The 53,551-nt window shown below is 59.6% G+C and carries 62 protein-coding genes (1 of these 62 cut by a window edge); 23 read left to right on the forward strand and 39 right to left on the reverse strand.

All coding sequences use genetic code 11. The annotated features are described in order from the left end of the window. The 4 genes from WBH99_RS01175 to WBH99_RS01190 form a co-directional block, all read right to left on the reverse strand. Positions 1–232, reverse strand: a 232-nt coding sequence (locus WBH99_RS01175) for a class I tRNA ligase family protein (protein ID WP_424218273.1), incomplete at its 3' end; no start/stop codon positions are given. 80 nt (positions 233–312) lie between these two features. Then, on the reverse strand, positions 313–684 hold the full coding sequence (locus tag WBH99_RS01180; RefSeq protein ID WP_424218275.1) for a hypothetical protein: 372 nt from the start codon (positions 682–684) through the stop codon (positions 313–315). A gap of 3 nt (positions 685–687) precedes the next feature. Beyond that, positions 688–1,110 (reverse strand): DNA polymerase III subunit chi, encoded by a 423-nt coding sequence (locus WBH99_RS01185; protein ID WP_424218276.1) that lies wholly within the window; start codon positions 1,108–1,110, stop codon positions 688–690. Next, positions 1,107–2,609: a leucyl aminopeptidase gene (locus tag WBH99_RS01190; protein ID WP_424218277.1), complete on the reverse strand. Its 1,503-nt coding sequence runs from the start codon at positions 2,607–2,609 to the stop codon at positions 1,107–1,109. The genes WBH99_RS01185 and WBH99_RS01190 overlap by 4 nt, the downstream gene beginning before the upstream one ends. A gap of 73 nt (positions 2,610–2,682) precedes the next feature. On the opposite strand from WBH99_RS01190, the gene lptF reads away from it, so the two are divergent. Both lptF and lptG read left to right on the forward strand, forming a co-directional pair. Beyond that, positions 2,683–3,762 carry an LPS export ABC transporter permease LptF gene (lptF, locus tag WBH99_RS01195; RefSeq protein WP_424218278.1) on the forward strand — a complete coding sequence of 360 codons (1,080 nt, stop codon included), beginning with the start codon at positions 2,683–2,685 and terminating at the stop codon, positions 3,760–3,762. Then, complete coding sequence (lptG, locus tag WBH99_RS01200; RefSeq protein WP_424218279.1) at positions 3,762–4,850, forward strand: LPS export ABC transporter permease LptG; 1,089 nt, start codon at positions 3,762–3,764, stop codon at positions 4,848–4,850. The genes lptF and lptG overlap by 1 nt, the downstream gene beginning before the upstream one ends. Here lptG and WBH99_RS01205 read toward each other — a convergent pair whose 3' ends face one another. From WBH99_RS01205 to WBH99_RS01220, 4 genes are read right to left on the reverse strand one after another with little or no spacing between them, the layout of a single operon-like run. Next, complete coding sequence (locus WBH99_RS01205; protein ID WP_424218280.1) at positions 4,851–5,285, reverse strand: RDD family protein; 435 nt, start codon at positions 5,283–5,285, stop codon at positions 4,851–4,853. It abuts the gene before it with no gap. After that, complete coding sequence (locus tag WBH99_RS01210; RefSeq protein ID WP_424218281.1) at positions 5,282–5,749, reverse strand: DUF3106 domain-containing protein; 468 nt, start codon at positions 5,747–5,749, stop codon at positions 5,282–5,284. The genes WBH99_RS01205 and WBH99_RS01210 overlap by 4 nt, the downstream gene beginning before the upstream one ends. Continuing rightward, positions 5,722–6,078 carry a DUF3619 family protein gene (locus tag WBH99_RS01215; protein WP_424218282.1) on the reverse strand — a complete coding sequence of 119 codons (357 nt, stop codon included), beginning with the start codon at positions 6,076–6,078 and terminating at the stop codon, positions 5,722–5,724. Before WBH99_RS01215 ends, WBH99_RS01210 begins: the two co-directional genes overlap by 28 nt. Beyond that, entirely contained in the window at positions 6,075–6,668 is a 594-nt protein-coding gene (locus tag WBH99_RS01220; RefSeq protein ID WP_424218358.1) for an RNA polymerase sigma factor, read from the reverse strand. Before WBH99_RS01220 ends, WBH99_RS01215 begins: the two co-directional genes overlap by 4 nt. A gap of 86 nt (positions 6,669–6,754) precedes the next feature. Here WBH99_RS01220 and ilvB point away from each other — a divergent pair, with 86 nt between their 5' ends. From ilvB to WBH99_RS01250, 6 genes are all read left to right on the forward strand, one after another. Beyond that, positions 6,755–8,455 (forward strand): biosynthetic-type acetolactate synthase large subunit, encoded by a 1,701-nt coding sequence (gene ilvB / locus WBH99_RS01225; RefSeq protein ID WP_424218359.1) that lies wholly within the window; start codon positions 6,755–6,757, stop codon positions 8,453–8,455. Positions 8,456–8,470: 15 nt separating this feature from the next. Continuing rightward, entirely contained in the window at positions 8,471–8,962 is a 492-nt protein-coding gene (gene ilvN, locus WBH99_RS01230; protein WP_424218283.1) for an acetolactate synthase small subunit, read from the forward strand. A 25-nt stretch (positions 8,963–8,987) separates the two neighbouring features. Continuing rightward, positions 8,988–10,004 carry a ketol-acid reductoisomerase gene (gene ilvC, locus WBH99_RS01235; RefSeq protein WP_424218284.1) on the forward strand — a complete coding sequence of 339 codons (1,017 nt, stop codon included), beginning with the start codon at positions 8,988–8,990 and terminating at the stop codon, positions 10,002–10,004. Between the two features lie 103 nt (positions 10,005–10,107). Continuing rightward, on the forward strand, positions 10,108–10,758 hold the full coding sequence (locus tag WBH99_RS01240) for a phosphatidylserine decarboxylase (protein WP_424218285.1): 651 nt from the start codon (positions 10,108–10,110) through the stop codon (positions 10,756–10,758). 6 nt (positions 10,759–10,764) lie between these two features. Further along, the gene (gene pssA / locus WBH99_RS01245) at positions 10,765–11,523 is read left to right on the forward strand and encodes a CDP-diacylglycerol--serine O-phosphatidyltransferase (protein WP_424218286.1); all 759 of its coding nucleotides are present in this window, start codon (positions 10,765–10,767) and stop codon (positions 11,521–11,523) included. A gap of 64 nt (positions 11,524–11,587) precedes the next feature. Then, complete coding sequence (locus WBH99_RS01250) at positions 11,588–13,129, forward strand: 2-isopropylmalate synthase (protein ID WP_424218287.1); 1,542 nt, start codon at positions 11,588–11,590, stop codon at positions 13,127–13,129. Positions 13,130–13,200: 71 nt separating this feature from the next. On the opposite strand, the gene WBH99_RS01255 is transcribed toward WBH99_RS01250, so the two are convergent. Beyond that, on the reverse strand, positions 13,201–13,554 hold the full coding sequence (locus WBH99_RS01255) for a DUF2069 domain-containing protein (protein ID WP_424218288.1): 354 nt from the start codon (positions 13,552–13,554) through the stop codon (positions 13,201–13,203). Positions 13,555–13,585: 31 nt separating this feature from the next. After that, the gene (gene wrbA, locus WBH99_RS01260; RefSeq protein ID WP_424218289.1) at positions 13,586–14,188 is read right to left on the reverse strand and encodes an NAD(P)H:quinone oxidoreductase; all 603 of its coding nucleotides are present in this window, start codon (positions 14,186–14,188) and stop codon (positions 13,586–13,588) included. 21 nt (positions 14,189–14,209) lie between these two features. On the opposite strand from wrbA, the gene WBH99_RS01265 reads away from it, so the two are divergent. Beyond that, positions 14,210–15,049: a YihY/virulence factor BrkB family protein gene (locus tag WBH99_RS01265; protein WP_424218290.1), complete on the forward strand. Its 840-nt coding sequence runs from the start codon at positions 14,210–14,212 to the stop codon at positions 15,047–15,049. On the opposite strand, the gene WBH99_RS01270 is transcribed toward WBH99_RS01265, so the two are convergent. Next, the gene (locus WBH99_RS01270) at positions 15,024–16,508 is read right to left on the reverse strand and encodes a hypothetical protein (protein WP_424218291.1); all 1,485 of its coding nucleotides are present in this window, start codon (positions 16,506–16,508) and stop codon (positions 15,024–15,026) included. The two genes, WBH99_RS01265 and WBH99_RS01270, sit on opposite strands and share 26 nt — an antisense overlap. A 182-nt stretch (positions 16,509–16,690) precedes the next feature. Here WBH99_RS01270 and rpsP point away from each other — a divergent pair, with 182 nt between their 5' ends. From rpsP to rplS, 4 genes are all read left to right on the forward strand, one after another. Next, complete coding sequence (rpsP, locus tag WBH99_RS01275; RefSeq protein WP_424218292.1) at positions 16,691–16,945, forward strand: 30S ribosomal protein S16; 255 nt, start codon at positions 16,691–16,693, stop codon at positions 16,943–16,945. A 69-nt stretch (positions 16,946–17,014) separates the two neighbouring features. Further along, positions 17,015–17,515: a ribosome maturation factor RimM gene (gene rimM, locus WBH99_RS01280; RefSeq protein WP_424218360.1), complete on the forward strand. Its 501-nt coding sequence runs from the start codon at positions 17,015–17,017 to the stop codon at positions 17,513–17,515. A gap of 37 nt (positions 17,516–17,552) precedes the next feature. Beyond that, positions 17,553–18,389, forward strand: a complete 837-nt coding sequence (gene trmD / locus WBH99_RS01285) for a tRNA (guanosine(37)-N1)-methyltransferase TrmD (RefSeq protein ID WP_424218293.1) — start codon at positions 17,553–17,555, stop codon at positions 18,387–18,389. 9 nt (positions 18,390–18,398) lie between these two features. After that, complete coding sequence (gene rplS / locus WBH99_RS01290; protein ID WP_424218294.1) at positions 18,399–18,776, forward strand: 50S ribosomal protein L19; 378 nt, start codon at positions 18,399–18,401, stop codon at positions 18,774–18,776. Between the two features lie 118 nt (positions 18,777–18,894). Here the strand turns inward: rplS and thpD are convergent, their stop codons facing one another. The 8 genes from thpD to WBH99_RS01330 all read right to left on the reverse strand — a co-directional run bounded on the left by thpD (position 18,895) and on the right by WBH99_RS01330 (position 26,410). After that, positions 18,895–19,833, reverse strand: a complete 939-nt coding sequence (gene thpD / locus WBH99_RS01295; RefSeq protein ID WP_424218295.1) for an ectoine hydroxylase — start codon at positions 19,831–19,833, stop codon at positions 18,895–18,897. Between the two features lie 13 nt (positions 19,834–19,846). Then, positions 19,847–20,236 (reverse strand): ectoine synthase, encoded by a 390-nt coding sequence (locus tag WBH99_RS01300; RefSeq protein ID WP_424218296.1) that lies wholly within the window; start codon positions 20,234–20,236, stop codon positions 19,847–19,849. 40 nt (positions 20,237–20,276) lie between these two features. After that, on the reverse strand, positions 20,277–21,569 hold the full coding sequence (gene ectB, locus WBH99_RS01305; RefSeq protein ID WP_424218297.1) for a diaminobutyrate--2-oxoglutarate transaminase: 1,293 nt from the start codon (positions 21,567–21,569) through the stop codon (positions 20,277–20,279). Between the two features lie 90 nt (positions 21,570–21,659). Then, the gene (gene ectA, locus WBH99_RS01310; protein WP_424218298.1) at positions 21,660–22,145 is read right to left on the reverse strand and encodes a diaminobutyrate acetyltransferase; all 486 of its coding nucleotides are present in this window, start codon (positions 22,143–22,145) and stop codon (positions 21,660–21,662) included. A 448-nt stretch (positions 22,146–22,593) separates the two neighbouring features. Further along, complete coding sequence (folE2, locus tag WBH99_RS01315; RefSeq protein ID WP_424218299.1) at positions 22,594–23,403, reverse strand: GTP cyclohydrolase FolE2; 810 nt, start codon at positions 23,401–23,403, stop codon at positions 22,594–22,596. A 12-nt stretch (positions 23,404–23,415) separates the two neighbouring features. Continuing rightward, positions 23,416–25,272: a 1-deoxy-D-xylulose-5-phosphate synthase gene (dxs, locus tag WBH99_RS01320; protein WP_424218300.1), complete on the reverse strand. Its 1,857-nt coding sequence runs from the start codon at positions 25,270–25,272 to the stop codon at positions 23,416–23,418. Between the two features lie 2 nt (positions 25,273–25,274). Then, entirely contained in the window at positions 25,275–26,141 is an 867-nt protein-coding gene (locus tag WBH99_RS01325) for a polyprenyl synthetase family protein (RefSeq protein WP_424218361.1), read from the reverse strand. A gap of 17 nt (positions 26,142–26,158) precedes the next feature. Beyond that, on the reverse strand, positions 26,159–26,410 hold the full coding sequence (locus WBH99_RS01330; protein ID WP_424218301.1) for an exodeoxyribonuclease VII small subunit: 252 nt from the start codon (positions 26,408–26,410) through the stop codon (positions 26,159–26,161). On the opposite strand from WBH99_RS01330, the gene WBH99_RS01335 reads away from it, so the two are divergent. The 4 genes from WBH99_RS01335 to WBH99_RS01350 all read left to right on the forward strand — a co-directional run bounded on the left by WBH99_RS01335 (position 26,409) and on the right by WBH99_RS01350 (position 29,024). Further along, on the forward strand, positions 26,409–26,540 hold the full coding sequence (locus tag WBH99_RS01335; protein ID WP_424218302.1) for a hypothetical protein: 132 nt from the start codon (positions 26,409–26,411) through the stop codon (positions 26,538–26,540). The two genes, WBH99_RS01330 and WBH99_RS01335, sit on opposite strands and share 2 nt — an antisense overlap. Then, entirely contained in the window at positions 26,537–27,661 is a 1,125-nt protein-coding gene (locus WBH99_RS01340; protein WP_424218303.1) for an aromatic ring-hydroxylating oxygenase subunit alpha, read from the forward strand. The genes WBH99_RS01335 and WBH99_RS01340 overlap by 4 nt, the downstream gene beginning before the upstream one ends. 70 nt (positions 27,662–27,731) lie before the next feature. Then, the gene (locus WBH99_RS01345) at positions 27,732–28,589 is read left to right on the forward strand and encodes a DMT family transporter (protein WP_424218304.1); all 858 of its coding nucleotides are present in this window, start codon (positions 27,732–27,734) and stop codon (positions 28,587–28,589) included. 78 nt (positions 28,590–28,667) lie between these two features. Continuing rightward, a complete protein-coding gene (locus tag WBH99_RS01350) occupies positions 28,668–29,024 on the forward strand; it encodes an STAS/SEC14 domain-containing protein (protein ID WP_424218305.1) in 357 nt (118 codons plus the stop codon). 194 nt (positions 29,025–29,218) lie between these two features. On the opposite strand, the gene WBH99_RS01355 is transcribed toward WBH99_RS01350, so the two are convergent. From WBH99_RS01355 to yjgA, 12 genes are all read right to left on the reverse strand, one after another. Beyond that, the gene (locus WBH99_RS01355) at positions 29,219–29,452 is read right to left on the reverse strand and encodes a hypothetical protein (protein ID WP_424218306.1); all 234 of its coding nucleotides are present in this window, start codon (positions 29,450–29,452) and stop codon (positions 29,219–29,221) included. 438 nt (positions 29,453–29,890) lie between these two features. Continuing rightward, positions 29,891–31,447 (reverse strand): AAA family ATPase, encoded by a 1,557-nt coding sequence (locus WBH99_RS01360; RefSeq protein ID WP_424218307.1) that lies wholly within the window; start codon positions 31,445–31,447, stop codon positions 29,891–29,893. A 4-nt stretch (positions 31,448–31,451) separates the two neighbouring features. Then, on the reverse strand, positions 31,452–32,147 hold the full coding sequence (locus WBH99_RS01365) for a hypothetical protein (RefSeq protein WP_424218308.1): 696 nt from the start codon (positions 32,145–32,147) through the stop codon (positions 31,452–31,454). A 25-nt stretch (positions 32,148–32,172) separates the two neighbouring features. Then, entirely contained in the window at positions 32,173–33,381 is a 1,209-nt protein-coding gene (locus tag WBH99_RS01370; RefSeq protein ID WP_424218309.1) for a hypothetical protein, read from the reverse strand. A gap of 212 nt (positions 33,382–33,593) precedes the next feature. Beyond that, complete coding sequence (locus tag WBH99_RS01375) at positions 33,594–35,315, reverse strand: hypothetical protein (RefSeq protein ID WP_424218310.1); 1,722 nt, start codon at positions 35,313–35,315, stop codon at positions 33,594–33,596. Next, positions 35,312–35,650: a hypothetical protein gene (locus tag WBH99_RS01380; RefSeq protein WP_424218311.1), complete on the reverse strand. Its 339-nt coding sequence runs from the start codon at positions 35,648–35,650 to the stop codon at positions 35,312–35,314. The genes WBH99_RS01375 and WBH99_RS01380 overlap by 4 nt, the downstream gene beginning before the upstream one ends. Positions 35,651–36,159: 509 nt before the next feature. Continuing rightward, positions 36,160–37,353 carry an MFS transporter gene (locus WBH99_RS01385; RefSeq protein WP_424218312.1) on the reverse strand — a complete coding sequence of 398 codons (1,194 nt, stop codon included), beginning with the start codon at positions 37,351–37,353 and terminating at the stop codon, positions 36,160–36,162. Next, positions 37,350–38,390 (reverse strand): LLM class flavin-dependent oxidoreductase, encoded by a 1,041-nt coding sequence (locus WBH99_RS01390; protein ID WP_424218314.1) that lies wholly within the window; start codon positions 38,388–38,390, stop codon positions 37,350–37,352. Before WBH99_RS01390 ends, WBH99_RS01385 begins: the two co-directional genes overlap by 4 nt. Further along, positions 38,387–39,328 (reverse strand): DMT family transporter, encoded by a 942-nt coding sequence (locus WBH99_RS01395; RefSeq protein WP_424218315.1) that lies wholly within the window; start codon positions 39,326–39,328, stop codon positions 38,387–38,389. The genes WBH99_RS01390 and WBH99_RS01395 overlap by 4 nt, the downstream gene beginning before the upstream one ends. Positions 39,329–39,485: 157 nt before the next feature. Further along, positions 39,486–40,070, reverse strand: a complete 585-nt coding sequence (locus WBH99_RS01400; protein ID WP_424218316.1) for a TetR/AcrR family transcriptional regulator — start codon at positions 40,068–40,070, stop codon at positions 39,486–39,488. 300 nt (positions 40,071–40,370) lie between these two features. Then, positions 40,371–40,961, reverse strand: coding sequence for a molybdopterin adenylyltransferase (gene mog, locus WBH99_RS01405; RefSeq protein WP_424218317.1), 591 nt, complete (start codon positions 40,959–40,961; stop codon positions 40,371–40,373). Next, entirely contained in the window at positions 40,954–41,505 is a 552-nt protein-coding gene (gene yjgA, locus WBH99_RS01410) for a ribosome biogenesis factor YjgA (RefSeq protein ID WP_424218318.1), read from the reverse strand. The genes mog and yjgA overlap by 8 nt, the downstream gene beginning before the upstream one ends. A gap of 76 nt (positions 41,506–41,581) precedes the next feature. Between yjgA and pmbA the strand changes: the two genes are divergently transcribed. The 5 genes from pmbA to ribD all read left to right on the forward strand — a co-directional run bounded on the left by pmbA (position 41,582) and on the right by ribD (position 46,587). Then, positions 41,582–42,919 carry a metalloprotease PmbA gene (gene pmbA, locus WBH99_RS01415; protein ID WP_424218319.1) on the forward strand — a complete coding sequence of 446 codons (1,338 nt, stop codon included), beginning with the start codon at positions 41,582–41,584 and terminating at the stop codon, positions 42,917–42,919. A gap of 23 nt (positions 42,920–42,942) precedes the next feature. Next, positions 42,943–43,581 carry a histidine phosphatase family protein gene (locus tag WBH99_RS01420; protein WP_424218320.1) on the forward strand — a complete coding sequence of 213 codons (639 nt, stop codon included), beginning with the start codon at positions 42,943–42,945 and terminating at the stop codon, positions 43,579–43,581. A gap of 88 nt (positions 43,582–43,669) precedes the next feature. Further along, positions 43,670–44,920: a serine hydroxymethyltransferase gene (glyA, locus tag WBH99_RS01425; protein ID WP_424218321.1), complete on the forward strand. Its 1,251-nt coding sequence runs from the start codon at positions 43,670–43,672 to the stop codon at positions 44,918–44,920. A 73-nt stretch (positions 44,921–44,993) separates the two neighbouring features. Beyond that, entirely contained in the window at positions 44,994–45,485 is a 492-nt protein-coding gene (gene nrdR, locus WBH99_RS01430) for a transcriptional regulator NrdR (protein WP_424218322.1), read from the forward strand. Between the two features lie 7 nt (positions 45,486–45,492). Next, positions 45,493–46,587, forward strand: coding sequence for a bifunctional diaminohydroxyphosphoribosylaminopyrimidine deaminase/5-amino-6-(5-phosphoribosylamino)uracil reductase RibD (gene ribD / locus WBH99_RS01435; RefSeq protein ID WP_424218323.1), 1,095 nt, complete (start codon positions 45,493–45,495; stop codon positions 46,585–46,587). 276 nt (positions 46,588–46,863) lie between these two features. Here ribD and WBH99_RS01440 read toward each other — a convergent pair whose 3' ends face one another. Then, complete coding sequence (locus WBH99_RS01440) at positions 46,864–48,225, reverse strand: relaxase/mobilization nuclease domain-containing protein (RefSeq protein WP_424218324.1); 1,362 nt, start codon at positions 48,223–48,225, stop codon at positions 46,864–46,866. A 1-nt stretch (position 48,226) separates the two neighbouring features. After that, entirely contained in the window at positions 48,227–48,625 is a 399-nt protein-coding gene (mobC, locus tag WBH99_RS01445; RefSeq protein WP_424218325.1) for a plasmid mobilization relaxosome protein MobC, read from the reverse strand. A gap of 247 nt (positions 48,626–48,872) precedes the next feature. Here mobC and WBH99_RS01450 point away from each other — a divergent pair, with 247 nt between their 5' ends. Further along, positions 48,873–49,049, forward strand: a complete 177-nt coding sequence (locus tag WBH99_RS01450; RefSeq protein WP_424218326.1) for a hypothetical protein — start codon at positions 48,873–48,875, stop codon at positions 49,047–49,049. Between the two features lie 41 nt (positions 49,050–49,090). On the opposite strand, the gene WBH99_RS01455 is transcribed toward WBH99_RS01450, so the two are convergent. From WBH99_RS01455 to WBH99_RS01480, 6 genes are all read right to left on the reverse strand, one after another. Then, a complete protein-coding gene (locus WBH99_RS01455) occupies positions 49,091–49,525 on the reverse strand; it encodes a pilin (protein ID WP_424218327.1) in 435 nt (144 codons plus the stop codon). Positions 49,526–49,793: 268 nt separating this feature from the next. Then, on the reverse strand, positions 49,794–50,267 hold the full coding sequence (locus WBH99_RS01460) for a hypothetical protein (RefSeq protein ID WP_424218328.1): 474 nt from the start codon (positions 50,265–50,267) through the stop codon (positions 49,794–49,796). Between the two features lie 817 nt (positions 50,268–51,084). Further along, positions 51,085–51,954, reverse strand: a complete 870-nt coding sequence (locus WBH99_RS01465; protein ID WP_424218329.1) for a Bpu10I family restriction endonuclease — start codon at positions 51,952–51,954, stop codon at positions 51,085–51,087. Positions 51,955–51,956: 2 nt separating this feature from the next. Continuing rightward, positions 51,957–53,141, reverse strand: coding sequence for a DNA cytosine methyltransferase (locus WBH99_RS01470; protein ID WP_424218330.1), 1,185 nt, complete (start codon positions 53,139–53,141; stop codon positions 51,957–51,959). Then, the gene (locus WBH99_RS01475; protein ID WP_424218331.1) at positions 53,138–53,449 is read right to left on the reverse strand and encodes a hypothetical protein; all 312 of its coding nucleotides are present in this window, start codon (positions 53,447–53,449) and stop codon (positions 53,138–53,140) included. Before WBH99_RS01475 ends, WBH99_RS01470 begins: the two co-directional genes overlap by 4 nt. Position 53,450: 1 nt before the next feature. After that, positions 53,451–53,551: the 3' portion of an H-NS family nucleoid-associated regulatory protein gene (locus tag WBH99_RS01480; protein ID WP_424218332.1), read on the reverse strand. It continues 256 nt past the right edge of the window; 101 of the gene's 357 nt are visible here — the last part of the coding sequence; the start codon falls outside the window, past its right edge; its stop codon occupies positions 53,451–53,453.

Here is a 53,551-nt window from a genome sequence, read left to right on the forward strand (position 1 = left end):
TGTTGAAACCGCGCATGCGGTGGTAGCGGGTCAGGGCGTCCATGAGAGTCTGGTTGAAGCCATGCCCCATGTGCAGGGTGCCGGTGACGTTGGGCGGCGGCAGCAGGATGCAGAAAGACTGGTCGGCGGGCTTCGTGGTGTCGAGGCCGGCGGCGAAGTAGTTGCGGGATTCCCACTCGGGGTACCAGCGGCGCTCGATGTCCGCAGGTTCAAAGCTCTTGGCGAGTTCCATGGATCTGATGGGGGAAGGCAGAAAACCGGCGATTATACCGGTTGGCGCGCCAGCAGCCTTGTTTGCCGCTGCGGGCAGGGTCAGCGCGGCGGTTTGGGGTAGCTGGCCACGAAGTCGGCAATGGCCTTGCGACTGGTTTCTTCCACCCCCTGGCGGATATCCCGGGCAATGCTGGCCAGGGCAGCCTGCAGGCTGGCTTCCACCAGCACGGGGATTTCTGCGGCCAGTTGCTTGCTGATGGCCTCGGCCAGGGCCTGGCTCATGCTGTCCAGGTCGGGGCAGGGGGTGGGGCGGCCATCCTGCCGGGGGGAGGGGGTGACCACGTCGGTGAGTACGGGCAGGTCATCCTCTTCCTGCGCTGGGGCGGCGGGCGTTGCGCGCTGCCGGCGGCGCATGAACGCATCGGCCCGGGAGACGATGTCGTCGTTGTGGGGCAGTTCTGGTTCGGGCATGGCTCAGCGCGGCGCCATGTCCACGGCGACGATCTCGTGTCCGTGGGCCTTGTAATGTTTGAAACGCTGCCGCGCCTGAATCTTGTCTTCGTCGGCCTGGCTGACCACTTCGATCAGATTGGTAAAGCGCTCGAAGTTGGGCGGGATTTCATCGCCCAGATTCAAGAGCCGCTGGTCCTGGCGCGGGGCTTGCAGGTCCTGGGTGAGCAGGATCGGGGTTTCTGCGGCCAGGGGGGAGCGGTCATGGCAGTGGGGCAGGAAGCTGAGGGGAAACCGGGTCCACAGCAGGCGGTCCAGCAACTGGGCCTGCTCGGGCGCCGGGACGAAAACCGTGAAGTCCTTCTTCTGCGCCCAGGCCCTGGCCAGGAGGCTGCAGGCCGCTCCCAGCCGGTCCTGAACATTGTGGTAGAAGAACACCTTGGTCACTGGACGCCCGGCTTTTCCGCATGCTTCAGCAGGAAGTGGGTGAGCAGGGAAACGGGACGGCCCGTGGCACCTTTGTCCGAACCGGATTTCCAGGCCGTGCCGGCAATGTCCAGATGGGCCCATTCGTACTTTTTGGTGAAGCGGGAGAGGAAGCAGGCGGCCGTAATGGCGCCCCCCCAGCGGCCGCCGATATTGGCCATGTCGGCAAAGGGGCTCTTGAGCAGTTCCTGGTAATCCTCCCAGAGGGGCATGTGCCAGGCCCGGTCATGGGCCTCTTCGCCGGCCGCCAGGAGTTCACGGGCCAGGCTGTCATCGTTGGCGAACAGACCGGTTGCCACATGGCCCAGGGCGATGACGCAGGCGCCGGTCAAGGTGGCGACGTCGATGACGGCTTGCGGCTCGAACTGTTCGGCGTAGGTCAGGGCGTCGCAGAGAATCAGCCGGCCTTCGGCGTCGGTGTTGAGGATTTCGATGGTCTGGCCGGAGAGGGAGGTGACGATGTCGCCAGGGCGGGTGGCGCTGCCGCCGGGCATGTTTTCACAGCTGGGAATCAGGGCCACGAGGTTGATGGGCAGGGCCATGCGGCCTGCCGCCTGCATGGTGCCGAGCACGGCGGCGGCGCCACACATGTCGTACTTCATCTCGTCCATGTCGGCGGCGGGCTTGATGGAAATGCCGCCGGAGTCGAAGGTGATGCCCTTGCCGACCAGCAGCAGGGGCTTTTCCCCGGATTTTCCGCCTTTGTGCTGGAGAATGATGAATTTGGGGGCCTGACGGGAGCCCTGGGCCACGGCGAGCAGGGAATGCATGCCCAGCTCTTCCATGTCCTCGCGTTCCAGCACCTGGCATTGCATGCCCAGTTCCTGAGCCATCTGCCGGGCCTGCTCCGCCAGATAGCCGGGGGTGCACACGTTGCCGGGCTGGTTGCCGAGATTGCGGGCCAGGGCGATGCCTTCGGAGATGGCGATGCCCTGAGCCAGGGCCTCTTCCGCCGAGGGCAATTCGTTGCGCCGTTCCACCGCGAAGGTGAGCTTGCGCAGCGGGCGGCGGATCCCGGCTTTCTTGCTCTTGTAGTGGTCGAAGCGATACACGGCTTCCTGGGCCACCATGGTGGCCTGGCGGATGCGCCAGGAAACATTCCGGCGCTTGGGGCCGGTTTCGGTGAGGAACAAGGTGCCATCGAAGGCGCCGGTCTCGTTCAGGGTTTTGACGGCGGTGCGGATGGCGTCGCAGTATTCCTTTTCCCGGAATTCCTTTTCCTTGCCCAGGCCCACCAGCAGGACCCGGTCGCAGAGCGAGCCTTGGATATTGTGCAGCAGCAGGGTCGAGCCGGCCTTGCCCTCCATGTCGCCCCGGCGAATGATGTCGGAGATGTAGCCCTTGGCTGCCTTGTCCAGGAGTTCCGCCGGCAGGGTCAGCTTGCGGGGTTCAAAGACGCCCACGACCACACAGGCACTGCGCTGCTTTTCCGGGCTTCCGCTTTTTATGCTAAATTCCACTCGCCGCTCCTTATCCTATGATTTTCGACGACTGGAGCGATTATCCCTGCATTTTTTCACCGAAGTCAAAGATATGATCTTCGAACGCGCCGCGCGGCGTGAATTCGCCCAGGTTGCCGCGGGTGTCTTTGTCGCAATTTTCGCCATTCTCGTTTCCATCCAGTTGATCCGTCTCCTCAATGAAGCAGCCGGCGGTCGCCTGGCGCCGGAGGCGGTGCTGGCCTTGCTGGGTTTTGCGGCCCTCAATTATCTGCCCGTCCTGTTGTCGCTGACGCTGTTCATTGCGATCCTGCTGCCCTTGACGCGGGCGTATCGGGATTCGGAAATGGTGGTCTGGTTTTCTGCCGGTTTGCCACTGACAGCGTGGTTGCGTCCCGTTTTTCATTTTTCCTTGCCCATCGTCATCGCGATTGTGGCGCTTTCGCTGTTCCTGACGCCCTGGGCGGCCTCCAGAAGTAATGAATACCGCAGCAAGCTGGAAGCTCGCAGCGATGCCGGGAAAGTGGCACCCGGGAGATTTCAGGAAGTGAGCGCCGGAGGGCGGGTGGTTTTCGTCGAGAAGGTCGAGGAAAACCTGGAATATGTGAAAAATGTGTTTGTGACCACGGTGCAGGAGGGGCGGCTCGGCGTGGTCATGGCCGATACAGGGCGCCAGGAAAGCACGCGCAACGGTGATCGTTTCCTGGTGCTGAGCCATGGTCAGCGCTATGAAGTGGAGCCGGGGGTGGCTGAGTTCCGCATGATGGAATTCGAACGCTATGGGGTGCGTCTGTATGATGGCGATGTCCGCAGCGACACGACTGCACCCAGATTCCAGCCCCTGAAGGAATTGTTGCAGGGGAATTCGCCCAGCCAGAAGGGCGAGTTGTTATGGCGCTTCGGGCAGCCCCTGGCCGCCCTGTTGCTGGCCTTGCTGGCCGTTCCCCTGGCTTTTGTGAATCCGCGGGCGGGCCGTTCCATGAACATGTTGCTGGCGATCGTGGTATTCACCCTGTACAACAATCTCTTGTCCATCAGCCAGGCCTGGGTGGCCCGGGAGCGACTGGCATTTGAATTCGCTGTCTGGGCGCCGCATGCCATCATGCTGGTCGTGCTGGCCCTGCTTTTTTATCGGCGTCTGGCCGTGTTCGCTTTCTGGCGCCGTAAGTCCTGATGAAAATCCACGAAAAATATATTGCCAGGGAGTTATTGGCCGCCATTTTGCTGATGCTGACTGCGCTGGCAGCGCTGTATGGCTTTTTTGACCTGATCGAGAGTCTCAAGGATGTCGGGCGGGGCGAGTTCGGCGTGGGGCATGCCTTCATCTATGTGCTCCTGCTTTTGCCCGGGCGGGTTTACGAACTCATGCCCATTGCCGTCCTGATCGGCGCCTTGTTTGCCCTCTCCAGTCTGGCCAGACATTCGGAAATCACCGTGTTGCGGGCTTCCGGGATGACGACGCGCGAATTGCTGTTCCTGTTGTTCAAGGTCGCAGGCGCATTTGCCCTTGCCGCCCTGGTGCTGGGTGAGGCCGTCGTGCCAGTGGCGGATCGGACGGCTCAGGAGATACGTGTCAAGGCGATCCGCAACATGGTGGCCCAGCAGTTCCGTTCCGGGCTGTGGGTCAAGGATGGTCGTGCTTTCATCAATATCCGTTCAGCGACGCATGAGGCGCAGTTGGAGCAGGTCCGGGTCTATCAGTTTGATGCAAAAAACCGCCTCGAATATGTGATGGAGGCGCGCCTGGGGCGTTATGTGGGACCCGGACAGTGGCAGTTCGATGGCGTGGTGCGTACCCGCCTGCAGGAAGTCGATGGTGAGGTCAGCAAGGTGGAGGTGGATCGCCTGGATCAGTTGGCTTGGTCGTCGTCCTTGACGCCGGAAATCATTTCCGTGTTGATGGTGTCGCCGGAGCGCATGTCTCTGGTGGGGCTGGTGACCTATCTCCGTCACCTCTGGATCAACCATCAGAAAACGGAACGGTATGAAATTGCCCTGTGGAAAAAGTTTTTCTATCCCATGGCGGCCATGGTCATGGTGGCCCTGGCCTTGCCCTTCGGCTATACCCACGGCCGCATGGGCGGGGTCAGTGTGCAGATTTTCGGGGGGATCATGGTCGGGGTGTTGTTCTACATGCTGAACGGCCTGTTCTCCTCTCTGGGAGTCATACATTCCTGGCCGCCCCTGGCGAGTGCGATGGCCCCTTCTGCCTTGTTCCTGCTGGCGGCGCTGGGCATGCTGTGGTGGGTGGAGCGGCGTTGATCAGTCCTGGGGTGGTTTGACCAGAATGATGCGGCTGTCGGCAATGCGGTCGTGCAGGAACTGTTTGTCTTTGTCGAACAGGGCCCAGAGGATGCCGATGCCGAAAAAGAGCAGGGAGGGCCAGGCCGCCAGGTAGCGGAGTACGGCCTGGAGCGGCCGCAGAGGGGCGCCGGAGCGGTCGACCAGCTTGAGTTTCCAGGTTTTCATGGCCAGAGTCTGGCCGCTGTCGAGCCAGAACCAGACGCTGTAAGCCATCAGCAAGAGGATGAAGTGCGCCCGTACTACCCAGGCCGGGGCTGCCACATGGGCCAGGGTGCCGAGCAGGGCGTGGGGCAGGATGAAGCCGACGGCAATGACGCCAGCAAGCAGCAGGCCTTCATAAACCATGGCGATCAGGCGACGGGAAATGCTGGGGTATGCGAGGGGCTGGCTCATTGCCGGGGGGGTGGGTTGCGCTCGGAAGCGGGGGATTTTGCCTCCGATTTTTGTTTCAGGCGCAACTTTTCTTCCTCGGGAAGCTGGTTGTAGCGTTCCCACTGGGTTTTGACCTCGTTCTTTTTCTCAGGAGGCAGCTGCTTGAATTCCTTGTAGTGGCTGCGGGCCTTCTCCCGGTCTTCCGGGGGCATGGCCTGCCAGGTCTGCATGCGGCGCTGCATGCGCGCCTGTTCTTCCGGGCTGAGTCTGGGGTAGTGCCGGGCCATGTCGAGCCATTTCTTGCGGCGGTAATGCTCCATCTGCGGCCAGTCGTCGGCCAGGGGGGCCAGGATCTGTTTTTGTTCCGCCGTCAATCGGGACCATTCCGGCTGAGGCGAGGTAATCCTGGCGTCCGGACCACTCCAGGCCGGACTCGCCGCAAGCAGGAGGGCGAGGATCAGCCCTCGGAGGATTCTTCTAGCCATGCGCGAAATCCAGGATCAGTGAAAGCCTTGGGGGGCAGGTCGTCAGCCAGCAGGTCGGTATCCAGGGCCGCCATGGCACTGATTTCGTTCTGGTTTTGCAGATAAAGCGCGGTAAAGCCGATCCCGGCGGCAAGGGCCAGGGTTGCCAGGGCGGGACGAAGCCAGCCCCGCCCGGCCGTAAAGCCGGAACCGCGCCGGTTTGCCTTGCTTTTGACGGCGAGGGCATGCTGGCGGGCGGTGTGCAGGCGGTTCAAGGTAGGTGTCGACAGGCGTTCCAGGCCCTGGTCCAGGTGCCGGCGCAGGCCGTCGATCAGTTGTTGTTCATTCATGGTGTGATCCCCCGTTTTTCCAGTGCAGCGGCCAGTGCGTGCGTGGCTCTTGAGCAATGGGTCTTGACGCTTCCTTCAGAACAGCCCATGGCAGCAGCTGTTTCTGCAACGTTCATGTCCTCCCAGTAACGCATGAGAAAGGCTTCCCGTTGACGTGTTGGCAATTTGGATATCTCAAATTCAATGATTTTCAAGGTCTGGTGCTGTTCGAGCTGGCCTTCCGGGGTCCTGGCCTGGTAGCTGGGGCGGTCGTCGGCCACATTTTCCAGCGGATCGTGGTCATCTTCGTCCCTCGAGCCAAAGGCAGACAGCAAGGTGGTCCAGAGGTTGCGGATCTTGCTGCGCCGGAAATGATCGCGGATGCAGTTTTGCAGGATGCGCTGGAACAGGAGCGGCAATTCCTCGGCGGGACGGTCGCCGTAACGGTCTGCCAGTTTCATCATGCTGTCCTGAACAATGTCCAGGGCGGCGTCTTCGTCGCGGCAGGCGAAGACGGCTTGCTTGTAGGCGCGCCGCTCGGTACCGGCGAGGAAGTCGGAGAGTTGCTGTGTCGTGGCCAGGGGGAAACCTCTTGAAAGCCTTGTTGTTATTGGGGTTTTTGGGCGATGCCTTGACCAAACGAGGACGGTCGATTAGTGTTACGGGTTTTCAAGCAACCAGCTGAATGGGCCTAGCGATGATGATGACCGGCGCAGAAATTGTAATCAGGTGCCTGCAGGAAGAAAAGGTGGAACATGTTTTCGGGTATCCCGGCGGTTCCGTCCTGCACATCTATGATGAACTGTTCAAGCAGGATCAGATCAAGCATATCCTGGTCCGCCACGAGCAGGCGGCGGTGCATGCGGCCGATGCTTACTCCCGTTCTTCCCGCAAGGTGGGGGTGGCGCTGGTGACTTCCGGCCCCGGCGTGACCAATGCGGTCACCGGCATTGCCACGGCTTACATGGATTCTGTGCCGATGGTGGTGCTCTGCGGTCAGGTGCCGACCTACTACATCGGTCAGGATGCCTTCCAGGAGTGCGACACGGTGGGTATCACCCGCCCCTGCGTCAAGCATAACTTCCTGGTCAAGGACGTGAAGGATCTGGCCATCACCCTGAAGAAGGCCTTTCATATCGCCACCACCGGCCGTCCTGGCCCCGTGGTGGTGGATATTCCCAAGGACGTCACCGCCAACAAGTGCGAGTTTGAATATCCCAAGGCCGTACAGATGCGCTCCTACAACCCGGTGGTGAAGGGGCATCTGGGGCAGATCAAGAAGGCCGTGCAGTTGCTGGCCGAAGCCCGGCGTCCGGTGATCTACGCCGGCGGTGGCGTGGTGCTGTCCGATGCCGCCGAAAAACTGACCTTGCTGGCGCGCAAGCTGGGCTTCCCGGTCACCAACACCTTGATGGGGCTGGGCGGTTATCCGGCGACGGACAAACAGAATGTGGGCATGCTGGGCATGCATGGCAGCTACGAAGCCAACATGACCATGCATTACGCCGACCTGATCCTCGCCCTGGGCGCCCGCTTCGATGACCGGGTGATCGGTGATCCCGAACACTTCGCTGAGGAGCCGCGCAAGATCATCCATGTGGACATCGATCCTTCCTCCATCTCCAAGCGCGTGAAGGTGGATGTGCCCATCGTCGGCAATCTCTTCGACGTGCTCGATGAGATGCTCAAGCTGCTGGAAGATGGTTTCAAGGCCGATCCGGCGGTCGCCGACTGGTGGCGCCAGATTGAAGAGTGGCGTGGCCGTGACAGCCTGCGTTACAAGCAGGGTCAGCACATCATGCCTCAATACGTGGTGGAAAAGCTCTATGAAGTGACCGGGGGCGATGCCTTCATCACCTCCGATGTCGGTCAGCACCAGATGTTTGCCGCCCAGTACTACAAATTCGACAAGCCGCGCCGCTGGATCAACTCCGGCGGCCTGGGCACCATGGGCGTCGGCCTGCCCTACGCCATGGGGGTCCGCTTTGCCAATCCGGACATGCCGGTGGCCTGCGTCACGGGTGAAGGCTCGATCCAGATGTGCATCCAGGAACTCTCCACCTGCAAGCAGTTCGAGCTGCCGATCAAGATCATCAACCTCAACAACGGCATGCTGGGCATGGTGCGCCAGTGGCAGGAAATGTTCTATTCCAAGCGCTACTCGCAGTCCTATGTGACTTCCCTGCCTGACTTCGTCAAGCTGGCCGAGTCCTATGGTCATGTGGGCATGAAGATCGAACGCCCCGAGGATGTCGAACCTGCCTTGAAGAAGGCGTTCACCGAGCACAAGAATGATCTGGTGTTCATGGACTTCATCATCGACCCCACGGCCAACGTCTTCCCCATGGTAGCGGCCGGCAAGGGGCTGACCGAAATGATCCTGGCCGAAGGCCTGTAAGGGGAGAGAGACAAGATGCGACACATTATTTCCGTCCTGCTGGAAAACGAAGCCGGCGCCCTGTCCCGGGTGGCGGGCCTGTTCTCGGCCCGGGGCTACAACATCGAAACCCTGACCGTGGCCCCGACCGAGGATGCCTCCTTGTCCCGCATGACCATCGTCACCCGGGGCTCCGACGAGGTGCTCGAACAGATCACCAAGCAGCTCAACAAGCTGGTGGATGTGGTCAAGGTGGTGGACCTTTCCGAAGCGGCCCATGTGGAGCGCGAACTGATGCTGATCAAGGTCCGTGCTACGGGCAAGGACCGGGAGGAAATGAAGCGGATGGCGGATATCTTCCGTGGCCGTATCATTGATGTGACCGAGTCTACCTACGTCGTCGAATTGACGGGGACCAGCGCCAAGCTGGATTCCTTCATCAACGCCCTGGATGCCGGACTGATTCTGGAAACCGTTCGTACCGGAGTTTCCGGCATCGGCCGCGGTGACCGTATTCTCAAAGTTTGACTATCTATTCATAAAAGAGGATTTCATGAAAGTTTATTACGACAAGGACGCCGACCTCTCCCTGATCAAGGGCAAGAAGGTCACCATCGTGGGTTACGGTTCGCAAGGTCATGCCCACGCGCAAAACCTGAATGACTCCGGCGTCAAGGTGACCGTGGGTCTGCGCAAGGGTGGCGCGTCCTGGAAAAAGGCAGAGGCCGCGGGCCTCAAGGTCAAGGAAATCGCCAAGGCCGTCGAAGACGCCGATGTGGTCATGATTCTCCTGCCGGATGAAAACATTCCTGCCGTGTACAACGAAGAAGTCGGCCCGAACATGAAGAAGGGCGCGGCCCTGGCTTTCGCCCACGGTTTCAATGTCCATTACAACCAGGTCATTCCCCGTGATGACGTGGATGTCATCATGGTGGCCCCCAAGGGCCCCGGCCATACCGTGCGTTCCGAGTATTTGAAGGGCGGCGGCGTGCCTTCCCTGATCGCGGTGTATCAGGACAAGTCCGGCAAGGCCAAGGACATTGCCCTCTCCTATGCGGCTGCCAACGGCGGCACCAAGGGCGGCGTGATCGAAACCGACTTCAAGGAAGAAACCGAGACCGATCTCTTCGGCGAACAGGCCGTTCTGTGCGGCGGCGCCGTGGAACTGGTGAAGATGGGCTTCGAAACCCTGGTGGAGGCCGGCTACGCTCCTGAAATGGCCTACTTCGAGTGCCTGCACGAACTGAAGCTGATCGTGGACCTGATGTATGAAGGCGGCATCGCCAACATGAACTACTCCATCTCCAACAATGCGGAGTATGGCGAATACGTGACCGGCACCGAAGTCATCAACGCCCAATCCCGCGAAGCCATGCGCAACGCCCTGAAGCGCATCCAGAGCGGTGAATACGCCAGGATGTTCATCCTGGAAGGCAAGACCAACTATCCTTCCATGACCGCCCGGCGCCGTCTGAACGCCGAGCATGCCATCGAGCAGGTCGGCCAGAAGCTGCGCGACATGATGCCCTGGATCAAGAACAACAAGCTGGTGGACCAGTCCAAAAACTGAGTTCTGCCTTCCTCTGGCCGCGCGGCTGTTCTTGCCGGCGCGGCCCCGCCAGTTCCCGCCCGGCCTGTTGCCGGGCGGATTTCGTCTTTATTTCAGGTTTCCCATGAATAACAGCTACCCCCATCCCATCCTTGCCAAGGAAGGCTGGCCTTTCCTGATTCTTCTTCTCGTGGGAGCCGTGGGGGTCCAGTTCCTGCTGGGCTTCTGGGTGGCCCTGCCCTGGTGGCTGGGTTTGTTGTTCGTCATCCAGTTTTTCCGGGACCCGGCCCGCACGATTGCCGGCACGGGACCCAGGAGCGTCGTCTCTCCTGCCGATGGCCGCATCGTCGCCGTGGAGGAGACGGAGGATGTCTATCTGAACCGCCGGGCCATCAAGGTCAGCGTGTTCATGAATGTTTTCAACGTGCATTCCAACCGCTCTCCCGTGGAGGGTACGGTGCAGCAGGTCTGGTACAGTCCCGGCAAATTCATCAATGCCAGCCTGGCCAAGGCCTCCACCGAGAACGAGCGCTGCGCCATGCACATCAAGACCCCTGACGGCCAGGATGTCACCTGTGTGCAGGTGGCCGGTCTCATTGCCCGGCGCATCCTCAATTACATGGATGCCGGCATGCCGCTGAGCCGGGGTCAGCGCTACGGCTTCATCCGCTTCGGTTCCCGGGTGGATGTGTATCTGCCCCTGGATGCAAAGGTGAAAGTGGTGATTGGCGAAAAAGTGTATGCTTCGAGCACCTTGCTTGCCGAGCTTGCCTGATACACCATGATCGAGAACCAACCCAGAAAAGCCCTGTTCAACCCCGAGCTGCGGCGGCGGGGTATTTATATCCTGCCCAATCTGTTGACCACGGCGGCCCTGTTTTCCGGGTTCTTCGCCATCGTGCAGGCGATGCAGGGCAGTTTTGAACATGCCGCCATGGCCATCTTCGTTGCCATGGTGCTCGATGGCCTGGATGGCCGGGTGGCCCGCATGACCCGGACCCAGTCGGCCTTCGGGGCCGAGTACGATTCCCTGTCCGACATGGTGAGCTTCGGCGTGGCCCCGGCCCTGGTCATTTATGAATGGGCCTTGACCGGCATGGGCCGCCTGGGCTGGATTGCCGCCTTCATCTACTGTGCCGGTGCCGCCTTGCGCCTGGCCCGCTTCAATACCACGCTGGGCGTCATCGACAAGCGTTTCTTCCAGGGCTTGCCCAGCCCCGCGGCCGCGGCCCTGGTGGCGGGGTTTGTCTGGGTGATGATCGACTTCAGGGTCCCCGGCGGCGATATGCGCTGGCTGGCGGCCTTCATCACCGTGTTCGCCGGGGTCTCCATGGTGACGAACTTCCGCTTCTATAGTTTCAAGGACATCAATCTCAGAAAGAGTGTGCCCTTCATCGTGGTGGCCGCCCTGGTCCTGGTGTTCGTGCTGGTCTCCAGCTATCCGCCTGGCGTGCTGTTCGGCTTGTTCTGCGTTTATTCCCTGTCCGGCTACGTCCTGACCCTGGTCCAGGTGTTGCGCAAGAAACCTGTCGTCCGCTGATCGAATGAATTTCCGCCTTTCCCGGGGCCTTCCCGGGAAAGGCGTTGTTGATTGGGAGCAAGACATGAAAGACCATTTGGTGATTTTCGATACCACCCTGCGCGATGGTGAGCAGAGCCCGGGCGCCTCCATGACCAAGGAGGAAAAGATCCGTGTTGCCCGGCAGCTGGAAAAAATGCGGGTGGATGTGATCGAGGCGGGTTTTGCCGCGGCTTCTCCCGGGGATTTCGAGGCCATTCGCGCCATTGCCGAAACCATCAAGGAAAGCACGGTCTGCTCCCTGGCCCGGGCGAGCGAGAAGGACATCGAGCGCGCCGGTGAGTCGATCCAGCACGCGGCCAGAAAGCGCATCCACACCTTCATCGCCACCAGCCCCATCCACATGGAAAAGAAGCTGCGCATGAGCCCCGGGCAGGTGCTGGAACAGGCGGTCAAGGCGATTGGCTGGGCCCGGCAGTACGTCGATGATGTGGAGTTTTCCGCCGAAGATGCGGGCCGTTCCGACATCGATTTCCTCTGCCGCATTTTCGAGGCCGTCATCAAGGCCGGCGCCACCACCCTCAATGTGCCGGATACCGTGGGTTACAACTTTCCCACGCAGTATGCCGACACCCTCCGCCAGTTGCTCGAACGGGTGCCCAATGCGGACAAGGTGATCTGGTCCGTGCATTGCCACAACGACCTGGGCCTGGCCGTGGCCAACTCGCTTTCCGCCGTGCTGGCCGGCGCCCGCCAGGTGGAATGCACCATCAATGGTCTGGGCGAGCGGGCCGGCAATGCCTCCCTGGAAGAAGTGGTGATGGCGGTGCGCACCCGGGCCGACATTTTTCCGGTGGAAACCCGGATCGACACCACCCAGATCGTGCCGGCTTCAAAGCTCGTGTCGCAGATCACCGGCTACCCGGTGCAGCCCAACAAGGCCATCGTCGGCGCCAACGCCTTCGCGCACGAGTCCGGCATCCACCAGGATGGCGTGCTCAAGCATCGGGAAACCTACGAGATCATGCGCGCCGAGGATGTGGGCTGGAGCCAGAACAAGCTGGTGCTGGGCAAGCATTCGGGCCGTAATGCCTTCAAGAGCCGCCTGGCCGAACTGGGCGTGGTCCTGGAGAGCGAGGATGCCCTGAATTCTGCCTTCGCCCGGTTCAAGGAACTGGCCGACAAGAAGCACGAAATTTTCGATGAAGACCTGCATGCCCTGATTTCCGACGAGGCCGTGACGCCGGATCAGGAATACTACAAGCTCAACTACTCCCGGGTTTGTTCCGAAACCGGCGAGCTGCCTCATGCCCGGGTCACCTTGACCGTGGGCGGCCAGGAACGGGCGGCCGAATCCGATGGCTCCGGCCCGGTGGATGCCACCTTCAAGGCCATCGAAAAAGTGGTCGAGAGCGGCAGCGAACTGCTGCTGTACTCAGTCAATGCCATCACCACCGGCACCGATGCCCAGGGCGAGGTGACCGTGCGCCTCTCCAGGCGTGGCCGGGTGGTCAACGGCCAGGGCGCCGATACGGATATCGTCATTGCGTCGGCCAAGGCCTACCTGAATGCCCTGAACAAGCTCCACTCCAGCCAGGGCAAGGTCAATCCCCAGGGCGGGGTGTAAGGCAACCGTCGTTTTGTGCTCATGAAAAATGCCGGGCTTGCCCGGCATTTTGCATGAGGGGGCCGCCAGCCTCAGTCCTGGGGCGTGCGGCTCGGGGCCGAAAGCCGGGCATAGGCCACGACGCTGACAAAGAAGATGAGGGCGAGCAAGGTTTCGATCACGGCCAGCCACTGGCTCGGGCCGGTGTCGCTGGTGGCCCGGACGCTGCCCTCCAGCAGGTAGAGCAGGGCCAGCAGGGAACTCACCTGGTAGCTGTAGCGCCGCCCCTTGAGGATGCCGAACAGAGGCAGCAGCAAGGGAAAGGACTTGGCCGCCATCCAGGAGCCGCCCGGTTTCAGGGGGGCGAGCCACAGTTCCCAGGACAGGCAGAGGAAGATCAGGGCGATCAGGCTGGCGCTGGCGGCCAGTTGCAGGCGATTCGACATGGAGATTCCGGGGGAAGTTGGTGGAGAAGTTTCAAGCCAGCTTCAGGGCCAGCTTCAGGGCCAGCCGGGCCAGGCGCTGGCCCTGGAGGAAGGCCAGCCGGGCCGCCTCGGGGCTCAATACCGGGCTGCCCTGGGGGCCGGACACATGGCTGGCGCCGTAGGGGGTGCCGCCGTCCCGGGTGGCCGAAAGTTCGTGCCAGTCATGGGGCAGGCCCATCAGGATCATGCCGTGATGCAGCAGGGGCAGCATCATGGTCAGCAAGGTAGCCTCGTTGCCGCCATGCAGGCTGCCGCTGGAAGTGAAGACGGTGGCGGGTTTGCCGGCCAGGGCGCCGTTTTGCCAGAGGGTGAGGGTGCCGTCCCAGAAATACTTCATGGGGGCCGCCATGTTGCCAAAGCGGGTAGGGCTGCCCAGGGCCAGACCGGCGCATTCCTCCAGGTCCGGGAGTTCCACATAAGGGGCGCCGCTGGCGGGCACGGCGGGCTCGCTGGCCTCGCACAGGGTGGAAACCCTGGGCACCGTGCGCAGGCGGGGTTGGGTGCCGGGGACACTGTCGATGCCCTGGGCGATCTGCTCGGCCAGGGCTCGCACCGAGCCCCGGTGGCTGTAGTAGAGAACCAGAATGTCTTTCATGGTGAGCTATTATACTGGCCTATGTCCCGCCCTCTTCATCGCATCCTGTTTGATCTCCCCGTCGATCTGGTCCATGTCTTCCTGCGGCAGCGGCTGACTCAGGTGGCCGCCGCGCTGTCCTTTTCCACCTTGCTGACCCTGGTGCCCCTGGTTTCCCTGGTCCTGGTGGTGGCGTCCTTCCTGCCCGGTTTCAGCGTGCTGGTGGGGCAGCTCGACAGCTTCTTGATGCAGACCCTGCTGCCGGGCAAGTCGGGAGGCGCCGTGGCCGAGCAGGTTTATCTTCTGGCCAGCAAGGCCAGGGAGCTCACCTGGCCCTGGGTGCTGGCGCTGGCCTGGATGGTGTTCCTGCTCCTGCACACCCTGGAGGATGCGCTCAATCAGGTCTGGGGAGTCAGTGAGAGCCGCTCCTGGCTGCGCAGCCTGCCCCTGTACTTGTGCGGGATGGTGGGGGTGCCCCTGCTGATGGGGGGGCTGACCAGCCTGCTGGGCTTCCTGGTCAGGCTGGCTTTGGGCTGGAGCGGCGAGCTGGCTCCCCTGGAGACAGAGTTCCTGAAGGGCCTCAACCTGGTCATCCTGGGAGGCTTCTTCGCGCTGCTCTACTATGCCATGCCCCACGTCCGGGTCAGCCCCTGGGCCGCGCTTTGCGGGGGCGTTCTGGTGAGCCTTGGGCTCGTCGGGATGAAGTCCGGGTTTCTCTGGTACATGGCCAGGGCGACCTTCTACTCCAAGGTCTATGGCACGCTTTCGGCCCTGCCCATTTTCCTGGTCTGGCTTTATCTGGCCTGGATCCTGGTCCTGGTGGTGGCGGTCATGGTGGCCAGCCTGGACGGGGCCCTCACGAGGCGTCGGCCTCGATCGTGAACACTTCCACCCGCCCGGTTTGTTCGCTGATGCCTGAGGCGCGCACCTGGCGGATCTCCAGATTGGCCTGCTCGATCAGCAGCAGGAGTTTGTGGTTCAGGTCGTTGATGGCGCCGGCAGGTACTACCAGCACCGGCTCATTGCGCAGCGGTGGCAGGGCCGGCAGGATCAGGGCCGAGATCTGGGCCGGGTTGCCGGGGTCGCCGGGAATGGCGAGCAGGGCGGGGATGGCTTCCGGGGCGAGAACCTGGAGGCCGATTTCGATATGCTCGGGATTTTCGGAAATGGCCCAGCGCACGAGCCCGATCTGCCAGCGTTCGTTGCTGGCGGCATCGGTCTCGGTGCGCAGGGCGACGATGTCTCCCAACCGGACACGCCTGGCTTTGCCGTTCAGGTGCATCAGCGCATAACCGTCGGGACTTTCGTTGGTGATCAGCCACTGGCTGAAGTCGTCGCTGCTCATCTCCTCCGGAGTCTGCAGCATGCGCCAGAGGCGAGGCAGGCCGGAACAGAGGGTGGCCCGGTGGGGCTGGCGGCGGCGGGGGAAGCGCCGCTTGCCCGGGTTGCCCCAGAAGGCAATCAGGCGGCGCAAGGTGCCTCTGCCGGCCGGGGTGGCCGCCAGGGGCGGAAGTTGCAGCGACTGGGCCGACTGGCCCTGGGTCAGGGCTTCCAGATGGGCCTGGGCCTGCTGGGCCATGGCGCGGCAGGAAAAGTAATAAACTTTGTAGTCCGCAGGAGGGGGGCGACGGGCCAGGGCAAAGGCGGGAAAATCGCGGCTCGGGTCGATCCAGAACACCCCCTTGACCTCCGCCGGCGGCGCTTCGCTGATTTCCAGCTGCCGGGCCTGGCTTCGGGCGTAGTGGGCGATGAACATCAGTTCCGGGGCGGAAAAGGAAGCCGGCTGGGCGCAGGCCAGCAGCAGGGCCTCGCAGTAGGCGGGCGGCAACTGGGGATGGGCGAGGTCCGGGCGCTTGTCGCGAATCTGCAAAAAGGTGGCGTGCTGGCGTTGCCAGATGCCCAGGCCGGGAGGTGCCGCCGCCAGATGGCTGAGGTACAGGTGCTGGCTCAGGCAAAAAGCCGTGCGCTCCAGGGGGAGGCAGATGTCACTGTCACTGGCAGCGTGGGGCAGGGATTTGAAAACGCTCTCGTAGGCCAGGGCAAAGCTGTCCAGGACGTCCTGGAGGGTGTGGAATTGCTGCCGGACCGGGCGGGGCAGGGGAATGCTGGCCTTGCTGAGCTGGGTGATCCGGGATTCCAGGGATGCCGTGGCACAGGTAAACAGCATTTCCAGGAGTTTCAGGGTTTGCCGGGCAGGAAGCGGGGTTTCCCGCAGGGTCTGCAACTGGGTGGCCAGTCCCTCCAGATCCAGGTCGGGAGCGTCCCGGTGGGTTGCCAGCCAGGTCAGGATCAGCCGCACATTTGCGTCAGTGAGGTCGGTCATGGTGGTGCTTTCCGGCATGGCGATTCTCCAGTATGGGGAGAGGAGGATAATCAAAATCCGCGTGCTTTTCACTCGCGCTGGAGAAAAAACGGGAGGAGGCGTTTCCGGGAAGAGAGAAAATGCCGGCTCCCATCACTTGTTTTTCTCTGTTTTCCCTTTATAATCCAGCCCTTTTCGTTTTTACTCAACCGGATAAAACAATGGTCGTAATTCGCCTTGCCCGCGGTGGTGCCAAGAAGCGCCCCTTCTATAACCTGGTCGTGACCGACTCCCGTAACCGCCGCGATGGCCGTTTCGTTGAGCGCATCGGCTTTTACAACCCCGTTGCCGCCGAAAGCGAAGAAGGCTTGCGCGTGGCCCTGGATCGTCTGAGCTACTGGCAACAGAACGGTGCCCAACTGTCCCCCACGGCTGCCCGTCTGGTCAAGCAATACGCAGCCCGGCAGGCGGCCTGATTCTCCGGGTGAGCGCTCTTGCCTGAACTTGGCAACGAACCTGGCAACGAACCTGGCAACGAACCTGGCATCATAGTCCTGGGCCGTATCGTCGGTCCCTACGGGGTTCAGGGCTGGGTAAGGGTGCATCCTTTTGGGGATGATCCCCTCAGTTGGCAGGGGATGCCCCTCTGGTGGCTGTCACCCCGCGCCACGGGAGCCTGGCAGGAACATCCCCTGAAAAGTTTCAGGGTGCACGGAGATGGCCTTGTGGCGGCCTTCGAGGATGTGGTGGACCGTGACGGTGCCGAAGCCCTCAAGGGCTGGTGGATCGGCGCTCCCCGCGAGGCGCTGCCGGTTCCGGCGGAAGACGAGTTCTACTGGGCCGATCTGATCGGCATGGATGTTCTCAATACGGCGGGTGAGTCGCTCGGCGCGGTCGAGGGGCTGATCGAAACCGGGGCCAATGATGTACTCCGGGTGGTCGATGCCGAGGGACAGGAACGCCTCCTGCCTTTTGTCGATGCCGTGGTCAGGCAGGTGGATGCGGCAACCCGGCAGATCCGGGTGGAGTGGGGCCTGGACTGGTGATGCCAACCCCTGGTGATGCCAACCGTGATGCCAACCCGTGACTGAACCCGTGCCTGAGGATGCCAGGCCCGTCCCCGCGGTCTTTGATGGCATCACCCTGTTTCCGGAAATGTTCGCGGCCCTCACGGCTTCGGGCATCACCCGCAAGGCGCTGGAAGAAGGCCGCTGGTCCTTTACTGCCTGGAACCCCAGGGATTACGCCGACAATGTCTGGCGCAGCGTGGATGACCGCCCCTACGGCGGTGGTCCCGGCATGGTGATGCAGCCCGGTCCGCTGGAAAAGGCCATCCTGGCCGCCAAAGCCCGCCAGCAACGAGCCGGCAAGGCAGGTAGCCGGGTGATTTATCTCTCGCCCCAGGGGCGGCCCCTGACCCACCAGCGGGTCATGGAGCTGGCCACGGGAGACGAAGGTCTGATCCTGCTCTGCGGGCGCTACGAGGGGGTGGACGAACGCCTCATCGAGCGCTGTGTGGATGAGGAAATCTCCATCGGGGACTTTGTCCTCTCGGGCGGCGAGCTGCCGGCCATGGTCCTGATGGATGCGGTGATCCGCCAGTTGCCCGGCGTGCTGGGCGATGCGGCTTCCGCGGTTGAAGATTCATTTGTGGCGGGCCTGCTGGATTGCCCCCACTACACCCGCCCCGAGGTTTATCAAGGGCAGGGGGTGCCGGAAGTCCTGTTGTCCGGCAACCACGCCAGAATTCGCCGCTGGCGGCTCAAGGAGTCGCTGGCACGGACCCGGAAGCGCAGGCCGGAACTCCTGACGCAACGCGTGCTGAACGCGGAAGAAACGCAACTCTTGGCCGAGATTCTTGCAGAAGAAGCCGAAGAAGAACGGCAAAAGAGCAATGCGGTGAGCAATGACACTCAATAAGGAACTCACATGAACCTGATCGAACAACTGGAACAAGAAGAAATCGCCCGTCTGGGCAAGACCATCCCCGCTTTCGCGCCCGGCGACACCGTCGTCGTGCAAGTGAAGGTCAAGGAAGGTAACCGCGAGCGGCTGCAGGCTTACGAAGGCGTCGTCATCGCCAAGCGTAACCGGGGGCTCAACTCGGCCTTCATCGTGCGCAAGATCTCCTCCGGCGAAGGGGTGGAACGGACCTTCCAGACCTACTCTCCCCTGGTGGCCGGCATCGAAGTCAAGCGCCGCGGTGATGTGCGCCGGGCCAAGCTGTACTACCTGCGCGAGCGCTCCGGCAAGTCCGCCCGGATCAAGGAAAAGCTGGTGCGCAAGCACGTCCCCAGCGCCGCCTGAGCGACCGGGGTACCGCTCGTGCCCGGCCTCCAGCCCCGGTTATCCGGGTCCTGGGCGGGCACAAACCGAAGCTCGACGAGGCCGCCTGGCGGCCTCGTCTTACAACAGGGCGAAGGCGTCAGGATTGACCCACCGGGGTGAAGTCCTCGCGCTCCGCAATGAAGTCGGGCCGGGGAGGCAGGCCGCAAAACGGCTCCACCGGGGTGTTGTCGATACTGTTGAACACCATGAACACGTTACTGCGGGGCAGGGGCGTGATGTTGGAGTTCGAACCGTGCATCACATTGCATTCGAAGAAGGTCACCGAACCGGCCAAGCCGGTGGGCGCCGTGATGCCGTACTCCTCAACCAGCTGCGTCAGGCTCTCGTCGTCGGGCACCCCGATGTCTTGCTGCTGGAGCGAGATCTTGTAGTGGTTTTCTGGCGTGGCGCCGACACAGCTCACGTAGCGATGATGCGAGCCGGGCATGATCATCAGCGGCCCGTTGTATGGGGTGTTTGCCGTCAGGGCGATTGAGCAGCTTACCATGCGCATGGCCGGAATGCCGTCTTCCACGTGCCAGGTTTCGAAGTCGGAATGCCAGTAAAACTCCTTGCCGCGAAAGCCGCCCTTGTAGTTCACCCGCGACTGATGGATATATACCTCACTGCCCAGCAGTTGCCGCGCGATGGCCACCAGCTTGGGGTGATGTGCCAGTCGTTTGAGCACGGGGCTGCTGCGGTGCACCGCAAAAAGGGAGCGCAGCTCGCGGCTGCCCGGCTCGATCACGGCTTCGTCCGCGTCCTTGATGGCCTCGTCGGCCCGTAGCCGCTGCAGTTCGTCCAGATAGGTCTGCACCTCCTCAGGGCTGATCAGGTCGTCGAAGTGCAGGTAGCCGTGATCGATGTAGTCGTTGAGCTGGCTTTCGCTCAGCGGGCCGCGCCCTGGCTCGCCCCACACCACCGGGTCCAGCCGGGGCGTGATCAGTATGTCGCGGCCAAAGCGCGAGGGGTAACGGTCATCGGCGCGCGGGTGCCGCGGCGATGAAGTGGCCTTCATCGGGTTGGATGTCGACATGCGGGATCTCCTTTCAATCGCCCAAAGCATAGGCGCCGGTTTCGTCGTGCACCTCGCGTCCCGTCAGCGGCGGGTTGAATACGCACACCATGCGCATGTGGGTGCCTTTGTTGGCGCGCAGAATGTGACGGTCGTGCTGGTTCAGACAGTACAGCGTGCCGGGGCGAATAGGGTGGGTGATCCCGGTGGCCAGATCGACGATCTCGCCCTCGCCCTCGATGCAATACACCGTCTCGTAGTGGTGCTGGTAGGCAAACTCGTGTTCGCTACCTGCTTTGATGAGGGTGTCGTTGACCGAATAGCCCACGCCGGCATCCTTGTAGATCAGGCGGCGGCTATTCCAGCCTTCGGTGTCTACGTCGGCGTCAGTGCCGATCACGTCATCCAGGTGTTTCACGATCATGGTTTTCTCCTTGTTTCGGTGCGTGTATGAGGGAAGGGATTCAGATCGCCTTGGCCAACGCGGCTTTTGGGGTGTGGGCAGTGGCCGGCACACCCAGTACGGCACAGAGGCTGTCTTCGATTACGTCAAGGCCGTAGGTCAGTTCCTGCTCGGTGATGGTGAGGCTGGGCAGCAGCTTGAGCACCTGGTCGTCGATCCCGGCTGTCTCGATGATCAGCCCTCGCTCGAAACAGGCCTGCGAAACACGTCCTGCGAGCAAGGGGTCGCCAAATTCGATGCCCCAGATGAGGCCTCGGCCGCGCACCTGGGCGCCGGGTGTCAGACGCTCTGCCATGGACTGCAGCCGCTGCTCTACCTGCTGCCCTTTTTTTTGTACCGCCTGGGTCAGGGCGTCGTTTTGCCAGAACTGCAGCGCCGCCGTGGCGGTCACGAAGGCAGGGCAATGGCCGCGGAAGGTGCCGTTGTGCTCGCCTGGCGCCCACTGGTCCAATTCGGGCTTGATGAGCACCAGAGCCAGCGGTAATCCGTAGCCCGACAGCGACTTGGACAAAGTCACGATGTCGGGCACGATGCCGGCCTCCTCGAAACTGAAGAAGCGGCCGGTGCGTCCGCAGCCAACCTGGATATCATCTACGATCAGCACGATGCCGTATTCGGCCGTGATGCGCCGCAGGCGCTGCAGCCACTGCACGCTGGCTACATTTACGCCGCCTTCGGCCTGCACGGTTTCCACGATCACGGCGGCCGGCATGTCCATGCCGCTGCCGCCGTCTTTCAGCAGGGCTTCGAAATAGTCCAGCGTATCGGTGTCGGCTCCCAGATAGCCGTCGAACGGCACTGCGGCGCTGTTGCTGAGCGGCACGCCAGCGCCGGCGCGTTTGAAGCCATTGCCGGTCACGGCCAGGGCACCCAGAGTCATGCCATGAAAAGCATTGGTGAAACCCACCACCTGCTCGCGTCCGGTCACCTTGCGGGCCAGCTTCAGCGCCGCTTCCACCGCGTTGGTGCCGGTAGGGCCGGGAAACTGGAACTTGTAGTGAAGGCCTCGCGGTTGCAGGATCACTTCGTAGAAGCGCTCGATGAAACGCTGCTTGGCCTCACTGTACATGTCCAGGGTGTGGGTGATGCCATCGCGCATCAGGTAGGCCAATAGGGCCTGCTTGATCCTGTCCGGGTTGTGGCCATAGTTGAGCACACCGGCCCCGCAAAAAAAATCGAGGTATCGGCGGCCTTCGATGTCAGTCATCCAGGCCCCCTTGGCGCTGCTGAATATGGCTGGAAAGGTGCGGCAGTAACCGCGGACTTCGGATTCGTGCTGTTCAAAGGTAATCATCGGACCCTCCTTTTTGATGAGTGAAAGACGTCGTCCCGTCGGGCGCATGGCGCGCGCGGGAGGTGGCAAAGGCGCGCTGGGCGCGCCGTTTCAAAGCGGCACGGGTGGGGTGCCGCGGTTGATCGGCCCAATGCGATACAGGGGTTCCGCAGGGTGATCGACAGGGAACAGATCGGCGGTGAAGTGGGGCCGGATTTCGCAGTCCGTGTTGTACTTACGCGCCAAGCGCAGGAACAAGGCCCGGGAAGCGATGTTGTCCTCAGCCACCGTAGCGGTGACCCAGCGACAGGAGCGGTTGGCCGGCAGGGCCAGCCATTGCTCGAGCAAGGTGAGCCCCAGGCCCTGGCCCTGGCAGTCGGGCCGCACACCCACCTGCCATACGAACGCGGTCTCCGGCTGGGTGGGTGGGTGGTAGGCGATGACGGCGCCGCACAGCTCGCCGTCATCGCCTTCTGCTACCAAGCAGGTGGCGCCGAAATCGGCGGCAAACAGCACATAAAAATAGGCCGAATTGAGCTCCAGAGTGCCGGTGGCGCGCACCAAGCGCCACAAGGCTGCGCCGTCAGTGGGGCGCACGGAACGAAAACAAACAAAAGAATGAGGTCTGGATGTGTTGTGGTCGATACGGGTCATGCATTGGGTTGTTTCGGGAGGGCTGCCATCGCCGGACAAAGCCGTCGACCACAACCCAGACCACGTCAGCGCCAGAGGGCGGGCACCGCGGTCGGTCCGACCTGTGCAAGGCACAAGTCCTCAAAAAACTCAAGCGACCGGTTGGCCGTTGAACGATCGAATGGCGCTGAGCAAGCTCTGTCCATCCGTTTTTTCAGGATAAACCCAATGTGCCGGATGTTACAAGCCTCTTTTGCCTTTCCCCCGTCAGCTTGGGGGGCCGGGCGAATCCAAAAAAGGGCGGTAAGCCAGCTTGCCGCGCTGATTCGGGTCAGCGAAAGAGTTACCACCGCCTGGCTCAAGCCGGCGACTGAGCCTCTCGGTCATGCCGGCGATCTGCGTGGAGGACGGCTCAGGGGTGCCGGCCGGGCGCCTTCTTGTCGTTTTCGATCAGGGCGTAGGCCGAGTGGTTGTGGATCGATTCGAAATTCTCGGATTCGACCACATAGGCGTCGATGCGGGCTTCGGCATTGAGGCGGGCGGCCACGTCGCGCACCATGTCTTCGACGAACTTGGGATTGTCGTAGGCCCGCTCGGTGACGTATTTTTCATCGGGGCGCTTCAAAAGGCCATAAAGCTCGCAGGAGGCTTCGGCTTCCACCAGGGCGACGATGTCCTCGATCCACATGAATTCGTTGGTGCGGACGGTGACGGTGACGTGGGAGCGCTGGTTGTGGGCGCCCCGTTCGGAAATTTTCTTGGAGCAGGGGCAAAGGCTGGTGACGGGCACCACCACCTTGAGGCGGGTGGCGATTTCCCCGTGGCAGATGTCGCCGATGAAGGTGACGTCGTAGTCCATCAGGCTGCGCACGCCGGAGACCGGGGCGGTCTTGTTGATGAAGTAGGGAAAGCTCATCTCGATGTGGCCGGTCTCGGCCTCCAGGCGCTCCACCATTTCGGCCAGCATGGAGGGGAAGTTCTCCACCGAGATTTCCTCTTCGTGGCCATTTAGGATCTCCACGAAGCGGGACATGTGGGTGCCCTTGAAATTATGCGGCAGGCCCACGTACATGTTGAAGCTGGCGATGGTGTGCTGCACCCCGCGGTTCTTGTCGCTCACCTTGACCGGGTGGCGGATGGACTTGATGCCGACCTTGTTGATGGCCAGCTGGCGCGTGTCAGCCGAGTTCTGCACGTCGGGGATGTTGGGGGTGGGGTGCATGCGGTTCCTGTCTCAAGAAGGGTTTTTCCGGGCGTTGCGTACGGAGCGGACGATGCCATCGGCATCGAGCCCCAGGTCGGCCAGCAACTGGCCTTGTTCGCCATGGTCGATGAAGCGGTCGGGCAGGCCGAGGCGGAGCAAGGGGGTCTGCAATCCCCGTTCTTCGAGCACCCGGGCCAGCTCCGCGCCGGCGCCGCCGATCACGGCATTTTCTTCGATGCTGACCAGCAGCGAATGGTTCCGTGCCAGTTGCTCCACCAGTTCGGCGTCGATGGGCTTGATGAAGCGCATGTTGGCGACCGTGGCATCCAGTTCTTCCCCGGCCGCCAGGGCCGGGGCCACCCTGCTGCCAAAAGCCAGCAGGGCCACGTCCTTGCCGGCCCGCAGCAGTTCGCCTTTGCCGAGCGGCAGGGTGTCCAGGCGGAAGTCGGGCAGGGTGCCGGGGCCGCTGCCACGGGGGTAGCGCACGGCGGCGGGGCCGTCCAGGGCATAGGCGGTGCTGAGCATGCGCCGGCATTCGGCCTCGTCGGCCGGGGCCATCACCACCATGTTGGGGATGCAGGTCAAAAAGGAAAGATCGAAGCTACCGTGGTGGGTGGCGCCGTCGGCTCCCACCAGGCCGCCCCGGTCGATGGCAAACAGCACCGGCAGATTCTGGAGCGCCACGTCGTGGATCAGCTGGTCGTAGCCGCGCTGCAGGAAGGTGGAGTAAATGGCCACGACCGGCTTCAGGCCTTCGCAGGCCAGGCCGGCGGCAAAGGTGATGGCGTGCTGTTCGGCGATGCCCACGTCGAAATAGCGCTCCGGAAACTGTCCGGCAAAGCGCACCATGCCGGAGCCTTCGCCCATGGCCGGGGTGATCGCCACCAGGCGGGGGTCGGCGGCCGCCATGTCGCACAGCCAGTCGCCGAACACCTGGGTGTAGGTGAGCTTGCCGCCCTTGCTGCTCTGGATGCCCTCGGCGGTATCGAATTTGCCGACCCCGTGGTAGAGGATGGGATCGGCTTCGGCGAGCTTGTAGCCCTGGCCCTTCTTGGTGATCACATGGAGGAACTGGGGGCCTTTGAGTTTCTTGATGTTCTCCAGGGTCGGCACCAGGGCGTCCAGGTCGTGGCCGTCGATGGGGCCGTAGTAGTGAAAGCCGAATTCCTCGAACAGGGTGCCCGGTGAAAGCAAGCCCTTGACGTGTTCTTCGGCGCGGCGGGCCAGTTCCAGCAGCGGCGGGGCAAAGCCGAGCATGTGCCGGCCGGCTTCCCGGGCGGCGTTGTAGGTCTTGCTGGAGGTGAGCCGGGTGAGGATGCTGTTCAAGGCCCCGACCGGCGGCGAGATCGACATCTCGTTGTCGTTCAAGATCACCAGCATGTCGGCATCCGCGACGCCGGCGTTGTTGAGGGCCTCGAAGGCCATGCCGGCGGACATGGCGCCGTCACCGATGATCGCTACCACCTTCCTGTCCTCAGCCTTGAGCTTGGCGGCCATGGCCATGCCCAGGGCGGCGGAGATGGAGGTGGAAGAGTGGCCGACGCCAAAGGTGTCATACTCCGATTCGCTGCGCTTGGGAAAGCCGGAAACCCCCCCCTGCATGCGCAGCCGGGCCATGCCTTCGCGCCGGCCGGTGAGCACCTTGTGGGCGTAGCACTGGTGCCCCACGTCCCACACCAGCCGGTCTTCCGGGGTGTTGTAGACGTAGTGCAGGGCGAGGGTGAGCTCCACCGTGCCGAGGTTGGAGGACAGGTGCCCGCCGGTGCGGGCGACGGAGCCCAGCAGGAATTGCCGCAGCTCGTCGGCCAGTTGGGGGAGCTGGCCACGTTCCAGGCGGCGCAGGTCGGCGGGGAATTGAATCTGGTCCAGCAGCTGGTTTGCAGTCATCGTCAGAAGTGTCGATAGCAGATGTAATCCGCCAGTTGGGTCAGCCGTCGGGCCCCGGGGCCGAATGAGGCGAGGGCGCTCAGGGCATCGCTGCGCAGTTCTTCTGCGTAGGTCCTGGCGCCTTCCAGGCCCAGCAGGCTGACATAGGTGGGTTTGTCGGCGGCTTCGTCCTTGCCGGCGGTCTTGCCCAGGGTGGCGGTACTGGCGGTGCAGTCGAGGATGTCGTCGACCACCTGGAACAGCAGGCCGGCGCGCTTGGCGAAGCGGTCCAGCTGCTCCCGGGCTTCGTCCGGCAGCGGTGCGCCGCAGAGGGCCCCCAGCAGCACGGCAGCCCGGATCAGGGTGCCGGTCTTCAGGGCGTGCATCAATTCGAGTTCAGCCTGGCTCAGGGCCTGGCCCACCGCGGCCAGGTCGATGGCCTGGCCGCCGCACATGCCGCGGGAGCCGCTGGCATGGGTCAGCAGGGCCAGCATTTCGAGCTGCTGGGCGGGCTCGGCCAGATCGGGACGGGCGAGCAGTTCGAAGGCCAGGGTCTGCAGGGCGTCGCCGGCCAGCAGGGCGGTGGCTTCGTCGAATTCCACATGGCAGGTGGGGCGGCCCCGGCGCAGCACGTCGTCGTCCATGCAGGGCAGGTCGTCGTGCACCAGGGAATAGGTGTGGATCAGTTCCACGGCACAGGCCGCCACGGCCAGGCGCTCGGGAACGGCGTCCGTGAGTTCGCCGGCAGCAAAGGTCAGCAGGGGGCGGATGCGCTTGCCACCGCCCAGGACCGAGTAACGCATGGCTTGGTGCAGGCGGTGGGGGATGCTGCTGGCGGCGGGCAGATGCTGGGCCAGGGCCGCTTCTATCCGGGCCTGGGTGTCACCCATCCAGGTTTCAAAATTGTTCAAGGAGCCTCTCCTTCCGGGTTCCAGTCCTTCAGTTGGCCGGCTTCCATGATCTGGATCTTCTGTTCGGCTTCCTGCAGTTGCTCCTGGCAGTGGCGTAGCAGGGCCATGCCGCGTCGGTAGGCTTCGATGGAGGCTTCCAGTTCAAGTTTGCCCCCTTCCATGGACTGGACCAGGGTTTCGAGTTCGGTCAGGGCCGTTTCGAACTTCAGTTCGGCAACAGGGGCGGGTGCTTCCGGAGTGGGGGCCATGGAGATCACAAAAAGGGAAACGGGTGAAAATACTGAATTAGAGGCTTTTGGTCAAATACTTACCGGGGTACAATCGCTCTCTTTTTTTGGCCCAGGGGTTTTTGCCCTTGCCCGTTGGAGGGTGGAATGACCGACATAGCGACATTGTCCCGGTTGGCCCCCGCAGTTTCCCAACTGCCGGTGGACTGGTATTTCGATGAAAAGATCTTCGAACTGGAGAAGAAACTCATCTTCGATGCCGGCCCTGGCTATGTCGGCCACCAGCTCATGGTGCCCGATTCCGGCAATTATCGCTCCCTGGAATGGGCCGATCACGGCCGGCTGCTGCTCAACGACGAAGGCCGCTACTGGCTGATGTCCAATGTCTGCCGCCATCGCCAGGCGATCATGCTGCAGGGCGCCGGCAAGCTCCAGGGCAATATCGTCTGCCCGATCCACCGCTGGACCTACGATACTCAGGGCGAGCTGATCGGTGCCCCCCATTTCCCGCAAAATCCCTGCCTGAACCTGAACAAGCTCCCGCTGGAAAACTGGAGCGGCCTGCTCTTTACCGGCCCCCGTTCTGCCAACGCCGATCTGGCCGGCATGAACGTGGCCGGTGAATTCGACTTTTCCGGCTACAAGCTCGACCGGGTCGAAATGCATGAGTGCAATTACAACTGGAAGACCTTCATCGAGGTCTATCTGGAGGACTACCATGTGGTCCCTTACCACCCGGGCCTGGGCAATTTCGTCACTTGTGACGATCTTTCCTGGCAGTTCGGTGAATGGTATTCGGTGCAGAAGGTCGGCATCACGTCCCTGGCCAAATCCGGTTCCGCCGCCTACGAGCGCTGGCAGAAGGCGGTGCGCGAATACTACGGCGACCGGGGCCAGACCCCGCCGCAAGGGGCCGTGTGGCTGACCTACTACCCGAATGTGATGGTGGAGTGGTATCCCCATGTGCTGGTGGTCTCCACCCTGGTGCCCCTGGGCCCTCACAAGACCCTGAACGTGGTGGAGTTCTATTACCCCGAGGAAATCGTCGATTTCGAGCGGGAGTTCATCGAAGCGGAACAAGCCGCCTACATGGAAACCGCGATCGAGGACGACGACATCGGCGAGCGCATGGATCGGGGTCGCATGGCCCTGCTCAAGGCTGGCATCAATGAAGTGGGCCCCTACCAGAGCCCGATGGAAGACGGCATGCAGCACTTCCACGAGTTCTATCGCCGCCTGATGGCGTCCGCCATCGAGGAAGCACGGCGCTAAAGCAGCCGGAACCACCTGGAGCGCCGGGGTGAAATCCGGCGCTTTTCTGCTTCTTGCGGAACCGCCCCCCATGCAATCCCTGTGGATGATCGTTGCCAGCCTGCTGTTTGCCTGCATGGGCGTGTGCGTCAAATTCGCCGCTCAGGCCGGCTTCTCGGCGGCCGAGATCGTCTTCTATCGCTGCGCCATTGCCCTGGGGCTGATGACCCTGATGGTGCGCCTGCGCGGCGTCACCCTGAAAACCCCCCACTGGGGCTTCCAGCTGAAGCGGGGCGTCTCCGGCTTTCTCGCCCTGACCCTTTATTTCTGGGCGATCACCCTCTTGCCCCTGGGCACCGCCGTCACCCTCAACTACACCGCCCCCCTGTTCCTGGCGCTGCTGCTCGTGGTTTTTGCCGGACTCCGGCTCTCCCGTGGCATGGTTCTGGCCTTGCTGACCGGCCTCATGGGCGTGGCCCTGTTGTTGAAACCGAGCATCCAGGCCGACTCGTCGTTTGGCGGCCTGGTCGGCCTCGCCTCCGGTTTGCTGGCCGCCCTGGCCTATTACAACGTGCGGGAACTGGGCGCCCTGGGGGAGCCGGAAAGCCGCACCGTGTTTTATTTCTCGCTCCTGTCCACTCTGGGCAGTCTGGTCTGGCTGGCTTTTTCCGAACTGCACCGGCCCACCCTGGCGACCGGTCTGCTGCTGCTGGGGGTCGGCGCCTTCGCCACCCTGGCGCAACTGGCCATGACCCGCGCCTATGCGCGAGGCAAGCCCCTGGTATCCGCCAGCCTGGCCTACACCACCGTGGTGTTCGCCAGCCTTTTGGGCGCCCTGTTCTGGGGCGAAGTCCTGGGCTGGCTCGAAGCCCTGGGCATGGTGCTGGTGATACTCTCGGGCATCGCCGCCAGCCGGGCGTCCCGCCCCCATTCTGCCGAACAGGATTAAACTGGCAGGCTGTATCGCCCCTTACCCAATCCCTTACCCAATATCACCCAATAACTAAAACGCAACAGGAGTTTCATCATGATTGTCACCGACCATCAAGCTCACCGGGTCAGCGTTACCGTCTACGGTGAGTTCACTCTGGCCGACTATAAGGAGTTCGAGGAACTGGTGAATTACAAGATTCAGTTCGAAGGGCCCGTGGATCTGCTCTTTGATCTGCGCGAAATGGTCGATGCGACCCTGGACGTGGCCTGGGAAGAACTGAAGTTTTCCCGTCAGCACGCCAAGGATTTCAAGAAGGTGGCGGTGGTCACCAGCAGCCAGTGGGTGACCTGGAGCGCCTGGATCTCCCAGGCCTTCGTGGAAGCCGACATCGAAGTCTTTGAGGTTCTGGAAGAAGCCCTGGCCTGGCTCGACGAAGCAGCGCCCGCCTGAGAGCGTCCTGAAGCCATCCTGGGACCGTTCTGGGACCGTTCTGGGACCATCCCTTGCCAGGCCCGAAGGGCGGGTCTGCCAGACGACGCGGCGCGCATCCGCCCGCGTCTGGCGTTAATCGGCGGCCCTGGCCGCCGGATGCCTGCGCAAGCGGATCAAGCGTTGCGGAACGCCCCGGCCTGTCCCCCGCGCGATCAGGGGCGTTTGCGCTCTCCGGCTGGCGGCGTAATGGCGCGCTCATCCTCGTCGGCCGCATGAAGCAGCCACACCAGGTCCTCATCCTGAAGGGGCAGAGGCACCATCTGGTTCCAGTTCCAGCGGAAAACGGGACCCATATAGACATAGCGCGCCAGCACGTCGCCGCGTGGAGTGGTGGCAAAAAAAGGCCAGCTGGAACGGACGGCGTTCTTGATTTGATCGTTGGTCATGGTCATCTCCTCGGGTGGTGATGGCTTCAGTCTGGCCGAACAGGGCAGGCAGGGCAAGGCGCGAGGTGGTGCGTCAGGCCGGAAGCTGAGCGCGGCAGCTTTTTCATTCTTGACGAACGCGCTGGTGTGCGGATGCCCTCGATGACCTGCGCCATGCCTTCGGGGCATTCGGCCTATCCGCCCGCACCAGACGCTGGCTGGCTGGCGCGAGCGGATGTCGGTGGCGTCCGGTGCTGACGGGCGGGGTGAGTGAAGTTGGAAGTGGTTCAACGGTTACGGCAGCGGCTGTCAGCGGAAAACCTCAAGTGGAAGGGCCCCGGGCAGACGGTTCGCGGGAAGCCACTGCATGTATCCCGCTGTATCCCGCTGTATCCCGCTGTATCCCGCTGTATCCCGCTGTATCCCGCGGCCGTCGGCAATTGCGTCATCACGCCACTTCTATGTGAGAACTGCACGCCGGGGTCTTGCCTGCACACCAGCACCGCCGATTGGCTGACCTGATGCAGGTACCGCGCGCTCGCGCCCCCAGGCCCGAATACCCTCGATTTGTTCAGGGCTAGTCTTCGACAATGGCACCACGTTCTGGAAACTACGCCGGAAAAGGTCGTCGCTGACGGCCTGATCTCCCCGCAGGTATGCCTCTTTGACGACTTCGCGCACCGCCGATTCGAGGTCAGATCCAGCAAAGCCTTCGGAAAGATCCACCAATTCGTGCATCAAGGGCTCGGGGAGCTCGCGCTTTAGCCCTCGCTGCACGTAAATGTTGATGATCTCTTTTCGCTCGTCTGGCGTGGGAAGATCAACAAAAAACAACTCGTCGAAGCGCCCCCTGCGCAGGAGTTCGGGCGGAAGTCTGGAAACATCGTTGGCGGTCGCTACAACGAAGACACGCGAGCGCGCCTCTTGGAGCCAGTACAGGAACTGCCCGACCAGCCGTGTCGACGTTCCTCCATCGCCGGAACCCTGGGTTGCGCCGGCCAAGCCTTTTTCAATCTCATCGATCCACAGCACACAGGGAGAAACATGATCGGCTGTCGCAAGCGCGTCTTTCAGCCGACCTTCGCTCTGCCCGAGATACTGGCCGTGAATCGTCGAGAGGTCGAGGCGATACAGCGGCAGGCTCCAGTTATGTGCGATGGCTTTTGCCGAGAGCGACTTGCCGCAGCCTGGCACTCCAACAAGGAGGCAGCCACGCGGTGGTCTGATGCCTCTTTCCCGGAGGTCTGCCGTCAGCAGCGGACGCTCGCGATCAAGCCAGGTTTTGAGCCCGCCGAGGCCACCAACATTCAGTTCTCCACCGCGCACCTGCACCCGCTCGATGCCAGAAATGTCGGCGAAGATGCGATCCTTCGCCTGCATCAGCTCGCGAAGATCGTCCTTGGTGATACGGCCGTTGGCGAGAAGTGTGGCAATGATGTTCTCCGCCTCGATTCTCGATATGCCAGCAAGAATGGCTGCCGCCTGCCGCTCGTCGGCACCATCCCATTCGATGGGGAATTGGTTACGGTACGCTCCCACCTGCTCGCGGATGATTTCGAGCATCTCGTCTTCGTTGGGCGCCGAGAGCACCAGCGACATTCCGAGCCTTTGCAGTTGCCCCCACACCGGTTTTGTCGTGATGACGATCAGAACGCCACCATGCTCAGCCGCCAGCATCACCGCATCCTGCAACTGCCGGGCGAACGGAGTATCGTCCTCGATGTCGGCAACCTCCGTGAGGATGAACGAGAGGTTCTGTCTCTGCGCGATCTGCTGGCTCGCATAGTCGACCGCGCCGACCACCGACCTGTCTTCACTCACCGATCGGTTGGCGAGAAGTTCCTTCGTGCCCTGCGAAAGGGTATGGACAAATATCGGCGCGTTGCTCAGGGACGCTGCCACCTCCTTGAAAATATCGAGGACACGGGCGCGCTCGGCACTGCGAACCGAGATGAACGGCACCCGCGCCTTCAAGTAACGGGTGAGTGCTCCCTTGAATTCCTTCGTGTCGCTCATGTCATCACCTTGTGAACGCTACCCGCTCGCCGCCAGGCAGTGACACAACCTGCATCGACATGTCTTTAGCTGCCACTTTCTCCCCATTCATGAACAAGGCTGTCTTCACTGGATAGATACCTTGCGGCACTCCTGCGGGCATCGTCATCGAGTAGCTCGTCATGTAGGCACCTGCATCTTGATTTTCGTTAGCCCTCTTGCGCGACTTGACCTCCGATCCGTCCGGACGAACCAACGTAAGTTCCTCCTCGAGAAGAGGCTGCTGATCCTTGGTGCCCTGCACGACCTCGATGTTCGAGACCACGGTCATTTTTCCGCCCGGCGCTACCCTTGCATTGGGGTCGAACCGGGTTTCATAACGGACTACCTTGCTGCGGTCTGGAAGCTGCCCGCGGTTTGCCGTTTTGTATTCTGTTTGTACCTGCTCCGCAGTCTTGGTCTGCTTCACGTTAGAGTTCCAGGCCACACAGGCAAGTGATGCAAGTCCAGCCCCGAGAGCAGCACCGCGAACCCTGTCGTTGCCCTGTGCGAGCAAGCCTCCGAGCACCGCGCCGGCGAGGGCGGCAATGCCGGCGTCACATGGGTCTGATCCTCCCCCGGAGGCCTGACTGCCTTCACCTCCCGGTGTTGCACAACCCGCAGCGAACAAGGCGGTGACCACCACCGCAATCGTCGAGTTCCTGAGAATTTTTCCACCCATGTCACGAGTTCCCTGGCAGTTGAAGTTAGTTGATTGATATGGAGTCGAGCGCACGTTTCTGTTCGGCCTCCGCTCGCCGTTTGAGATCGACCGCCCTCGCATGGGCAGGGTCGAGTCGAAGTGCCGAGCCGGCGGCGCTGATCGCGCAGTCGAACTTCTTTTTGCTGAAACATGCTTCACCTTCATCGACGATTGCAGCGAGCGCCGACGCGTTGGAAGAAAGCTCCTGATGCGGCTCGGGCATGTGCTTCGGTAGCGGCCGCGCAGGCTCTGACGCAGGTTTCTCCGTAGGCGCGGACAGAGCGACGACGCGTTGCCCGGAAGCCGCCCCGGCCGGCGCGGGAGTGGCGGGCGTGGCGGGCGTGGCGGGAACAGCGATCGGGAGTGGGGCCAGTGGCGAAGACTCCACGGCTGTTGGAGCGGCCTCGTGTGGCGAGCGTGCGGGCTGCGAGGATGAGGGGGCCGCAGCAGTGGAAGCCGGTGCGGCAACAGCGGCAACCGGAACGGGCACGGAATCCCTCCCTCGCGTCGCAAACCATGCTCCGCCTGCCACAACACAAATGACGATCAGCACTGCCGAGGCAATGATCGCCCTTTTATGCCCGGTCCTTTTGTACCCGTTCCTTTTATGCCCGGTCCTTTTGTGCCCGGTATGTGCCGGAAGGGGGGACGCCGGCGCGACATCGGGTGGCGAGGGGGCAGCCTCGGGTTTCCTCTCCGGCACCGTTGCCGGGGCTGCAGCAGCGGTTACCGGTGCCGGTGTGGCTGACGAAACCGGTTCCGGGGCCGGCTCGTATCTGAGCAGGCTGTTGTTGCGCATGAGGCTTGCAAGGCGTCCGCTCCTGTCGTGCCTGGCGCTGTCTTCCAGGGACTGCTGAGCCCGCTCAGCGTATTTGCGAATCTCGCCCGAGAGATGCTCTCTCAACATTTCCGGGAAGGAGGGAAGGGTCGCGACGCGGTGAAGAAGGGTCAGCGTGCGCCTCGTGTCCAGCATTGCGCGGACGACGGCGGTCTCATCACCGCCGGATTTGAAGTCCCGCTCCATTCTGTCGGCACAACGTTTCAGCCGCGTATTGAAGGCAGCGCTGATCCGCTCGGAGAAAAGGCCGGCCACCCCACTGTTCCAGTTGAGCGTCCCGCGAGACATTGCCAAAACCACGTCATCGTCTTGCCCGCCGGTCTCAAATACCTCGACGCAGTCACTCCATTCCGAGTAGGTTGTCGGTTCAATCATGAAGGGGTTTCACTTCACACGGCGAACAAATGGAACCGATGGAACGAGGTCCCAGGCAGGAAATGCCTCGGCAAGGGCATCTCGCCTTGGCGGGGACTGCGGGTCGGGTGCCGCGACCGGAGAAGGCGTCGGCTCGGGTGGCGAACCTGCGCTCTGTGGTGACGGCATGGCCGCCGCTTCGGAAATGATCTCTCTTGCCATGTTGATTCTCCTCAGGCCGCTGGCTTCGCCATCACCTGGCGGGCACTGTCGTGGGTCGACAGGACATATTGCTCTGGACTAATGGCGTCGAGTAACTGGACGACTTCCGCAGACACCGCATCCCGCTTCGTAAAGTCCCTGCGCCATTCGACGACCTCGGCACATGCCGCGCTCAGGACTTGCAACGACTGCTCTTTCAACTTCGAGAAGTCATCGGCAACCCTGGCTTTAGCCTTGGCGACGTTTGATCGAGCCATGAAAAACCAGATCAGGCAGCCGGCTCCGAGCGCCAGGGGCAGGAATCCTCCCGAGACGGCTGAAAAAATCAGGCCGACACCCAGAACGAGTGCCGCCCAATGCTGGAAGCCCAGCTTTATCTTTGCCAGCGCCTCATCCCTGCGGCGGTCGATGTGGGTACCGAGCGAGGCCGCCAGGTCCTTCTCATTTTCGCCGTTCTGCGTCGTGCCCTGCCAATCCTCGATCGTCAGATCAACCCGGGTGGGGACTGCTGCGCGTATGCTGGCAGAAAGATCCTGATGGGCATCCTTTATCCAGCTCCGGGAAAGCGCAATGGCGAACCTTTGTGTTGCCCTCGAGGCGTGCGACGTCTCCGGGTGCATCGCCGCATTCGTCAGCAGTTGTGTAAAACTGACCCGTTCGTCAAGAGCCTTGCTTTCCAGGTCGTAGCGGCTCTTGGCGGCGGATCTGTTGCCAGCCTCTTCGATAATCAGCTGGCAGAGTTTCTCGGCACGTCGCAGCGGCAACTCCTCCTCGTCAAAGTTCTGCACGAGCTTGTCGAGAAGATCGTCCACGGCCGCCATCAAGTTTGGAGACGGTGGAATGGGACCTTCGAAAATCGCCTTGAAATGGTCACGTACGACCGCCTGCATGGCCGCGCCATTGAGGGTCTTGTTCATCGCTGCCCAGGTTGGGCTGTACTGGCTGAGGTAGTTGTAGCGTGCAGCATTGTCGGTTGTCGGAATCTTGGACCGCAGCCCCTCGTTCCATTGCTTGCGTTGCTCATCCAGAAACCCGGCGCGCTGGCTCAACTCGTCGATCCATCCCTCGATTCGCCTGGCGCATTGATTCCTGACCTCGGAACCAAAAATGCCGCTGGCCAGGGCATCGACAAGGACGACCGACTGGCGGTCGAGGCGCGTAGGGTCCTGCATCCCGAAATACCGGTCGAGCCAGGTTCTGCACGCAGCATGCCTCGCCGTGCGGCGGGTTATCAGGGCGAAGAAAAGCGACGTCTTCTCATCGTCGCGGCGAATCGCCTCGGCAAGCGCCTTCTCTGCAAGAGGCTTGTTGTCGGCAAGCCAGGCGGCCAGCGCCACGAGGGCAGGGGCAAGCCAATAGCGCGGGGCTGATAGCATCAAGCTCTCGGTCGCCGTATTGACGGTTTCCTGGCGGACGATGCTGATATCGGCGGCTTGAAGAATGCCCGTCGCATGCCGCCTGACCTCGGCGTAATAGCCGAATTTCGTCTCGATTTCCTGGCGTATCTTGACCTGTCTCGTCTCGGCCAGCGCGACCTCTTTAGCCTTTGCGTCAGCAGCGACAAAATCCAGAAATGCCTGTTCAAGACGAGCCAGCTCGGATCGTGTATTCACGACCTCCTGCCCAACGTTCTCGACTTGATTCGAGACCGTCCCGATATCGCTCCTCAGAGTTCTCAGGCTGTTCTCGATGAACGCGAGGTCGGCCAGATGGATGATGCGTTCCGTGCTCATTCCTGTCCTTTCACGATTGATGTGTCGCCGTTGTCAGCGACGGCAATCAGTTTGTCCGCATAGATTTCGATAAACGCGTAACCGGGATGCAATGCCAGAGACCGGCCCCGCTCCATGAGCGGCGGGAGAGGTTCAAATGTCTTGTAGTGCCGGATGATCGAACCATCCCGGTCCAGGGTATGAACTTCATGAGGCGGGCCAAGGTAGCACTTGGCAACAATTCCGACGGGAAGGTACTCGATGGTGAGTTCGGGAAGTTCGGAGCGTATCGCACAGAGCAGCGCTTCGAGAGTTTCCCGGGTATTCACATGGCCGCCAGCGTCCAGCTTTTTCATCGCCTCGACATAGGCGGCTGAACGTCTCTGGCGCAGACGATCCTCGATGGCCTTCGGGGAAAGAAGGAGAGTGGAGGACGCCGCTGACCGTGTACTCGTGAGAGACGACGTGTCAAGCGCCGGTGCCCTGCTACCCAATATCGCGCGCGCCATATTGCCCTATTGATTTTCCGTGGTTGCTGTTGTCATTGCCCGGATGCAAAACGCTTGGAGGCAAAAACATTGCCGGCCTCCCCTTCTTGCACCGCGCATCGCAACTGCATCGCAATGCCGGTGACCGCAGTGTCATTTTTTCGATTGTAGCTTGGGCTTGAAAGGCAGTAAATCGGAACGTTCGGCCAATGGGGGGGATCGCAATGGGGGGTGGGCTCGATGGATTGCGTGTTTTCAGCGGGAGAAAGGATCGAGTGCTTTGGTGAATGGCTTGCCCGGTTGGTGTTCGAGTGTGGTGCCGGGCGATCCGGCGCGGCGGCCGGATCGTTCAGGAGAAAGAAGCGGGGATGGGCAGGTTACGCGCGGTGGTGCCTTGCCAGCCGCCAGGCCAGGGTGCCGCCGACCAGGGGTGTGGCGAGGGCGGCGAGCAGCAACAGGGGGACGATGCCAGCGGCGGTGAGGGTCTGGGCAGCGAGGCTGACGCCGAGCGCCTGGCCGAGGAAAAAACTGGAGGCAAACAAGGAGACGGCAGTGCCGCGCACCTTGGGCGCCATCTGGGTGGCGTGGGTCTGCAAGGTGTTGTGCACCATGTAGAAACCGAGGCCGACCAGATAGCTGGCCGGTAGCGCCCAGATCCAGGTGCTGCCCCAGGCCAGGATCAACCAGCCCAGCGCGATGAGCACGCCGCCACCCATGGCCAGCCCGACTTCGCCAAGGCGGCGGACGAAATACCGGGCGGCAAAGATGTAAGACAGGCCGCCGAGGCCGAAGAAGGCCATGGCGGCGCTGGCGAGAGTGAGGCTGAGGCCGAAATGTTGGTGCAGATAGGAGGGCACGAAGGCGAGGGTGCCGAAAACCAGCATGCCTTCGAGAAAGACGATGCTCAGGATCAGCCGGGCCCAGGGCTGGGCGAAAACCTCGGCAGCCTGGCCGAGCAAAAGGCCCTGGTGGTAAGTGTCGGTTTGGCGGTGCTGGGTGCTCGGGTTGGCGCGCGATTCGAGCAGGACGACGATGCCGATGAGTAGATACAGCACCGCTAGAAACGCAAAGGCCCAGCGCCAGCCGAGCGTGTCGGTAAACGCGCCGCCGATGAACTGGCCGCCGACGGAGCCCAGGATCTGCCCGCCCAGAAAGCGGGCGAGCGTGGCCTGCCGTTGTTCATAGGGCACCGTGTCGCCGATCCAGGCCATGGACAAGGGGATGATGCCGGCCGCCGTGGCACCGAGCAGCACGCGCGAGACGACCAGCGCATCGAGCGATGCGGCCAGGGCCGAACCGAGGGCGCCGAGCGTGCTGCAGAGGGTGGTCAGGGCGATCAGGCGGTATTTGCCGACGCGGTCTCCGAGCGGACCAAACAGGGCCTGGGAGAGGCCATAGGCGATGGCGAACGAGGAGATGACCGAGGCCACGGCGGTCGGGCTGGCCGCAAAGCTGCGGGCGAGGTCGGGCAGCATCGGGTCGCAGAGCCGCGCCGCCGCCGCGCTGGCGAAGGCGGCCACGGAGAGCAGCATGACGGCGCGGCGGTGGTGAGCGGCCAGGGCTTCGCTCATGGTGTCGGCCCGGCATCAGGGCTGTCGGCCGGCGCGGGCTGCCAGCAGGCGCGGCTGGCGATTTCGAGCGAGCGCAGGCGCAGTTCGGGGTCGAAGATATCGCTCACGACCATCATTTCATCGGCGCCGGTGGCGGCCCGCAGGTCGCGCAGGCCGTCGCGCACGCGTTCCGGGCTGCCGATCACCGCAGCCCCCAGGAAATCGGCGATACCCGCACGTTCACGCGGAGGGATGCTCTGCAAAAAGCCGGCGACAGGCGGCGGCAGAAGGCCGCGTTCGCCCCGCAGGATGCCGAGGACGCGCTGGAAGGTGCTGGTGGCCAGGAAGTCGGCTTCGGCATCGGTTGGCGCCGCGATGACCGGCACGCCGATGATCACATAGGGTTTCTCCCGCTTCTCGGAAGGACGGAAATTGTGGCGGTAGAGTTCGATGGCCTGTAGCAGCATGGCTGGCGCGAAGTGCGAGGCGAAGGCATAGGGCAGGCCGCGTTCGGCGGCGAGGCGGGCCGAAAACAGGCTGGAGCCGAGCAGCCAGATCGGCACCTCGGTGCCGACGCCGGGCACGGCGATGACGCGTTGATCCGGCTGGCGGGGACCGAGCAGGCGCTGCAGTTCGGCGACATCGCGCGGGAAGTCGGCCTCGGTTTCGATGCGGTCGCGGCGCAAAGCGCGCAGCGTCATTGCGTCGGTGCCGGGGGCGCGGCCCAGCCCGAGGTCGATGCGGCCGGGGTAGAGCTCGGCCAGGGTGCCGAAGGCTTCGGCGACGACCAGCGGCGCGTGGTTGGGCAGCATGATGCCGCCTGAGCCGACGCGGATGCGCTCTGTCTGCCCGGCGATGTAGCCGACCAGCACGGCGGTGGCGGAACTGGCGATGCCCGGCATGTTGTGGTGCTCGGCCAGCCAATAGCGGGTGAAGCCGAGCGCTTCGACATGGCGGGCGGTGCGTAGGGAAGTGGCCAGCGCCTCGGCGACCGTGCCGCCTTCGCGGACGGGGACGAGATCGAGCATGGAGAGTTTGAGATCAGCGAGCGGGTTCATACCATTTCCTTGGGGGTAAAGAGGGCCGGGTTACGTCGGCTGGCCACCCAGCCGAAGAAGGAGAGCAGGGCGAGGCCGGCGCCGATGAGCAAGATGCCGGCAATCTCGGTGCCCTTGAACGATTCGCCGAAGGTGAGGCGGGACGCCAGGATGGCGACGACCGGCGTGCCGAGCACCGACAGGCTCGCCTCCCAGGCCGGCGCGCGGTCGAGGATGTAGATCCACAGCCACCAGCACATCGCCGTGCTGATCACCGACATGAAAAAGAGGATGCCCACGTAGGCTGGCGTCCATTGCGTGGCCGGTTCGGGCACGACGAGCGCAAGGAGGACCAGCGGCAGGGCGCCAAGGATCATCTGCCAGGTGGTCAGGGTGAGCAGGTCCACCGGCGTCACGGCGCGCAGGCGCTTGATCAGGATGGTGCCGCTCGCCCAGCACAGAGCGGCCATCAGGCCGAGGAACTTGCTGAACAGGCTGGCGTGCATGTCCCACGGTGCGATGATCAGCAGCAGGCCAATCAGCGTGCTGGCCGCCGCCAGCCACTGTTTGCCGCGCACCCGTTCGCCGAGCAGCGACCAGGCCAGCAGCAGGGTCCAGATCGGCATGGTGAAAATGAGCACGGCGGTCTTGCCCGGACCGCCTTCGACCAGTGCCCAGGTCTGGAAGATCATGAAGCCGGCGACCTGGGTGAGGCCGATGCCGAGGGTCTGGAGGGGGGCGACCAGGGTCAGCCGGCGGCCGCTCAACTGGAGGGCGACGAGTAACGACAGGGCGCCGCCGGCGCAGCGTTCGGCGGCGAAGGCAAAGGGCGGCGCATAGGCCAGGCCCTGCTTGGCGAGCACCCAGGTGTAACCCCAGGTCAAAGACAGGACGGCAAGGGCGAGGGCGATCTTGCCTTTTTTGATCGAATCGAAGAGAGGAGTAAGGCGGTGTTTCATCAGGATGGCTGGCTTGAATAGACCGGTCGTCTAGTGAGTATATCCAAAATGTATCCAGAAATGGCCGCTGCACCGACGACCGTCGTGTGGGTTGGGGATCTTCGCCGGTGCTTGGTGTGAAAGCACGCCGGTGCTTGGTGTGAAAGCACGCCGGTGCTTAGCGTGAAAGCAGTTTCCTGGTGAATACCATGGCGTTTTCCAGCGCGGCGGTGTCGTGGTGCAACTTCCCCAGGAGGCTCGCGCCCAGCCACATCTGGTACAGCGTCTGGGCGGTCATCTGTGGGTCGAGGGGCGGCATCGAGCCCTCGTCAACCCCGGTTTCGATGATCTGGGCGATACGCTCGACGATCTGATCGGTGCCGTCGCGCAGGGTGATGCGCATGGCGTCGGACAGGTCGGATACTTCGCCGGCCAGCTTGACGACCAGACATTTCTGCTCGGCACAGGCCTCGAGTTGCCTGCCCAGCCAGCGTTGCCAGAAGCGCATCAGGCGCTCGTGGCTGGAGGTGGCCGGGGCGGCGAACAGTTCGTCGAGATCGGCCAGATAATGGTCGAAATAGTCCTGCAGCAAAGCCTGGCCGTATTGTTCCTTGGATTCGAAGTAGTGGTAGAACGAGCCCTTGGGCACGCCGGCCGCGGTCAGGATCTCGTTCAGGCCGACGCTTGCAAAGCCCTTGCCCACGATGATGCGGTGGCCGGTTTCGAGAATATGCTGGCGGGTGTTGTCGTGGCGAGGGTTCATGGGCAGCAGTCTGTCAAAAAATAGACCGGTCGTCTAGTGAGCTAGTGAGCCCGTCCATGAACGGCAGGATCGGAAACCTCCGTTCCATGCCGCGGCAGGCTGGGTCAAGCCCCGTGCCAGGCCTCGCATGCCGACTGCATGCTGATCTCATCTGCTGCTCATCGGCTGCCCATGTCGCGTTGGCCGCCGGTTCTGCCGGCTCGATCCTGTCGAGCAAGACCCCGCAGGCTTGCGCGCAGCACCTGGCGCGCGGCGGCGAAAAAGCGGGCGGCGGCTCGGGGTGCCGGGCCCGGGTTGGCCTCAGTTGCCGGCCGGGGGCTGGGCGGACTTGGGCCGGAAGGCTTTGACCACGGCCGGGTCGGTTTCCATCCAGGGCGCGCCGATCAAATCCAGGCAGTAGGGCACGGCGGCGAAGATGCCGGGCACGAGGACCCGGCCTCCGGCATCCTTCAGGCCCTCCAGGGTTTCCCGGATGGACTTGGGCTGGCCGGGCAGGTTGAGGATCAGGGCCTGCCTGCGGATCACCGCCACCTGGCGGGAGAGGATGGCGGTAGGCACGAAATGGAGGCCGATCTGGCGCATCTGTTCGCCGAAACCGGGCATTTCCTTGTCGGCCACGGCCAGGGTGGCCTCCGGGGTCACGTCGCGCCGGGCCGGGCCGGTGCCGCCGGTGGTCAGCACCAGATGGCAGCCGGCATCATCCACCAGGGCCTTCAGCGTGGCTTCGATGCCGGGCCGGTCGTCGGGAATCAGCCGGGTTTCGGCCTGGAACGGAGTGATCAGGGCCTGTTGCAGCCAGTCCTCGAGGGCGGGGATGCCTTGGTCCGCGTAGGTGCCGCTAGAGGCCCGGTCGCTGATGGAGACCAGGCCGATCCTGAGCGGCTCATTCATCGCCGGTCACTCCTTCTGCGGCAGGGGTTTCCTGGCCGTCCAGTTCCTTGAACACCCGGAACAGTTCGCGGAAGTTCCTGGGGGGCTTGTTTTCGGCCTGCTCCTTGACCGCCGCCCGGCGTAGCTGGCGCAGGCGGGTCAGGTCGGCCTGGGGAAATTTTTCGGCAATTTCCTGCAGCACCGCTTCGTCTTCCAGGAAGCGGGTGCGCAGCCGTTCCAGCCGGTGCAGTTTCGCCACTTCGGCGGCGGAATCCCCCCGGATGTGAGCCAGGGCGGCGCGGATCGGCTCCGGGTCCAGGCCCCGCATCAGCTTGCCGATGTATTGAAGCTGGCGGCGCTGGGCTTCGAACTTGGGAATGCGCTGGTATTCGCGCACGGCCTCGAGCAGGTCCTCATCCAGGTTCATGCGCTTCAACTGATCGCGGGAAAGTTGCACCAGGTCCTCACCCAGGGCCTGAAGTTCGTGCATGGCCTGTTTGACCTGGGTCTTGGAGGGGCGGCCGCCGTCTTCCAGTGTTTCGTCTTTGCGTTTGTTGTGGTGCATGGCAGCCTTGCTGGGCAAGATGGGGCGGGAGGGGGCTGCTATGATAGCGATTTTTTACGCCCGGCGGCTTTCCTCTATGGCTGAGAAACAATTCTCCAACGACTTTTCCACCCTGCAGCAACTGGCCCGGGATGTGCTCGGCCATGCCCGCCAGAAGGGCGCCAGCGCCTGTGAGGTGGAGGTCTCCGAAGGCTTCGGCCAGTCTGTCAGCGTGCGCTGCGGCGAAGTGGAAACCATCGAATACAACCGCGACAAGGGGGTGGGGGTCAGCGTTTACATCGGCCAGCGCCGCGGTCATGCCAGCACTTCGGATTTTTCGCCGAAGGCCCTGCGCGAAACCGTGGAGGCAGCCCTCAATATCGCCCGCTTCACCGCCGCGGACGACTGCGCCGGCCTGCCGGAGCCGGAGCAACTGGCCTGGGAAACGAGGGATCTGGACCTTTACCATCCCTGGGAACTGCCGGTGGAGGCCGCCATCGAATTGGCCCAGCGCGCCGAAGCCGCCGCTTTCGAGGTGGATGAACGCATCAGCAATTCCGAGGGCGCTACCATTTCCACCCAGCAAGGCCAGTTCGTGGCGGCCAACAGCCTGGGTTTCATGGCTGGCTATCCCACCTCCCGCCATTACATTGCCTGCTCGGTGATTGCCGGGGAGCAGGACTCCATGCAGCGCGACGACTGGTACAGCACCGATCGCAACGCGGCCCGGCTAGAAGAGCCGGAACGGGTCGGGCAGCAGGCGGCCCGCCGGGCGCTCGCCCGTCTCGATGCGGGAAAAATCAGTACCGGCAGCTATCCGGTGATCTTTGAAGCGCCCTTGGCGGCCGGCCTGCTCGGCAATTTCGTCCAGGCCGTGAGCGGCAGCGCCCTGTACCGCAAATCCACCTTCCTGCTCGACCACCTGGGCCAGCAGGTCTTTCCTGAATTCTTCCAGTTGAGCGAACGCCCCCATCTGCCCGGCGGCCTGGCCAGCGCCCCCTTTGACAACGATGGCGTGCTGACGCGGGACCGGGAAGTGGTGCGGGACGGCATCCTGGAAGGCTATTTCCTCAGCGTCTATTCCGGCCGCAAGCTGGGCCTGCCCAGCACCGGCAATGCCGGGGGCAGCCACAACCTCATCCTCAAGCCCGGCGAGCACGATCTGGAGGGCCTGTTACGCCTGATGGGCCGTGGCCTCTTGGTGACCGAGTTGCTGGGCCACGGGGTCAACTACGTGACGGGCGATTATTCCCGGGGGGCGGCGGGGTTCTGGGTGGAGGATGGCCGGATCGTCCATGCGGTGGAAGAAATCACCATCGCCGGTAATCTCAAGGACATGTTCCGCAAGCTCCGCGCCGTGGGCCGGGATGTGCAGGTGCGGGGCTCGAAGCAGACCGGCTCCCTGCTGCTGGACGCCATGACCATCGCCGCCTGAAGGCACAGGAAGGAAGCCCGCTCATGACCGTGACGCGTTTTTGTTTCATCCGCCATGGCGAAACTGCCTGGAACACCCAGCGCCGCCTGCAGGGGCAGCTGGATATCGGCCTCAATGAAAATGGCGAAGGCCAGGCCCGCGCGGTGGGGCGATGGCTGGCCCGGCGCGGGGGAATCGATGTCATCCATTCCAGCGACCTGTCCCGCGCCTGGCGCACGGCCGGGCATGTCGGCATGGCCCTGGGGCTGACCCCGCTGCCGGCGCCGGGCTTGCGGGAGCGCCGCTACGGCGTGTTCGAAGGGCTGACTTACACCGAGGCCCGGGAGTGGCACCCGGAACACTATGCCCGTCTCGAAGCCCGGGAACCGGACTTCGTCATCCCCGACGGGGAAAGCCTGCGCCAGTTCCATGACCGGGTCACGGCCGGTCTGGAAGCCTTGCTGGAACGGCACCGGGGCCAGACTCTGGTGGTGGTGGTGCACGGCGGGGTGCTGGACATCATCAACCGCTTCGTGCGGGGCAATTCCCTGTCCGCGCCGCGCGACTTCCTCATTCCCAATACCGGGCTGAACTGGGTCGTGCAGGATCGGGACGGCTGGCATATCGAAGCCTGGGGCGAGACCCCTCATCTGGAAGCCGGCGCCCTGGATGAGTTGAGGTAAGGATTTCTGCGCGGCCGCACCGGCTTCTCCTTCCTTCTGCCGATCCTGTAGAATTGAGCCCTTTTTCAAAGGCTCGAGGGCAACATCCATGTTTTCCGCCAAAGACACGCTCGCCAAGGTTGATCCCGAACTCTGGAAGGCGATTGAATCCGAAAATCGCCGCCAGGAAGATCACATCGAACTGATTGCTTCCGAAAACTACGTTTCCACCGCCGTGATGCAGGCGCAGGGCTCCCAGCTCACCAACAAGTACGCCGAGGGTTATCCCGGCAAGCGTTACTACGGCGGTTGCGAGTATGTCGACGTGGTGGAGCAGCTGGCCATCGACCGCCTGAAGGCCCTGTTCGGTGCCGACGCGGCCAACGTCCAGCCCAACTCCGGCTCCCAGGCCAACCAGGCCGTGCTGATGGCCTTCGCCAAGCCCGGCGACACCCTCATGGGCATGAGTCTGGCCGAAGGCGGCCACCTGACGCACGGCATGCCGCTGAACATGTCCGGCAAGTGGTTCAATGTCGTCTCCTACGGCCTCGATGAAAAGGAAGCGATCGACTACGACGCCATGGAAGCCCTGGCCCGCGCGCACAAGCCCCGCATCATCGTCGCCGGCGCCTCCGCCTATTCCCTGCGCATCGACTGGGAGCGCTTTGCCCGGGTCGCCAAGGAAGTCGGCGCCATCTTCTGGGTCGACATGGCGCACTACGCCGGCCTGATCGCCGCCGGTTTCTACCCCAATCCCATTCCCTTTGCCGACGTGGTCACCTCCACCACCCACAAGACCCTGCGCGGCCCGCGCGGCGGCGTGATCCTGATGAAGGCCGAGCACGAAAAGGCGATCAACTCCGCCATTTTCCCGGGCCTGCAAGGCGGCCCCCTGGAACACGTGATCGCCGCCAAGGCCGTGGCCTTCAAGGAAGCCGCCACGCCCGAGTTCAAGCGTTACCAGGAGCAGGTCATCATGAACGCCCGGGTGATGGCGCGGGTGCTGGGCAAGGAGCGCGGCCTGCGCATCGTCTCCGGCGGCACCGAATCCCATGTGTTTCTGGTGGATCTGCGCTCCAAGCACATCACCGGCAAGGCGGCCGAAGTCGCCCTGGGCCAGGCCCACATCACCGTGAACAAGAACGCCATCCCCAAGGACCCGGAAAAGCCCATGGTCACCTCCGGCATCCGCATCGGCTCGCCGGCCATGACCACGCGCGGCTTCACCGAGCTCGAAGCCGAGAAGATCGCCCACCTGATCGCCGACGTGCTCGATGCTCCCGGCGACCCGGCCGTGCTGGCCAAGGTGCGGGAACAGGTGAGTGCCTTGTGTCAGCGCTTCCCGGTCTACGGCGCCTGATCGAGCCGCGCCTGATCGAGCCTGGCGCAGCGCCCGGCAGGGGCGCTGCGCTCACCCTTCTGGATTTTCCGGCATGAAATGTCCGTTCTGCGGCACCCTGGATACCACCGTCGTCGATACCCGCATCAACGATGAAGGCGACGTGGTGCGCCGCAGGCGGCGCTGCAGCCGCTGCGACAAGCGTTTCACCACCTATGAGCGGGCCGATGTGCAGCTTCCCCTGGTGGTCAAGAAGAATGGCGCCCGGGTGCCCTTTTCCCGGGACAAGCTGCGCGCCAGCCTCGAACTCGCCTTGAGAAAGCGCCCGGTGACGACCGAGGCCATCGACAGTGCCATCGCCGGCATCGAGGAACGCCTGCTGGCCTCCGGCGCGCGGGAAATCCTCTCCCAGCAACTCGGCGAACTGGTGATGGCCGAGCTGAAAAAGCTCGACAAGGTGGCTTACATCCGCTTTGCCTCGGTCTATCGCAATTTCGAGGATGTGGATGCCTTCTCCCGGGTGATCAAGGAAGTTTCTCCGGGCACCGGGCGGCGCAAGGCCAATCCTCCGCCCGCCGGAACCTGAGCATTCCATGCCCTTTTCCGCCTTTGATCACGCCTGCATGGCCGAGGCCCTGCGGCTGGCCGAACGGGGCCTCTATTCCACCTCGCCCAATCCCCGCGTCGGCTGCGTCATCGTCCGTGCCGGGCAGGTGGTGGGGCGCGGCTGGCATGAGCGCGCCGGCTGCGCCCATGCCGAAGTCCATGCCCTCGGCGAGGCCGGCGAACTGGCCCGGGGCGCCACCGTCTATGTGACGCTCGAGCCCTGTTCCCACCATGGCCGCACGCCGCCCTGCGCCGATGCCCTGATCGCCGCCGGCGTGAGCCGGGTGGTGGCGGCCATGGAAGACCCCAATCCTTTGGTCGCGGGAGCCGGCCTGCGCCGCCTCGAAGCCGCCGGCATCCGCACCGAGTGCGGCCTGCTCGCAGACGAGGCGCGGGAACTCAACATCGGCTTCGTCTCCCGCATGCGCCGGGGCCGCCCCTGGCTGCGCCTCAAGGCCGCGGCCAGCCTGGACGGCAAGACGGCCTTGAACAACGGCGCCAGCCAGTGGATCACCGGCCCCGAAGCGCGTCAGGACGGGCACCGCTGGCGGGCCCGGGCCTGCGCCATCCTCACCGGCATCGGCACGGTACGAAGCGACGACCCGCGACTCGATGTGCGCGGCGTCGACACCGGCCGCCAGCCCCTGAAAGTGGTGGTCGATAGCCGCCTCGAACTTTCCCCCACGGCGCGGCTGTTCGAGCGTGGCCGGGTCCTGGTGGTCTCCGCCCGCAACGAGCCGCCCCAGCCGCTGCTGGACCAGGGCGCCGACTGGGTCTGCCTGCCCGATGCCCAGGGTAAGGTCGATCTGGCGGCCCTGCTCCAGGAACTGGGGCGGCGCGGCATCAACGAACTGCATGGGGAGGCGGGGCCCAGACTGAATGGCGCCCTGTTCCAGGCCGGGCTGGTGGATGAATTGCTGCTCTATCTCGCCCCCTGCCTGCTGGGCGACAAGGCCCGGAGCCTGTTTCATCTGCCGGAACTTGTCAGCCTGGAAGCGCGTCTGAATCTCGATATCCGCAGCCTCGACCCGGTGGGCCGGGATGTGCGTCTGCTGGCCCGCTGCACTGAGGCCCGGCCTTGAAGCGTCGTCACGTTGTCTACGAGGTCTAGAACATGAATCCACAACAAACCCAGGTCGCCATCTTCGGCGGAGGTTGTTTTTGGTGCACGCTAACAACTTAGCTCTGTAACCTGTTGTTTTTATTATGCGTGAAGTCGATTTCACATAGAACTGCGTGACTCTGTGTGAAATGCCACCGTACTACCCCATAAAACACCGTACAAGCTCTTCAAGGTGCTTGGGTAGGGGTAGGTATCAACCAGCACAAAAAAACGGCTCTATGGCCGTTCTGTAGGGTCAAGGTCTGGGCCTTCTTCGTGGTGTGTGACCTGGTGCCTGTTCCTGGTTAAGTTCTGCAATTCTGGCTTGTTCAAGTTCAGCTAAAAGCTTGTTTTTCTGCAAAATTAATGAATTTAGTTTTGCTTCAGCTTTAATCCTATCTTCCAAAGTTTGAGCATTAGCTAAATCAGCTTGTGCTGAATCAATCTGCATTTGTAGACTGGCTAAAGATTTGGCTACGCCTTGAACTGATCCAGAACTCTTCTTCCTTTCGGAAGGGGAGCTTTTCGCATTCTGCGATCCTTTAGCTACGCTGGTTGCTTTAATTGCATCTTTAAAAGAAATTCCTTTTTCAGTAGAGTTTGAAACTTTCCCAGAATTAATTTCTGGTTGATTTTTGTTAGTTGAAGAAATTTCTTGAACTGTGGTAGCTGTATTGGTAGAAGTTGCTTTTGTTAAGCTTCTTTTTCCAGAATAAGCATTTGAGCCTTTAGGTATTCTCTTTGGTTTGTTGTATCTCTTTTCAATGAAATCTTTTCTGTATTCTGTGGATTCATCAAGCCTGACTTGAATTTTTGAAAACTGAAAATCATTCAAAAAAGTCTTATTAATTACTTCGTCAGCTTGTTGAACTAATTTTTTGTAATCTGAGTTTTTACTAAAAACAGGACCTCTTAACCTGGTTGCCTTCTTCTGGTTTGGAAATCTTACAGAAATAAAATCCATTCCTTTTCTTGTAACAGTGCAGCCTTTTTCCTCCAGAAATTCAATCAATTCATTTCTGTTTTTGATTTTTTCTTTTCTAATTAGTTTAGGAATTTCAATGCTTAAACGATTTTTGATTGTGTGTGAAGTTTTTCCCGCTGGAACTTTTTTGTCAAAAGCTGTGAATTCTGCTCTCAATGGGTCTTCTACAACTTGTGCATAACCAAGTTTATGATTCCAAATTGCAGAAAAATCTTTAACCATTTGATTTGATTTTTCGCCTGGTGGATCAATGTTGAACTGCTTTTGTGTTTTGACGTCAATCATTGGTATCAACAAATGAAGCTCTGTATTTCCTTTGTCTTCGTGTCTAACAATAAGCATATTTAATCTGTCAGGTCCAAGACCTGGTGCAAAAGCTTCATAAATAGCTTTAACGATTTTATTTAGCTGTGCATTTGTTGGCTTTTCACCATCACGAAAAGCGATAACGCCAGAAGTGTATTTAAATTTCCTGGGGTTCTCGTCAATCAATAATTTGGTTAGGTCTGGATCACCATAAAAAATTTCTGGTTTAGGATTTCGTGGATTTCCATTTGAATCGTTATCTTGTAGTAGATAACGAATTGCTGAATCAGCTTTTCCCGTGCCGTGGTTGAAAAAATTAACAATCATTTCAACCTCCAACTTTCTTGAACTTGGAAAGCATTATTTTGTTTAATTGCTTTAGTTCTTCAAGTTCATTTCTGATTTCGTCTAAAAGTTCTGGATAATCAGTTTTTAGAGAATTAACCTTTTTTGCAATCTGGTTAATATTGTTGCTTATCTTTGATTGCTGGTAAATACTTTTTGCAACTTCTGCAAGAATTGCTTTTTTCTCTGTTGCTGCTCCTGGTTTGGATAACAATTTTTCTCTACAAAAATTTGCAAGCGTGCTTTGCGGCGAGTTGCTAAAGTGATCAGTTAATTTCAAGTATTCAGTTGGTGAAAGATAGATAGAAATAACTTTTGTTCTCAATTCCTCGTTACCATCCTCTCCTGATTGACCAGTTGATTTTTTCTTTTTTATTTCCATTTTTGACCTTTCTTTTTATTGTTGTTAGTCGTGTGCGACAAATAGGGGAGTGGGGGAACCCCACAGCTTTTATTCATTCCATTATGGGAATGATTGGGCTTGCTTCGAATTTGTCTTTTCTCTATTCATTAAACCAGAAACAAAACCGAAATCAAGTTTTGATATTGGAGGTATAGATTGATTTTTGTGAAATTTTCTTTAGCCTATATTGGAGGTATAGATTAAAACCAAATTGGAGGTATAGGTTATGGCAAACAAAAAAACGGAGATAAAAAAGAAGAAACGAACAATGTATTTTGAAGAAGAATTATTTGAGCAGTTTTCGGAAATATGTTCAGAATACAAAAAATCTCCAAGTGAAATTCTCAATACTTATATGAAAAAAATTGTCGGTAACTATAAAAGCAAAAGTAAACAGGCATAAAAAAACCACCTTTCGGTGGCTTATTTATTCAAATCAATTGATTAAGGTGTTACTGCTGCTGGTGCTCCACAATTTGCAGGTGCATATTTAGAATCACCAGAATATGTGCAACCCCAAGTTCCTGCTGTTGCATCTCTTGTCCAGATGATGTTACCTGCTGCCTTTGTGTTTCCTTTAACAGCACAAGCTATGTTGCCACCTGCACCATCTGCAACAGTAATTGTGCAATTTGAAGTTGATCCGGTTAAACCTATTACTCCAAGAGTAATAGTTTTTCCTTCATTAACAGCAACTTCGAAAGCTGTTTTGCCTGGACTAATTTCAGCTAAACCAGCAGCAACTTTAGATTTTGCAACATAGTCTTGATATGCAGGTAAGGCAATAGCAGCTAAAATACCGATAATTGCAACGGTAATCATTAACTCAATTAATGTGAAACCCTTTTGGGTTTGTGTCTTGATAGAATTCAATTTCATAATTTTCTCCCTTTATTTTTTGGTTATTTTTCTATCGCTAATCAAAATAAACACCCGTTTATCTTGAATTGCTTAAATACCTATAAGAGAAAAAATTAAAAAATCAAGTTTTCTATTGACAAACGGTTTTTAATGTACGATAAGTATTGGGACAAAACTATAATTTTGTTACCTTGAATAAGGTTATTTTAGTCTGAAGATACCGGCTTCCCTGCCGGTATTTTCTTTTGTTCGCTTAATTGTTATTAGTTGCGATATTTGTATTTAGTTATTGTCTCGATCTCATTCTATTTGAAAGATGTTCAATGGTATTTGGTTCAAGCAATTTGAACCAAGGCATTTCAAACATTTGTGCAACAGGCCAAAAATTTGGATCATCAACAAAGCAAGATTTGTTGATTGTTTCTTTTAGATAAAAGAATGACTTGGAATCCAATCCTTCCTCAATTAGCATGATGTAATTAACGAATAAATGAACGGCATCATCTGGCTCAAGAAATTCAAGCATTATTACAAATGGCGCAATTCCTGCTTCCATAAAAATATTGTGCGCAGTTATATCATTAGTTTTGGTTGCGCGAATATAGTAAGCATTTTTAGATAACTTTTCCGAATCTCTGTATATCAAATTCAATGTGAGATACATTGCAGCCTTTACTGGTTCGTCCTCTTCATTTTTTAATTTATTGTATGCGGCTAAGATAAAACTACTTATGTAATTATTTTTTTCTATGTAATTCATCTTGCTTATCCCGCTGTCTTGTCTTGAGTTTTTTCTAAATCCAAATAATCCCATAAATCCTCCATTTTTAATTATTAATAATTGTTTGGTTGGATTTTGTCAAATTTGGTGCGCTGTCCTTTTTTGTTTCACTAACGTAAAACCTGCCTAAAGGCAGTAATAGCTTCGCTTTTTGTACTTCCATTAGGAAGTTCTTTTATGTATTACTGATTTTTATTCTTATTTTTCGATCTATAGACAGCCATAAGGCTGTACTGATCTTCGATCTTTAAGATAGGTCTTAAGAAAGTGCTATGCCTGAATCGGCATAGCTTTCCCTTTAGGGACTGTTCCAGTCTCCTTTAGGCTATTCCGTTCAGGCTGTATGCCCAGTTACCGGCAGAAGTTATTTTTAAGTTACTTCATTCTCTGGTTCAGGTTCTTAAAAAACCCCTTAACACGGTCCAGATTCAGCTTCGTTGCTACTTTGTTAAGATCCCATTGTTGTAGCTTTAAGAACTCTTTTATCCAGTTTTGCTTAAGGGGACTATGGTAGTCAGTTTTATTTTGTTCCCCGCCTTCTACATCGGCTTTCTGGTAGTTCGGGTGTTCCAATTGGGAAGAGAATTTAGACAGATTTCTGAGGTCCGGTCTTCATTCAATTGACGCATAAAACACTTAATTGAATATTTATTAAAATATTTATAATTTGTCAAGCTCTAAGACTGAAAACAAAAAAGCCAGCTTTCGCTGGCTTCCTTGATAGCGTGCAATATGAATTGACCGGCCCTCAGATATTCATATATTACGGATTAAATTTAATTTGTCAATACTGATTTTAAATTAAATAACCTTGCTCTAATCCTGTTGCAATTCCACCAGCCCAATCAGTAGTTAGAAATTCTCTAACAGTTGTGAAACAGTGATCCACAACATCATCATAGATTGGATTTTTTACATAGTCGTCAGCATATCTAAATTCACGATCTGTGTTCTTTTGTTTTCTGAATATATAGATCTGATCAATCTTATATTTTTTTAAATTAACCGAGTCAGTTAGTTTTAGCCATTCTGCAACAACAATATACATTGCATCAGGATTCTTTTGCTTTAGCTGTTCTGCGGCTGTAGAGACATCTTGAAGCATTGTTTTATCAAGATATGTCTTGCATTCAATAGCTACTGCTGGAATGTCCCAGGTATGGTCTTCTGTGATATCCGAACCATTACAAATCATTTTTGCATTGACGCTTGCACCAATAGCAAAATCATGATCTTTCTTTTCAACAAGAGCATGCGGAGCTTTTACCATTGCTTCGTATGATGGTGCTCTAAAAAATACATCCTTAAAAGAATGAGATTTTCCTATCAATGCAGATTTTGAAATTCCGAGAACTAAATCCCTGAATAAATAATACATAAATTCTTCCAAAATGGAAGAATGTAGATTTGAACGTGAATCAAATTTTTCAGCATAATGTTGCTGATCTACAAAGTCTTTGTATTCATTCAGAAGTGCAACTCTTTTCTTAATTATTTCTGAATCATTCGCTGAAGATTTTTTGAATGGCCCCTTCAAATCTTCGTTGTCCTTCTTCCATTTGTCATATCGAATGCGGATTTCTGCCAAATACTTTCGTGAATCAACATCACGATATTTGGTTGCGTGATTTTCTTTTTGTTCTAAATTATTACCGTGAACAAACATGGTTACTCCTGATAGTTCTTCATAAGGTGTTCTGCAATTGCTTTAGCCATCATTGGGGGGACTGCATTACCAATCTGGTTATATTGGCAAAGATGTGTGTCCTCTGTTCGGCCTTCACGGTTCAACAATTTGTGACTAACTACAGTTGGTTTTCCTTTAAAAACATACCAATCAGGAAAGGATTGAATTCTTGCGCCTTCACGCGCTGTGAAATTTCTATTCTTAAAAGGGTGAACAAAATTTGCATAGAAAGAAGCTGGCACAGTATGGCAGGGCTTGTGCGGATACATCCTTCTATTATTTTGGTCATAAACCTTATCTGAAATTTCAGTGCTATTCCTTTTCAGCGGTTTAAGGTGATCTGGAACATCGGAGGTGCTGTGGCCCCACTCCATAGCTGTAAATCGCTCTACCAGTCGTTGTGAGTGGTTCATGGCTTTGTGGTTGAAGAGCTCCTTTGCACCATTCCGAAGCGTGGCCTGGTAGCTATTTTGCGCCTCTTTTGTATACGCCTGAACTTCTGCTCCCTCTCGTGCTTCCAGTTCAGGAAGATCAGAGATTGCTTCCCATAGAGTAGGGCACTTTAAAAATCCAGAACTGAATAGATCACTACTTCCCTCTACTGCATGTGTTTTAGGGGGAAATGGATCTTTAATCTCTTTTTTGGTTGCTATTACGACAAGGCGTTTTCTGATTTGTGGAACACCGTAATCAGTTGCTTCAAGAATTTTATAGCTGGCAAAGTAACCAAGATTTTTTAATTCATTAACAATTATGTCAACTACAAGCTCTTTTGATTCGGTTTTTGCCTTAATTAGATTTGGAACGTTTTCCATAATCATAATCTCTGGCTTTAGCACACGGCCAACTCGAATAAATTCTTCAAACAAAGAATTTCGTGGATCTTTGGGATCTCCACTATTTTTATTGCAAATTGAAAATCCTTGGCAGGGTGGTCCACCAAGGATTACATTTGGTTTTTTTGATCCGAAATTTTTTAAAATTTCTTCATCTGTGAGGTCTGTTATGTCTCGGTGTAAAACAGTTGCCTCTGGGTGATTAAACTTAAATGTTTCACTGGCCCAGCTATCTCTCTCAATTGCACCAATGAGTTCAGCACCAGCCAATTGAAAACCGAGACTGAACCCACCAGCGCCAGCAAATGTATCAAGGATTTTGAATTTCATAAGCCCTTTGGCTCTTCTGATTTTGGTTCACTGGCAGTGAGAAAAATTGATATTTTTGATTGATCTTTATCAATGCCTGAGATTTTGCAAACTCTCTTTTTTAAATAATCTTTGTGATTTTTCACAAAATTATTTGGAATCATACCGATCTTGGTTTGTCCCTTAAAAATTAGATAACAGTCAACTGCTGGTCCAATTTTTTCTCGGTACTCGTTCAGTTTTGCAGGCTTGTGTTCAATTCGAACAGTATCCCCAAGCTTTATCATAGAAAAAGATATTGGGGAAATTGACTGAAGTTCTATTTCCATTTTATTTATTGATCAAGTAATCTTCAATATTTCCACCAGCTTCAAGAATTGCTTTAACCCACTTAGGACGGGCACCGATTCCACCAGCCCATTCTTCATTGT

It is taken from the genome of Azovibrio sp. (assembly GCF_049658005.1).
Lineage (GTDB): Bacteria > Pseudomonadota > Gammaproteobacteria > Burkholderiales > Rhodocyclaceae > Azovibrio.

Excerpts from the sequence above, each read along its gene's own strand:
- WBH99_RS01180 (WP_424218275.1), bottom strand. The coding sequence starts at position 684 with ATGCCCGAACCAGAACTGCCCCACAACGACGACATCGTCTCCCGGGCC.
- lptF (WP_424218278.1), top strand. The coding sequence starts at position 2,683 with ATGATCTTCGAACGCGCCGCGCGGCGTGAATTCGCCCAGGTTGCCGCG.
- lptG (WP_424218279.1), top strand. The coding sequence starts at position 3,762 with ATGAAAATCCACGAAAAATATATTGCCAGGGAGTTATTGGCCGCCATT.
- WBH99_RS01205 (WP_424218280.1), bottom strand. The coding sequence starts at position 5,285 with ATGAGCCAGCCCCTCGCATACCCCAGCATTTCCCGTCGCCTGATCGCC.
- WBH99_RS01210 (WP_424218281.1), bottom strand. The coding sequence starts at position 5,749 with ATGGCTAGAAGAATCCTCCGAGGGCTGATCCTCGCCCTCCTGCTTGCG.
- WBH99_RS01215 (WP_424218282.1), bottom strand. The coding sequence starts at position 6,078 with ATGAATGAACAACAACTGATCGACGGCCTGCGCCGGCACCTGGACCAG.
- ilvB (WP_424218359.1), top strand. The coding sequence starts at position 6,755 with ATGATGATGACCGGCGCAGAAATTGTAATCAGGTGCCTGCAGGAAGAA.
- ilvN (WP_424218283.1), top strand. The coding sequence starts at position 8,471 with ATGCGACACATTATTTCCGTCCTGCTGGAAAACGAAGCCGGCGCCCTG.
- ilvC (WP_424218284.1), top strand. The coding sequence starts at position 8,988 with ATGAAAGTTTATTACGACAAGGACGCCGACCTCTCCCTGATCAAGGGC.
- WBH99_RS01240 (WP_424218285.1), top strand. The coding sequence starts at position 10,108 with ATGAATAACAGCTACCCCCATCCCATCCTTGCCAAGGAAGGCTGGCCT.
- pssA (WP_424218286.1), top strand. The coding sequence starts at position 10,765 with ATGATCGAGAACCAACCCAGAAAAGCCCTGTTCAACCCCGAGCTGCGG.
- WBH99_RS01250 (WP_424218287.1), top strand. The coding sequence starts at position 11,588 with ATGAAAGACCATTTGGTGATTTTCGATACCACCCTGCGCGATGGTGAG.
- WBH99_RS01255 (WP_424218288.1), bottom strand. The coding sequence starts at position 13,554 with ATGTCGAATCGCCTGCAACTGGCCGCCAGCGCCAGCCTGATCGCCCTG.
- wrbA (WP_424218289.1), bottom strand. The coding sequence starts at position 14,188 with ATGAAAGACATTCTGGTTCTCTACTACAGCCACCGGGGCTCGGTGCGA.
- WBH99_RS01265 (WP_424218290.1), top strand. The coding sequence starts at position 14,210 with ATGTCCCGCCCTCTTCATCGCATCCTGTTTGATCTCCCCGTCGATCTG.
- WBH99_RS01270 (WP_424218291.1), bottom strand. The coding sequence starts at position 16,508 with ATGCCGGAAAGCACCACCATGACCGACCTCACTGACGCAAATGTGCGG.
- rpsP (WP_424218292.1), top strand. The coding sequence starts at position 16,691 with ATGGTCGTAATTCGCCTTGCCCGCGGTGGTGCCAAGAAGCGCCCCTTC.
- rplS (WP_424218294.1), top strand. The coding sequence starts at position 18,399 with ATGAACCTGATCGAACAACTGGAACAAGAAGAAATCGCCCGTCTGGGC.
- thpD (WP_424218295.1), bottom strand. The coding sequence starts at position 19,833 with ATGTCGACATCCAACCCGATGAAGGCCACTTCATCGCCGCGGCACCCG.
- WBH99_RS01300 (WP_424218296.1), bottom strand. The coding sequence starts at position 20,236 with ATGATCGTGAAACACCTGGATGACGTGATCGGCACTGACGCCGACGTA.
- ectB (WP_424218297.1), bottom strand. The coding sequence starts at position 21,569 with ATGATTACCTTTGAACAGCACGAATCCGAAGTCCGCGGTTACTGCCGC.
- folE2 (WP_424218299.1), bottom strand. The coding sequence starts at position 23,403 with ATGCACCCCACCCCCAACATCCCCGACGTGCAGAACTCGGCTGACACG.
- dxs (WP_424218300.1), bottom strand. The coding sequence starts at position 25,272 with ATGACTGCAAACCAGCTGCTGGACCAGATTCAATTCCCCGCCGACCTG.
- WBH99_RS01325 (WP_424218361.1), bottom strand. The coding sequence starts at position 26,141 with ATGGGTGACACCCAGGCCCGGATAGAAGCGGCCCTGGCCCAGCATCTG.
- WBH99_RS01335 (WP_424218302.1), top strand. The coding sequence starts at position 26,409 with ATGGAGATCACAAAAAGGGAAACGGGTGAAAATACTGAATTAGAGGCT.
- WBH99_RS01330 (WP_424218301.1), bottom strand. The coding sequence starts at position 26,410 with ATGGCCCCCACTCCGGAAGCACCCGCCCCTGTTGCCGAACTGAAGTTC.
- WBH99_RS01340 (WP_424218303.1), top strand. The coding sequence starts at position 26,537 with ATGACCGACATAGCGACATTGTCCCGGTTGGCCCCCGCAGTTTCCCAA.
- WBH99_RS01345 (WP_424218304.1), top strand. The coding sequence starts at position 27,732 with ATGCAATCCCTGTGGATGATCGTTGCCAGCCTGCTGTTTGCCTGCATG.
- WBH99_RS01350 (WP_424218305.1), top strand. The coding sequence starts at position 28,668 with ATGATTGTCACCGACCATCAAGCTCACCGGGTCAGCGTTACCGTCTAC.
- WBH99_RS01355 (WP_424218306.1), bottom strand. The coding sequence starts at position 29,452 with ATGACCAACGATCAAATCAAGAACGCCGTCCGTTCCAGCTGGCCTTTT.
- WBH99_RS01360 (WP_424218307.1), bottom strand. The coding sequence starts at position 31,447 with ATGAGCGACACGAAGGAATTCAAGGGAGCACTCACCCGTTACTTGAAG.
- WBH99_RS01365 (WP_424218308.1), bottom strand. The coding sequence starts at position 32,147 with ATGGGTGGAAAAATTCTCAGGAACTCGACGATTGCGGTGGTGGTCACC.
- WBH99_RS01370 (WP_424218309.1), bottom strand. The coding sequence starts at position 33,381 with ATGATTGAACCGACAACCTACTCGGAATGGAGTGACTGCGTCGAGGTA.
- WBH99_RS01375 (WP_424218310.1), bottom strand. The coding sequence starts at position 35,315 with ATGAGCACGGAACGCATCATCCATCTGGCCGACCTCGCGTTCATCGAG.
- WBH99_RS01380 (WP_424218311.1), bottom strand. The coding sequence starts at position 35,650 with ATGAAAAAGCTGGACGCTGGCGGCCATGTGAATACCCGGGAAACTCTC.
- WBH99_RS01385 (WP_424218312.1), bottom strand. The coding sequence starts at position 37,353 with ATGAGCGAAGCCCTGGCCGCTCACCACCGCCGCGCCGTCATGCTGCTC.
- WBH99_RS01390 (WP_424218314.1), bottom strand. The coding sequence starts at position 38,390 with ATGAACCCGCTCGCTGATCTCAAACTCTCCATGCTCGATCTCGTCCCC.
- WBH99_RS01395 (WP_424218315.1), bottom strand. The coding sequence starts at position 39,328 with ATGAAACACCGCCTTACTCCTCTCTTCGATTCGATCAAAAAAGGCAAG.
- WBH99_RS01400 (WP_424218316.1), bottom strand. The coding sequence starts at position 40,070 with ATGAACCCTCGCCACGACAACACCCGCCAGCATATTCTCGAAACCGGC.
- mog (WP_424218317.1), bottom strand. The coding sequence starts at position 40,961 with ATGAATGAGCCGCTCAGGATCGGCCTGGTCTCCATCAGCGACCGGGCC.
- yjgA (WP_424218318.1), bottom strand. The coding sequence starts at position 41,505 with ATGCACCACAACAAACGCAAAGACGAAACACTGGAAGACGGCGGCCGC.
- pmbA (WP_424218319.1), top strand. The coding sequence starts at position 41,582 with ATGGCTGAGAAACAATTCTCCAACGACTTTTCCACCCTGCAGCAACTG.
- WBH99_RS01420 (WP_424218320.1), top strand. The coding sequence starts at position 42,943 with ATGACCGTGACGCGTTTTTGTTTCATCCGCCATGGCGAAACTGCCTGG.
- glyA (WP_424218321.1), top strand. The coding sequence starts at position 43,670 with ATGTTTTCCGCCAAAGACACGCTCGCCAAGGTTGATCCCGAACTCTGG.
- nrdR (WP_424218322.1), top strand. The coding sequence starts at position 44,994 with ATGAAATGTCCGTTCTGCGGCACCCTGGATACCACCGTCGTCGATACC.
- ribD (WP_424218323.1), top strand. The coding sequence starts at position 45,493 with ATGCCCTTTTCCGCCTTTGATCACGCCTGCATGGCCGAGGCCCTGCGG.
- WBH99_RS01440 (WP_424218324.1), bottom strand. The coding sequence starts at position 48,225 with ATGATTGTTAATTTTTTCAACCACGGCACGGGAAAAGCTGATTCAGCA.
- mobC (WP_424218325.1), bottom strand. The coding sequence starts at position 48,625 with ATGGAAATAAAAAAGAAAAAATCAACTGGTCAATCAGGAGAGGATGGT.
- WBH99_RS01450 (WP_424218326.1), top strand. The coding sequence starts at position 48,873 with ATGGCAAACAAAAAAACGGAGATAAAAAAGAAGAAACGAACAATGTAT.
- WBH99_RS01455 (WP_424218327.1), bottom strand. The coding sequence starts at position 49,525 with ATGAAATTGAATTCTATCAAGACACAAACCCAAAAGGGTTTCACATTA.
- WBH99_RS01460 (WP_424218328.1), bottom strand. The coding sequence starts at position 50,267 with ATGAATTACATAGAAAAAAATAATTACATAAGTAGTTTTATCTTAGCC.
- WBH99_RS01465 (WP_424218329.1), bottom strand. The coding sequence starts at position 51,954 with ATGTTTGTTCACGGTAATAATTTAGAACAAAAAGAAAATCACGCAACC.
- WBH99_RS01470 (WP_424218330.1), bottom strand. The coding sequence starts at position 53,141 with ATGAAATTCAAAATCCTTGATACATTTGCTGGCGCTGGTGGGTTCAGT.
- WBH99_RS01475 (WP_424218331.1), bottom strand. The coding sequence starts at position 53,449 with ATGGAAATAGAACTTCAGTCAATTTCCCCAATATCTTTTTCTATGATA.